The organism is Eubacterium barkeri, from assembly GCF_900107125.1.
GTDB lineage: Bacteria > Bacillota > Clostridia > Eubacteriales > Eubacteriaceae > Eubacterium_O > Eubacterium_O barkeri.
On sequence record NZ_FNOU01000022.1, the window covers coordinates 1 to 50,315 of the forward strand.

General features: G+C 48.6%; 45 protein-coding genes. 6 read left to right on the forward strand and 39 right to left on the reverse strand.

Annotation, left to right across the window (positions count from 1 at the left end; translation table 11 throughout):
* On the reverse strand, positions 1–189 hold a 189-nt coding region (locus BLU30_RS11470), incomplete at its 3' end, for a transposase (RefSeq protein WP_479691034.1).
* A gap of 1,097 nt (positions 190–1,286) precedes the next feature.
* On the opposite strand from BLU30_RS11470, the gene deoD reads away from it, so the two are divergent.
* The gene (gene deoD, locus BLU30_RS11475; RefSeq protein ID WP_090246530.1) at positions 1,287–2,009 is read left to right on the forward strand and encodes a purine-nucleoside phosphorylase; all 723 of its coding nucleotides are present in this window, start codon (positions 1,287–1,289) and stop codon (positions 2,007–2,009) included.
* A gap of 63 nt (positions 2,010–2,072) precedes the next feature.
* Here deoD and BLU30_RS11480 read toward each other — a convergent pair whose 3' ends face one another.
* Both BLU30_RS11480 and BLU30_RS11485 read right to left on the reverse strand, forming a co-directional pair.
* Complete coding sequence (locus BLU30_RS11480) at positions 2,073–2,759, reverse strand: TIGR03936 family radical SAM-associated protein (protein WP_090246532.1); 687 nt, start codon at positions 2,757–2,759, stop codon at positions 2,073–2,075.
* The gene (locus BLU30_RS11485) at positions 2,740–4,575 is read right to left on the reverse strand and encodes a TIGR03960 family B12-binding radical SAM protein (protein WP_090246533.1); all 1,836 of its coding nucleotides are present in this window, start codon (positions 4,573–4,575) and stop codon (positions 2,740–2,742) included. Before BLU30_RS11485 ends, BLU30_RS11480 begins: the two co-directional genes overlap by 20 nt.
* Positions 4,576–4,937: 362 nt before the next feature.
* Here BLU30_RS11485 and BLU30_RS11490 point away from each other — a divergent pair, with 362 nt between their 5' ends.
* A complete protein-coding gene (locus tag BLU30_RS11490; RefSeq protein ID WP_090246535.1) occupies positions 4,938–6,482 on the forward strand; it encodes a Na+/H+ antiporter NhaC family protein in 1,545 nt (514 codons plus the stop codon).
* A 74-nt stretch (positions 6,483–6,556) separates the two neighbouring features.
* On the opposite strand, the gene BLU30_RS11495 is transcribed toward BLU30_RS11490, so the two are convergent.
* The 3 genes from BLU30_RS11495 to BLU30_RS11505 form a co-directional block, all read right to left on the reverse strand.
* Entirely contained in the window at positions 6,557–7,135 is a 579-nt protein-coding gene (locus BLU30_RS11495; RefSeq protein ID WP_176770923.1) for a TetR/AcrR family transcriptional regulator, read from the reverse strand.
* A 201-nt stretch (positions 7,136–7,336) separates the two neighbouring features.
* Positions 7,337–8,503 carry a tRNA uracil 4-sulfurtransferase ThiI gene (gene thiI / locus BLU30_RS11500; protein WP_090246538.1) on the reverse strand — a complete coding sequence of 389 codons (1,167 nt, stop codon included), beginning with the start codon at positions 8,501–8,503 and terminating at the stop codon, positions 7,337–7,339.
* A 9-nt stretch (positions 8,504–8,512) separates the two neighbouring features.
* A complete protein-coding gene (locus BLU30_RS11505; RefSeq protein ID WP_090246540.1) occupies positions 8,513–9,682 on the reverse strand; it encodes a cysteine desulfurase family protein in 1,170 nt (389 codons plus the stop codon).
* A 151-nt stretch (positions 9,683–9,833) separates the two neighbouring features.
* Between BLU30_RS11505 and BLU30_RS11510 the strand changes: the two genes are divergently transcribed.
* Positions 9,834–10,430 (forward strand): helix-turn-helix domain-containing protein, encoded by a 597-nt coding sequence (locus BLU30_RS11510; protein WP_090246542.1) that lies wholly within the window; start codon positions 9,834–9,836, stop codon positions 10,428–10,430.
* On the opposite strand, the gene BLU30_RS11515 is transcribed toward BLU30_RS11510, so the two are convergent.
* The 8 genes from BLU30_RS11515 to BLU30_RS11550 form a co-directional block, all read right to left on the reverse strand.
* Positions 10,419–10,955 carry a hypothetical protein gene (locus BLU30_RS11515; protein ID WP_090246544.1) on the reverse strand — a complete coding sequence of 179 codons (537 nt, stop codon included), beginning with the start codon at positions 10,953–10,955 and terminating at the stop codon, positions 10,419–10,421. The genes BLU30_RS11510 and BLU30_RS11515 overlap by 12 nt on opposite strands.
* Before the next feature lie 118 nt (positions 10,956–11,073).
* Complete coding sequence (locus BLU30_RS11520) at positions 11,074–11,892, reverse strand: RnfABCDGE type electron transport complex subunit B (RefSeq protein WP_090246545.1); 819 nt, start codon at positions 11,890–11,892, stop codon at positions 11,074–11,076.
* A gap of 13 nt (positions 11,893–11,905) precedes the next feature.
* Positions 11,906–12,478 carry an electron transport complex subunit RsxA gene (gene rsxA / locus BLU30_RS11525; RefSeq protein ID WP_090246547.1) on the reverse strand — a complete coding sequence of 191 codons (573 nt, stop codon included), beginning with the start codon at positions 12,476–12,478 and terminating at the stop codon, positions 11,906–11,908.
* The gene (rsxE, locus tag BLU30_RS11530; protein ID WP_090246549.1) at positions 12,475–13,101 is read right to left on the reverse strand and encodes an electron transport complex subunit RsxE; all 627 of its coding nucleotides are present in this window, start codon (positions 13,099–13,101) and stop codon (positions 12,475–12,477) included. Before rsxE ends, rsxA begins: the two co-directional genes overlap by 4 nt.
* A complete protein-coding gene (locus tag BLU30_RS11535) occupies positions 13,101–13,724 on the reverse strand; it encodes an RnfABCDGE type electron transport complex subunit G (RefSeq protein WP_090246551.1) in 624 nt (207 codons plus the stop codon). Before BLU30_RS11535 ends, rsxE begins: the two co-directional genes overlap by 1 nt.
* The gene (locus BLU30_RS11540) at positions 13,724–14,704 is read right to left on the reverse strand and encodes an RnfABCDGE type electron transport complex subunit D (protein WP_090246602.1); all 981 of its coding nucleotides are present in this window, start codon (positions 14,702–14,704) and stop codon (positions 13,724–13,726) included. The genes BLU30_RS11535 and BLU30_RS11540 overlap by 1 nt, the downstream gene beginning before the upstream one ends.
* A gap of 21 nt (positions 14,705–14,725) precedes the next feature.
* Positions 14,726–16,060, reverse strand: coding sequence for an electron transport complex subunit RsxC (rsxC, locus tag BLU30_RS11545; protein WP_090246553.1), 1,335 nt, complete (start codon positions 16,058–16,060; stop codon positions 14,726–14,728).
* Between the two features lie 146 nt (positions 16,061–16,206).
* On the reverse strand, positions 16,207–17,652 hold the full coding sequence (locus BLU30_RS11550; protein WP_090246555.1) for an aminopeptidase: 1,446 nt from the start codon (positions 17,650–17,652) through the stop codon (positions 16,207–16,209).
* Between the two features lie 164 nt (positions 17,653–17,816).
* On the opposite strand from BLU30_RS11550, the gene BLU30_RS11555 reads away from it, so the two are divergent.
* A complete protein-coding gene (locus tag BLU30_RS11555; protein WP_090246556.1) occupies positions 17,817–18,629 on the forward strand; it encodes an MBL fold metallo-hydrolase in 813 nt (270 codons plus the stop codon).
* Between the two features lie 4 nt (positions 18,630–18,633).
* Here the strand turns inward: BLU30_RS11555 and BLU30_RS11560 are convergent, their stop codons facing one another.
* The 9 genes from BLU30_RS11560 to BLU30_RS11600 form a co-directional block, all read right to left on the reverse strand.
* Positions 18,634–19,581, reverse strand: a complete 948-nt coding sequence (locus BLU30_RS11560; RefSeq protein ID WP_090246558.1) for a DUF896 domain-containing protein — start codon at positions 19,579–19,581, stop codon at positions 18,634–18,636.
* A gap of 9 nt (positions 19,582–19,590) precedes the next feature.
* On the reverse strand, positions 19,591–20,883 hold the full coding sequence (locus BLU30_RS11565; protein WP_090246560.1) for a methionine gamma-lyase family protein: 1,293 nt from the start codon (positions 20,881–20,883) through the stop codon (positions 19,591–19,593).
* A complete protein-coding gene (miaA, locus tag BLU30_RS11570; RefSeq protein WP_090246562.1) occupies positions 20,883–21,830 on the reverse strand; it encodes a tRNA (adenosine(37)-N6)-dimethylallyltransferase MiaA in 948 nt (315 codons plus the stop codon). Before miaA ends, BLU30_RS11565 begins: the two co-directional genes overlap by 1 nt.
* Positions 21,831–23,711 (reverse strand): DNA mismatch repair endonuclease MutL, encoded by a 1,881-nt coding sequence (gene mutL, locus BLU30_RS11575; protein WP_090246564.1) that lies wholly within the window; start codon positions 23,709–23,711, stop codon positions 21,831–21,833.
* Between the two features lie 68 nt (positions 23,712–23,779).
* Entirely contained in the window at positions 23,780–26,437 is a 2,658-nt protein-coding gene (gene mutS / locus BLU30_RS11580; protein ID WP_090246566.1) for a DNA mismatch repair protein MutS, read from the reverse strand.
* Positions 26,438–26,551: 114 nt separating this feature from the next.
* Positions 26,552–27,898, reverse strand: coding sequence for a tRNA (N6-isopentenyl adenosine(37)-C2)-methylthiotransferase MiaB (miaB, locus tag BLU30_RS11585; protein WP_090246567.1), 1,347 nt, complete (start codon positions 27,896–27,898; stop codon positions 26,552–26,554).
* A 38-nt stretch (positions 27,899–27,936) separates the two neighbouring features.
* Positions 27,937–29,430: an NAD(P)H-hydrate dehydratase gene (locus BLU30_RS11590; RefSeq protein ID WP_090246569.1), complete on the reverse strand. Its 1,494-nt coding sequence runs from the start codon at positions 29,428–29,430 to the stop codon at positions 27,937–27,939.
* A 151-nt stretch (positions 29,431–29,581) separates the two neighbouring features.
* Complete coding sequence (locus BLU30_RS11595; protein WP_090246571.1) at positions 29,582–29,842, reverse strand: hypothetical protein; 261 nt, start codon at positions 29,840–29,842, stop codon at positions 29,582–29,584.
* 10 nt (positions 29,843–29,852) lie between these two features.
* Positions 29,853–30,584 (reverse strand): YebC/PmpR family DNA-binding transcriptional regulator, encoded by a 732-nt coding sequence (locus BLU30_RS11600; RefSeq protein WP_090246572.1) that lies wholly within the window; start codon positions 30,582–30,584, stop codon positions 29,853–29,855.
* A 211-nt stretch (positions 30,585–30,795) separates the two neighbouring features.
* On the opposite strand from BLU30_RS11600, the gene BLU30_RS11605 reads away from it, so the two are divergent.
* Positions 30,796–33,768, forward strand: a complete 2,973-nt coding sequence (locus tag BLU30_RS11605; RefSeq protein ID WP_090246574.1) for a transglycosylase domain-containing protein — start codon at positions 30,796–30,798, stop codon at positions 33,766–33,768.
* A gap of 56 nt (positions 33,769–33,824) precedes the next feature.
* Here the strand turns inward: BLU30_RS11605 and BLU30_RS11610 are convergent, their stop codons facing one another.
* Together BLU30_RS11610 and BLU30_RS11615 are read right to left on the reverse strand one after the other, a co-directional pair.
* Entirely contained in the window at positions 33,825–34,046 is a 222-nt protein-coding gene (locus tag BLU30_RS11610; protein ID WP_090246576.1) for a YdbC family protein, read from the reverse strand.
* 7 nt (positions 34,047–34,053) lie between these two features.
* Positions 34,054–34,314: a glutaredoxin domain-containing protein gene (locus tag BLU30_RS11615; protein ID WP_090246577.1), complete on the reverse strand. Its 261-nt coding sequence runs from the start codon at positions 34,312–34,314 to the stop codon at positions 34,054–34,056.
* A 142-nt stretch (positions 34,315–34,456) separates the two neighbouring features.
* Between BLU30_RS11615 and upp the strand changes: the two genes are divergently transcribed.
* Positions 34,457–35,086: a uracil phosphoribosyltransferase gene (upp, locus tag BLU30_RS11620; RefSeq protein WP_090246579.1), complete on the forward strand. Its 630-nt coding sequence runs from the start codon at positions 34,457–34,459 to the stop codon at positions 35,084–35,086.
* Between the two features lie 73 nt (positions 35,087–35,159).
* On the opposite strand, the gene BLU30_RS11625 is transcribed toward upp, so the two are convergent.
* The 14 genes from BLU30_RS11625 to BLU30_RS14275 form a co-directional block, all read right to left on the reverse strand.
* Positions 35,160–35,804 (reverse strand): cytidylate kinase-like family protein, encoded by a 645-nt coding sequence (locus tag BLU30_RS11625; protein ID WP_090246580.1) that lies wholly within the window; start codon positions 35,802–35,804, stop codon positions 35,160–35,162.
* A 40-nt stretch (positions 35,805–35,844) separates the two neighbouring features.
* Positions 35,845–36,456, reverse strand: coding sequence for a flavin reductase family protein (locus BLU30_RS11630; protein ID WP_090246581.1), 612 nt, complete (start codon positions 36,454–36,456; stop codon positions 35,845–35,847).
* 69 nt (positions 36,457–36,525) lie between these two features.
* The gene (gene ilvB, locus BLU30_RS11635; protein WP_090246583.1) at positions 36,526–38,190 is read right to left on the reverse strand and encodes a biosynthetic-type acetolactate synthase large subunit; all 1,665 of its coding nucleotides are present in this window, start codon (positions 38,188–38,190) and stop codon (positions 36,526–36,528) included.
* Between the two features lie 12 nt (positions 38,191–38,202).
* Complete coding sequence (ilvD, locus tag BLU30_RS11640) at positions 38,203–39,861, reverse strand: dihydroxy-acid dehydratase (protein ID WP_090246585.1); 1,659 nt, start codon at positions 39,859–39,861, stop codon at positions 38,203–38,205.
* A gap of 27 nt (positions 39,862–39,888) precedes the next feature.
* On the reverse strand, positions 39,889–40,953 hold the full coding sequence (gene leuB, locus BLU30_RS11645) for a 3-isopropylmalate dehydrogenase (protein ID WP_090246587.1): 1,065 nt from the start codon (positions 40,951–40,953) through the stop codon (positions 39,889–39,891).
* 24 nt (positions 40,954–40,977) lie between these two features.
* Positions 40,978–41,481 carry a 3-isopropylmalate dehydratase small subunit gene (gene leuD, locus BLU30_RS11650; RefSeq protein ID WP_090246588.1) on the reverse strand — a complete coding sequence of 168 codons (504 nt, stop codon included), beginning with the start codon at positions 41,479–41,481 and terminating at the stop codon, positions 40,978–40,980.
* An 11-nt stretch (positions 41,482–41,492) separates the two neighbouring features.
* Entirely contained in the window at positions 41,493–42,755 is a 1,263-nt protein-coding gene (gene leuC / locus BLU30_RS11655) for a 3-isopropylmalate dehydratase large subunit (RefSeq protein WP_090246590.1), read from the reverse strand.
* 35 nt (positions 42,756–42,790) lie between these two features.
* Positions 42,791–44,386, reverse strand: a complete 1,596-nt coding sequence (gene cimA / locus BLU30_RS11660) for a citramalate synthase (RefSeq protein ID WP_090246591.1) — start codon at positions 44,384–44,386, stop codon at positions 42,791–42,793.
* A 137-nt stretch (positions 44,387–44,523) separates the two neighbouring features.
* Positions 44,524–45,522, reverse strand: a complete 999-nt coding sequence (ilvC, locus tag BLU30_RS11665) for a ketol-acid reductoisomerase (protein ID WP_090246593.1) — start codon at positions 45,520–45,522, stop codon at positions 44,524–44,526.
* Between the two features lie 398 nt (positions 45,523–45,920).
* A complete protein-coding gene (locus BLU30_RS11670) occupies positions 45,921–46,583 on the reverse strand; it encodes a 3-oxoacid CoA-transferase subunit B (protein ID WP_090246594.1) in 663 nt (220 codons plus the stop codon).
* Positions 46,580–47,329 (reverse strand): 3-oxoacid CoA-transferase subunit A, encoded by a 750-nt coding sequence (locus BLU30_RS11675; protein WP_090246596.1) that lies wholly within the window; start codon positions 47,327–47,329, stop codon positions 46,580–46,582. The genes BLU30_RS11670 and BLU30_RS11675 overlap by 4 nt, the downstream gene beginning before the upstream one ends.
* Positions 47,330–47,338: 9 nt before the next feature.
* Positions 47,339–48,136, reverse strand: a complete 798-nt coding sequence (locus BLU30_RS11680; protein WP_242873578.1) for an enoyl-CoA hydratase/isomerase family protein — start codon at positions 48,134–48,136, stop codon at positions 47,339–47,341.
* 101 nt (positions 48,137–48,237) lie between these two features.
* Complete coding sequence (locus BLU30_RS11685; protein WP_090246600.1) at positions 48,238–50,097, reverse strand: alpha-amylase family glycosyl hydrolase; 1,860 nt, start codon at positions 50,095–50,097, stop codon at positions 48,238–48,240.
* A gap of 25 nt (positions 50,098–50,122) precedes the next feature.
* A partial coding sequence (locus tag BLU30_RS14275) for a hypothetical protein (RefSeq protein ID WP_176770924.1) occupies positions 50,123–50,315 on the reverse strand: 193 nt, incomplete at its 5' end.

The window sequence follows — 50,315 nt, forward strand, 5'->3', positions numbered from 1 at the left end:
GATGAGGACCACCGGATCGATACTGGGGCGGCCATTATCCAGGCAGTATTGGTCTTCGACCAGGTCATAGATGAAGTCGAAGCTGATGGCTTCATCCACTAACCTTAGAATATGGTCCCTTGGTACGATGGTATCCATGGTGATGATCTGAGATTGTTCTCGTATGTTTTTTTCCCGTTTCGTCAGCATCTTTTTTTCCTCCGCTTTTGATGTTTTTATTATATCACGGATGACGTTCTCGCTTCTCTTCCAATCGAAAAAAAGCCATAGAAACTTTATGGGTTTCCATGGCTTTGTCGACAGTCTGAAGCCACCATTATGTATGGTGGCTTTTTCAAAAACTGCAAATGCCGACCCGTCACATTATTTGTAACCAGTCGGCATCAGCAATGTTGTTCAATTACCATTTCCTTGGGACTCACCCCTTTCAATCCTTACCATAAAAACTTATGACAAACAGGACTTCATTTGTTGTGGCGACACTTCGTTCCTCATCCCTTTTCAAATCATGTGGGTTATCATTAAAGTACGGGAAAGGCTCTTGCCTTTATCCACCGCATCATCCTTATCTTTTACTAAGCCGATGATATGAACTCGGTACCACTTCTTTTATTTGCCTATAGTATAGCACCTTCAAGCTTTTTTGTAAAGCCTTTTCATTCGATTTTAATTCTAATTTTTTGTAACAAGGCGTCCAAAAACTGACTAAGACCTGCTTCTCTTAACTGACGAAGCAGGTCTTAGCGTTCAGATTCAGGTTTCATGTCTTTTGGACTCACCCCTTTCGAATCTTACATTATCAAAGTCGAATTCTCATTCTTTACAGAAGCGCCAAAATCTTCTTTGTTCTCATCCCTTACTACTTACGCTTTCGTCGAATATAAGTTTCTTGTATTTAAGAACGCTTAAGTCTCTATATGCTATAAGTCGTCTGCTTAAATAACCATTCGCTTACTCCCATAAGGTTCAGGCTTCTAACTTGTTTATCAACCTGATAACAGCAACCTCACCAATGTGTGTAATACATTTTCTTCTTTACAAGCATTTGGTTGGTTTCTCACCTGTTATCTTTCTCTGTAAAGATGTTTCTCCTTTGATTTGATTACAGTATAGCACGTTTTCATTGTCTTGTAAAGCATAATCATTTAATTTAAGAATTCTATAATCAAATTTTTTTATAAAAAGCACCCCATCTTAGCATTGATATTTTTATGATTTCATCCTATAATAGAATTAGATTTGAAATATTATTATCAGTATTAAAAAAAGATTATTAGGAGGCTGATATGTCTACAACACCGCATAATATCGCGCACCCCGGTGATATCGCTAAAACGGTTTTAATGCCTGGAGATCCCCTCCGCGCACGTTTTATTGCCGAGAATTATTTGGATAATCCACGGCTTTTCAATAATGTCCGTGGGATGTTAGGCTATACTGGTCTCTACAAAGGGCATTCTATTTCTGTTATGGGTTCTGGTATGGGGTTACCCTCCATGGGTATCTATTCTTACGAGCTTTTTAATTTTTATGGGGTGGATAACATCGTCCGTATTGGTAGTGCTGGCAGCTACACTGAAGAACTTCCTTTATACTCTATGGTATTGGTCGATTCCTGCTGGAGCGAATCCACCTATGCCCAGGCTCAGTCTGGTGACGACTCCCCCATTCAGTATCCCGATAAAGAACTCAACGACATTCTATCGCAGACGGCCGATCGCTTAAATATTGAGATTTTCCGGGGCCCCATCCATTCCTCCGATATTTTTTACAATGCTCCCGGTTATGGTGATTTCTCTGCCATCCGTGAAGCCCATGGATGTATCGGCGTGGAAATGGAGAGCTTTTCTCTCTTCCACAACGCTAAGCTTTCTGAAAAGAAAGCGGCTTCCCTACTGACGGTGAGTGATAACATGCTGACCATGGAATCCCTGGATGCCCTGGAACGAGAAAAGGCCTTTACCAAGATGTTCCACCTGGCCCTTGAAAGCGCCATAGCCTTCCACTAAAAAATAAATGCCATACCCCACAATTTTCTTCTGTGCGGGGTATGGCATTTTTTATCAACGCTCTTAGAAATCATCGTCGACCAGCTGCTGCATAGATTTATGCAATCCAACAGTGGCATCAACAGTAAGCTCTAAATCTGCAAAATCATTCAGCGCCGTCATGACGAGAAGTGGCTTCACACATTTTTGGTCGATATACACGACGTCTAAATCAAATCCTAGGGTATCCCTCTTTTTTCCAGTATAAGCTAAAGACTGGATAAAGGGACGAATATCCGCTTCCTGCATGCGCCCCTTTTTATTGCGTTTTTCAATCAAAATGGTCTCTTGATCCATGAATCGAGTAATGGATTCATGGTAAATGGGATCTGATTTTTCATGCTTTACGCCATAAAAGGTGATGTGATAACGGGCACTGCTCAGACTAGCACTTAAAGAAGGGGTTCCCGGCCGGATAATCCAGGCTTCGGTAATGACCATACCCACGGGCAGGACGGCATTCATCCCCTTTATAAAGGACTTTGGTTCCATCTCTTCCAAAAGCCCGATATCCCCATACTCAGCATCAGAGGTCAACCCCAGAGCCATAGCTCCTGAAAAAGCCAGCCTAGGGTGTGGATTAAATCCGCTGGAATAAGCCATGGGAATCTCTGCCCGGCGAAAAGCCCGCTGAAATAATCGCTGCTGGTCTAAATGGGAGATGAGGCGCAGGGTCTCTCCTCGTTTAAATTTAAATCTCATGGTTGCCATGACACTGCCATCCTTTCTCAAAGCTCTGGATTCCGCAGCCACCACAGCCACTGCGACAATCAGTGGTCAGAGATTCTGCCATTGCTTTATCCCATTCCCGTCCCAGGAATTCCTTTGTCACACCCATATCGATGAAATCCCAGGGTAGCACTTCCCCAAAGTCCCGGGTTCTCAGGGCGTAATCATCCCCATCGATCCCCGCCTGGGCAAAGGCCTGTTGCCATTTTTCTTCACTAAAATATTCATGCCAGCCATCAAACTTACAGCCAAGTTGATAGGCATTGTACAGTACCTGCCCCAGCTTACGATCTCCCCTTGCAAAAATGGCTTCGTAGTAGCTGGTGGCAGCATCATGCCAGTTGTATTGGATTTTCCGACTTTTAATGGCACCCTTAAGCAGCTGCTGTTTTTCTCTAAAGGCCCCCTGGGGTTCCTGGCCCATCCACTGAAAGGGGGTATGGGGCTTCGGTACAAAGCAAGAAGAGCTCAGAACAATTTTAACCGCCTTATTCCGTTGGTCTTTATCCACAGCGTAGTACTGCTCCAGCACCTTTTCCGCCAAATCAGCGATACCGGTAATATCCTCAGTGGTTTCTGTCGGAAGTCCCATCATAAAGTAAAGTTTGATATGCCCCCATCCCTTTTGAAAGGCATTGGACACCGTTCCCATAAGGTCTTCTTCTGTCACCCCTTTATTGATAACATCGCGCATACGCTGGGTTCCAGCCTCTGGTGCCAGGGTTATCCCGCTTTTTCTGATTTTTTGAATTTCCTCCAACATATCAATACTCAAGGAATCAATACGCAGGGAGGGCAGGGAGACACCGATCCGTTTTTCCTGGTAGCGCTCCACTAAATCGTGGATCAAGGCCTCAATCTGGGTATAATCCCCAGAGCTCAAGGAGGACAGGGCAATTTCCTCATAGCCGGTATTCTCCAAAATCTTCTGAATATTAGACTCGATACAGTCCAGGGATTTTTCCCGTACCGGACGATAAATCATTCCAGCTTGACAGAAGCGACAGCCCCGACCACACCCCCGAAAGATTTCTGCGGTCACCCGATCATGGATCGTCTCAGTAAAGGGTACGATCACCTGTTCCGGGAAGTACACCTTCTCAATATCCTTAATAAAGCGCTTTTTGATATGGACTGGTTCACCGCTTTCCTTCCAAATCAATCTGCCATCCTCGGCCCGGGTACATAGGCTTGGGACATAAATACCCTGAATCTGAGCCGCCGCCTTGAAAAAGCACTGACGATCACCGAGGTTCTGACGATAGCACTTAAGGAGATCGAGAATCACCTCTTCCCCTTCACCGATAACGAAGAGATCAATAAAGTCTGCCAGAGGCTCTGGATTACAGGCACAGGGGCCTCCTGCCAGAATAATGGGAGTGTCCTCTTTCCGTTCTTCGGAACGCAAGGGGATACCGGCCAGATCCAGCATATTTAAAATGTTGGTAAAGCTCATTTCATATTGAAGGGTAAAACCCACCATATCAAAATCCATAAGTGGATCCGCACTTTCCAAGGCAAAGAGTGGAAGATTTCGAGTGCGAAGCTGTTCCTCCATATCTGGCCAGGGTGCAAATACCCGCTCACAGGCAATATCCTTTTGATCATTGAGAAGGGCATACAGAATTTTTAGCCCCAGATGGGACATCCCCACCTCGTACACATCAGGAAAAGCAAAGGCAAATCGGATGGTGTCTGCGGTTAATTCCTTGTGAACAGACCCGATCTCATTGCCTTGGTAGGTTACTGGTTTTTTGACCAAGGGTAAAATCTTTCGTTCTAATTGTTCTTTATCCATAATTCCTCAATCTTTACGTTTTTTAGCTTGTCAATTTTACCCCATCCATGGCTTAAAGTCAATGAAGGCTCATGGCAGAATCCAGTTCTCCAGCCCACTCAACACAGGGATACCCAAAGGTCTGCTGTACCATAATTTTAAAAATTGTGATGAAATATACATTGCTTGTGTGTTCGTTCTTCTTTTTTCAAAAAATTATCTTTCATCTATTATAGACTGCATCGTCTATAATGAGGTCTGTAAGATGATTGGTCAAGATATAAAAAACTCTCCACCTAAAAAGAAAATCCCTGCTTTAGTTTTACTTAAGTCTATGATAGAATTAAAAGGCAATTTTAGTATTTATGTAGAGGAGGAAGTATATGGAAACAATCGATGTTGGACTTTTGTCTTTGGTTCCACCGATTATTGCCATCGTTTTGGCCCTGTGTACCAAAGAAGTCATCTCTTCTTTGATCATCGGGATCCTTTCCGGTGGTCTGATTTATGCTTTAAATACCGGAGGAGGCATCGTCGAAATGAGTGCGATTTCCTTCGGTGCAATGGCTGAAACCGTTGGGAGTCCTGGTAAATTTAATATTATTTTATTTTTGGCACTCCTTGGTGCCCTAGTATGTGTTGTCACTAAGGCTGGTGGTTCCCGTGCTTATGGTAACTGGGCATCGACTAAGATTAAAAACAAGAAGCTAGCTCAGCTGGCCACCAGCTTTTTAGGGGTTTTGATCTTTATTGATGACTATTTTAACTGCCTGACGGTCGGTACTGTCATGAAGCCAGTTACGGATAAGTATAACGTCTCCCGTGCAAAGCTGGCCTACATCATCGATGCAACCGCTGCTCCAGTCTGTATTATTGCCCCTATTTCCAGTTGGGCAGCTGCCGTGGGTTCAACCCTTTACGAAACCGGGGCATTTTCCAACGAATTGTCGGCATTCTTTGCCACCATTCCCTATAACCTGTATGCCATTTTGTCCATTATTATGGTGGTCGTATTATCTGTGACCAATCTGGAATTTGGGCCTATGGCCAAAGCAGAATGGAAAGCAGAGCATACCGGGGATTTAGGCGCTATCGACTCTGATCCTGAAGAGGAAGCGGCCATTTCCAATAAGGGAACGGTTTGGGATTTGGTAATCCCCATCGGTGCATTAATTGTCTTCTCCATCCTGGCCATGCTCTTTAACGGTGGTTATTGGTCTGAGGGCCTTTCACTGAGTGAAGCTTTTGGGAATTGTGATGCTTCTGCTGCACTGGTCCTTGGTGGATTTTGGGCGATTGTAGTCACCTTCCTGCTCTTCATTCCCCGTAAGCTGATTTCCTTCCGGGAATTCATGGATGGCATTGGGGACGGCGTAAAAAGCATGGTACCGGCCTTTATCATCCTGACTTTGGCCTGGACCATTGGGTTCATGTGTCAGGATTACTTAGGGACTGGCGTTTATGTTGGCCATTTAGTGGAGTCCAGCAATCTGCCCATGGAAATGATTCCGGCCATTGTCTTTTTAGTCGCTGCAGGCTTATCCTTCTCCATTGGGACAGCCTGGGGAACCTTTGGTATTTTTATTCCCATCGTGGTGTTTATCTGCCAGGCCTCTGCTCCAGAGCTTATGGTCGTCACCTTATCCGCCACCCTGGCTGGTTCGGTTTTCGGGGATCATTGCTCCCCCATCTCAGACACCACTATCCTGTCGTCCACTGGTGCTGGCTGTAACCATATGGAACACGTCTCCACACAGATTCCCTATGCCATTACTGTGGCAATCTGTTGCTTCATCGGTTATATCATTGCAGGATTCTCCTACGGAAATATCCTGCTGACTCTGGGCTCCGGCATCCTGTTGCTGGCTGCCGCCCTCATTATACTCCATCGATTTTCCCAGAAGAAGTTAAACACTCCTGAAGGTTGATGGAATGTGTTTCGTGTCGTGATTAATAAAAAATCCTAAGGTCGTGAAACCCGACCTTAGGATTTTTTTGTTTTCTATGAATTGAATATCGGCTCCAAAAGAAGGGCTAATTCTTCGTCAATGCGCTCTTCTGGCATTTTAAGGACAGGGAGGGTGAGACACATCCCACTAAGAAAATGAGCGAGATGCCTGCCCCATTGAGCAGGATCTATCTCTTTAAAGGCTCCGGTTCCAATGCCGTAGCTTAAGAGCTCCCGGAGCATTTCTGCCATATCGTCAAATTGCCATCGCCTTATGACCTGCTCCTCTTCATTCTCCTGGAAAAATTCGTAGGTAGCTAAGGTTAGTGTCGGCGTATCCCCCAATATGGAGGCCTTGTGTTGTTTGATGTAATCCACGAGGATATCTCTGGGGTCCTCCTGCTGATCTAAGGCCATCATAACTGCCTCTTGGCTTTCCACGGCTTCCTGGCGAAACACCTCCAGGAAAAGCTCTTTGGTGGAGTTAAAGTATAAATACAGGCCTCCCCGGCTAATACCACAAGCCGTAACAATATCCTTCATGGTCACTCGGGAATAGCCCTTTTTCATAAAGACTTCCCGGGCCTGGGTTAAGATAAAGGCCCGCTTTTTTTCTGATTTTGAATAAGCCAAATCCATTCCTCCCACCGTATTTAAAATGACACCTATGTCATAATTATACTTTTTTTGGGGAATGGCGTCAAGAAATGGCGTAAAACACCTATGCTGGCTTTCAGGATTCCTCTGATCCATCTTCCCAATACCCGCAACGATTAAAAAAGAGCGTGCGCTAAGCGCTCGGCTCCGTAAGGAAAGACTCCCTTCGTCTCCGGACTATACCCGGACGATTTCTGCGTCGGCGATGGCTTTTTCAATCATGGGGCCGGCGATTTTCTCCATTTCAATTTCGGATTTTTCGATCATCTCCCGCTTTGGCTTTGTTTCTGGATGCTTGGGCACAAAGATGGTACAGCAGTCCTCGTAAGGTAAAATAGACGTCTCAAAAGTTCCAATGCGCTGAGCAATTTCAACAATTTCCTGTTTGTCCATACCAATCAATGGGCGCAAAACTGGCATATCCACCACCGCATTAGTTGCCCCAAGGCCTTCCTGGGTTTGACTGGCCACCTGGCCCAGGCTTTCCCCGGTTATGAGGGATTTGGCGCCGTTTTTTCGGGCGATTTCTTGGGCAATGCGCATCATATACCGCCGGATGATGATGGTCGTTTGACGCTCGGGGCAAATTTCGACAATTTTTGTTTGGATTTCCGTGAACGGGACGACATAGACATCCATACGCCCTACGTACTTAGCCACGATCCGACCTAAGTCAATAACCTTTTCCTTGGCGCGATCACTGGTAAAAGGAAAGCTATGGAAATACACACAGATGGGCTGAATGCCTCGCTTCGCCATCATATAGCCCGCAACGGGGCTGTCGATGCCTCCAGATAGAAGGAGGGCACTTTTGCCAGAGCATCCCACGGGCAGTCCTCCACCACAGGGGATAAATTGGCTGTAGATATAGGTTTCCTCCCGAACCTCCACCCAAAGATTCATATCCGGGTTTGTCATATCGACACTGATTCCGGTGCCATCCAGGGCTTTTAAAATAACAGCCCCCATATGACGGCCAATATCCGGAGATTTCATGGGAAAGCGCTTATCACTGCGCTTCGCGGTGACCCGGAAGGTCTTGAAACTCCGTGCCAGAGCTTCTTCCTCCACGGCCGTCTCAATGGTTTCTAATACACTTTCCACCACCACTGCCGGGCTGATGGACACAATACCAAAGACCTTTTGCACGGATTCCAGGGCATCCTGAAACTGTCCATCATCCACATCGATAATAATGCGCCCCTGAACCTTTTTAACAACAACGCTATCGAGGTAGCGCAGGGTATTTCGAATATTCTTAACCAATAAATCAATAAAATAATTCCGATTCAGACCTTTTAAACTGATTTCGCCGTAGCGGACTAAAATTACATGCTTTGCCATGATTCCTCACTATTTCTTTTTAAAATTCATCCATTTTTGCAGTTTAGCAGCTTCCTCTGCAATCACAGCGGCCCCTTCCCGGACCTCAGCCTCCGTCGTCAATATCGAAAAGCTGATGCGGATGGTGCCCTCGGCAAGATCCACAGGGAGATGGATGGCCTTAAGCACCGATTGCTTTTCCTTTTTATGGGAGGAGCAAGCAGAGCCGGTGGATACATACACGCCTCTGGCTTCCAGACTGTGAAGCAGCACCTCCCCCCGAATCCCTGGAATGGAGGCACTCAGCACATAGGGACTTCCCTGGGGGTCCCCATTAAAGCAAATACCTTCTATACCATTTAGTGCTTCCACCATTATGGCCCTGTACGCCGCCATGCGCCCGTGGAGGTCCTGGGGTTCCTCCTCCATCACAGTGATGGCCTCATCAAAGCCTAAAATGGATGGGGTATTCTCCGTACCGGAACGTAATCCCCTTTCCTGGCCGCCGCCGAGTAAAAGCGGTTTGATACGCAGTCCGCCTTTGAGATAGATGGCCCCAATTCCTTTTGGTCCACAGATTTTATGGCCACACAGGGTAACCGCATCCAGCTTGCAGGCTGTCACATCCAGTGGCTCCTTCATGTAGCCCTGGACATAATCGGTATGAAAAACACAGTCGGGATTGGCCCCCTTTATAATCGACCCAATCTTTTTAAGATTCTGGATAGTCCCAATTTCATTATTTACACCAATGATACTGACCAGAATAGTCCGGTGATCTACCGCCGCTTCCAGTGCTGCTAAATCGACATGTCCCTGGGAATCCACTGGCAACCATACAACATCAACTCCGTGTTCCTCGTAAAGCTTGAAAACATCCTTAACGGCAGGATGCTCAATAGTTGTGGTGACGATACGGGCAGTCTTGAGCACATCCGGCCGTTTGATTTCTACCAGACCCTTGATAAGGGTATTATCCCCCTCCGTTCCCCCGGAAGTAAAGATAATTTCCTCAGATGCGGCCCCCAGTGTCTTTGCAATATGGGACCGGACTCCTTCAATCTGCTTTTCCATATCGATACCCAGATTGTACAGTGCCGAAGGATTGGCATAGCCGGATTCCAGAGCTTGGCACATCCGCGCGATCACCCGTGGATGGGGACAGGTCGTCGCCGCGTTATCTAAATAAATTTTTTTCACATTTTTCCTTTCAGATGCTTTACTTTAGCCTTAAAAAAATATAAGATTAAACTATATTATTCTTTAAAAGATAATTTTGCAATTGCAATTAATCTCTGATTCGCATACTATTAAATAATAACATATTCTTAGGATAATTGAAGAGGTTCTGATGAATAAATATAAAAAACTCCGTAAAGAAATCAACATCTCCCAAGCCCAACTGGCGGAAATGCTTGGTGTTTCCCAAACTGCGGTGAGTCAATGGGAAACGGATAAAAATTATCCGGATGTGAACACCCTCAAGACTCTGGCAGAAATTTTCTGCGTTTCTACAGACTATCTTTTAGGTATGGATGCCAGCCGGATTCGAGAGGTCAACGAGGTGGTGGTTTACACCCGTATTCCCGCTGGAGTCGATTGGGGGAACAATATCGATCGGGATGGTACCGAGGAAATTCCCGGAAGGCTCCTCGCTAAGGGGCGGGACTATGTGGGTTATAAGATTGTAGACAAGAACCTGTCGCCCATTTTTGAAGAGGGAGATGTACTTATCATCGAATTGACCGATCATTGTGAAAACGGTGATCTCGCTATGGTCCAGGTCAGTGGCTATGATGCTGAGGTTCGCTATGTTTTCCATACGACACAGGGCATTTTGATCCAATCCGTAGTGGCGGGACGTCAGGACATGTTCTTTCCCACAGCCCATAAAGAAAAGCCCCGGATCATTGGGGTGATCCGGGAACTCAGGAGACTATTTGGATAGCTTATCAATGAGGGCACGAATGATTTGACCCGGTAATGCCTTCGGGTCTTTTTTAAGGATTTCCCTGATTTCCTCACCGACGTAATATTCTAAATCATCCGCCGTTAGATCGTAGCCATCATCAACCGCTAATTCAGCCAACTTTTTAAAGAGCTTCTTTCGCTTTTCACCCAATCGGGTTTCTTCACTCTTGCCATCATGGATGACATTGGTGACAAAATCATCCATCATTCCAGAAAATAATTGGACGAGGGTTTCCTTCTTCTCACCATGATCCAGGGAACGCTCTTTTTCTTTTACCTGCTCTTTATCCGATTTTTCGTCAGTCTCGATAATTTCTTCCAAAATACTTTCTTCTGGATTTTCCGGCAGGGTCGCAACAACAGGAAAGCCCTCTCCCATCATCATTGGATCCGTCAATAAATAGCTACCTGATTCGATGAGTGTTTCATTATACCGCTCTAATTCATCATGATCCTTTTTGATTTGTTCAAAAAATTTTTTAACACTATCGTTGCCCATCATAATACCTCCATCAAATAATTAAGGAAGTATGGGTTTTTAACCTGCTTCCTTTTTAGGATTTTGCAGATATTATACCAATACTCCCTTAAATCACTACATATTCGCTTGCTCGATGGCTTTAACCGTTGATTTTAACAATGCGGTCTTCTTTTACCACAGCACCCGTTGGACATTTTTCCACGCAGGCACCACACTGGGTACATAAATCATAGTTAATATGAGCCAGATTATCGGTAACTGTAATCGCACCCGTTTCACAGACTTTGGTACATGCCTTACAACCAATACACCCGCAGGTGCAAGCTGTTCGAACGATTTTTCCCTTGGCCGTTGACCGACAATCCACATGGATAACCTGGTCGTAGGGTGTCAGGTTAATCAGGTTTTTCGGGCAAGCCGCAATACATTGGCCACAAGCCGTACAGGCATCGGGGTCGACGATGGGCAGGCTTTTGTCCCCCATGGTCAATGCGCCAAATTGACAGGCTTCCACACAGGAACCCATTCCCATACAGCCAAAGCGGCACTCTTTGGGGCCGCCACTGGCAATCATGGCTTCCCGACAGTTTTTAATGCCATAATAATCGGCCCGGGTAGGGGCATGTTCGCAATCACCATTACAATGAACACAGGCAATTTGGGGATCGGTATTCCCCACACTCTCACCCATAATCTCTCCCACTTCCACCGCTGTGGATGGTCCGCCCACTGGGCAGGCATTGGCTGGTGCATCGCCTTTGACGATGGCTTCTGCCAAAGCATCACAGCCGGGGTAGCCGCAGCCTCCACAATTAGCGCCAGGCAGAGCCGCTCGTACCAGGGGTATGCGTTCATCTTTTTTGACCTCAAACACCTTTGAGGCGATGGCAAGACCCGCTCCAAAAATCAGGCCCATGCCACCGAGGACCAGGACCGGGATTAATAAGTCGTTTAACATATCCTTTTCCTCCCTATATCATTCCTGAGAATCCCAGAAACGCAATGGCCATGAGGCCAGCCGTTACCAAGGCAATGGGGAATCCCTCAAAGCACCTGGGGATATCCGATAGTTCCAGACGTTCCCGGACACCAGCAAAAAGCACAATGGCCAGGGTAAAGCCCACAGCCCCAGAAAAGCCATTGACAATGGTTTCTAAAAAGTTGTAGTTACTCTGGATGTTTAAAAGGGCCACCCCAAGCACTGCACAGTTGGTGGTGATCAGAGGCAGATAGACCCCCAAAGCCTGATAAAGTACCGGACTCACTTTTTGAATAACCATTTCTACCAGCTGCACCAAAGCCGCAATAACCAAGATAAAGGCGATGGTCTGGAGATATACCAGATTAAGGGGAACCAAAATGGCGTACTGCACCATATAGGTAATGGCCGAGGCCAGGGTCATAACAAAGGTAACAGCCACCCCCATACCGATGGCAGTTTCAATCTGTTTTGAAACCCCCAGGAATGGGCAAATCCCCAAGAAACGGGAGAAGATATAGTTATTAACGAAGATGCCACTAACGACGATGATTAGAAGATTCATGAGAGCGCATCCTCCTTACTTTCTTTTTTCTTTTCAACACTTTCTGTAATTTTATTGATTAATGCGATACACAGGCCCAGGGTTAAGAACGCCCCAGGTGGCAGAATCATCAGGATGACCGGTTCAAAGCTCGCACCAAAGAGACTAAAGCCAAAAATGGAACCCGCACCCAGGATTTCCCGGATTGCACCTAAAACCGTTAAAGACATGGTAAAGCCCAACCCCATGCCAATGCCGTCGAACATGGAGTCTAGCACCCCATTAGTAAACGCAAAGGCTTCTGCCCGGCCAAGGATAATACAGTTAACCACGATAAGGGAGATATAAATTCCCAGGGCAGCATACAATGCAGGAACAAAGGCCTCCATAAGCATCCCTACGATAGTAACAAAGGATGCAATAATCACAATAAAAGCCGGAATCCGAATATTATCGGGAATCACCTTTCTCAGTGCAGAGATAACCACGTTTGAGCCAATAAGCACCACCATGGTCGCCAGCCCCATCCCCAGACCATTGATGGCCGAGGTAGTAACGGCCAAAGTCGGACACATGCCCAGGAGTAAACGGAAGGTTGGATTTTCTTTAATCAACCCATTGGTGAGGTTTTGTAAATGCTTCATTATTTTTGTCCTCCTACAATTGCTTTGTAAATCTTGGTGGAGGTATTGACGCCCAGGGTCACCGCTTTGGAGGTAATGGTCGCTCCTGTAATGGCATTAATCTGATTCCCTGCGGCTCCGCCGCCTTTAACCACCGCGATTTCCTGGGTTGCATCCAGTCCCTTATACTGGTCCTGGTAGGTTGTTTCCGTGGCACGGGCACCCAGACCAGCAGTTTCATCATTGCTTAAGATAGTGATGCCTGTCACCTGGCCATCTGTCGAAATACCTGTAAGTGTTTCCACCTCGCCACCATAGCCCTTGGGCACTGTCTTAACGGTATAACCCACCAGCTGACCATCCTTATATCCAGCATAAACCTCGGCAACGATATTCGCATTATCGCCAACAGCTTCCTTCGCGATGTCTTCAACACCTGGAACCGCTTCAAAATCTACCGCCTCTGGCAATACCATTTGCCGGGCTTCAATATTCTTTTCTTCAGTCTGCTTGGCAATGGCATCCTTGGTCACAGAATTGGTGAGGGCCAATAGAAGGGCTGCCACTGCTGTGATGATAAAGAGGATAAGAGCCAGCCGTCCGACAGTTTTCCAATCAATCTGGACTTTTGTTTTATCTGACATTATGCCGCTACCTCCTCTTTGGATTTATCTTTCTTTGCCTTTACCTTCTTTTGCACACCGTAAATAGCTGGCTTTATGTAGCGATCCAAGAGCGGTGCCACAATATTCATAAGAAGGATAGAATAGGACACCCCTTCAGGATATCCGCCAACCATTCGGATAATCATGGTTAAAAGGCCACAGCCAACAGCGTAGATGATTTGACCTACAGCTGAACTGGGTGAAGTAGTATAATCCGTTGCCATAAAAAAGGCTCCAAGGATCAGTCCTCCAGAACAAAGCATGACAAGGGGGTCCTGGCCAAAGGGAATGGATAAAACCGCAACTGTCGCCAGGTAAATCACTGGAATCCGCCAGCTGATAATGCCCCGGGCAATGAGGTAAACCCCGCCAATGAGCAGAGCCAAAGCTGAGATTTCACCAATACAGCCATAGACACCATTTGTCCCCAGAAATAGGTCAAGGGTACTGGGCATCATGGATAGATCCCCTGCTTCCTTCAAAATACCCAGGGGCGTGGCCATGGTTACTGTATCCGTCGTAGGAATATAGGCCGTTCCGGTCATCCGTGTCGGCCAGGAGGCTAACAAAAATGCCCGGGCCGCCAGGGCCGGATTCATGAAATTATGTCCGAGTCCGCCAAATATCTGCTTAACAATGACGATGGCAAAGGCTGAACCGATTATGGCCATCCACCAAGTGGCATTCACTGGAAGGTTAAAGGCCAGAAGGATTCCAGTCACCACGGCACTCCAGTCTTTGATGGTGATGGGCTTTTTCATAATCTTTTGACATAGGGCCTCGCAGACAACACAGCTGGCAACACAGATAGCCACCAGCAACAGAGCTTTCACACCAAAAACATACCCGGCCATAGCCAGGGCCGGCAGCAGGGCGATAACGACATTCTGCATAATACTCTGGGTGCTTTCCTTGCTCCGAATATGGGGGGATGAGGATACCGTCAGTTTAAGTTCCATTTTATTATTCACAGTAGCCTCCTAATTTTTCTTTCGAGCAGCCATAATCTGACGCTTGGCAACCCGGATATCCGATACAAGAGTCCGTTTAGCAGGACAAGTATAGGCACAGCTGCCACACTCTATACAATCCAGAGCGTGGTAGGCCTCGCATTTTTCCCAGGATTCCTTTAAAGAATAAGCGGATAAATATAAAGGCTGTAAATGAATGGGACAAACCGAAGCACATTTTCCGCAGCGGATGCAATTGCTGGGCTCACTGATAGCGGCAGCTTCATGGCTTAAACAAAGGATACCAGAGGTTCCCTTCATTACCGGAACATCTGTCTGAAATAGGGTTACCCCCATCATGGGACCGCCGGAGATTACCTTTTCAGGTTTCCTTTCAAAGCCACCGCATTGATCGATGACGTCCTGGTACATAGTCCCAATGCGAACCTCCAGGGTCCGGGCGTCCTTCACCGCATCACCAGTACAGGTAAGCAGGCGTTTGTACAAGGGCATTCCCGTTTCAAAGGTCTCTGCAATCTGAGCGGCCGTTCCCACATTGAGGACCACAACACCTGCATCAGCTGGTAATCCACCCGAGGGGACTTCTCGCCCTGTAACAGCCGTAATAAGCTGTTTTTCTGCCCCTTGAGGGTATTTGGTCGCAAGCTCAATAACGGTAATGGTACCATCTTCTGACACCACCTCCCTCAATTTCCTTATGGCTTCTGGCTTATTGGCTTCAACACCAACATAGCCCGTCGTCACACCTACAGCCCTCATGGCGATGCGCAGTCCTTCCACCACCTTCTGGGGTTTCAGGTTCATTAAATGATCGTCTGCTGTCAGGTAAGGCTCACATTCCGCGCCGTTTAAAATGAGGGTATCCACCTGCTTATCCGGAGGAATACTCAGCTTAACATGGGTTGGAAAAGTGGCGCCGCCCATACCGACAATCCCAGCATCATGAATGATGTCAATAATTGCCTTGGGCTCATAATTTTGGAAATCACCATAGGGCGTGATTTCCAGACAGGGGGTATCCAGCCCGTCAGATTCAATGACCACGGACATGACATTGTCCCCGTTGGGATGGGGGCGTTCCTCTACGGAAATGACCTTCCCTGAAACACTGGAATGGATTGGGGCCGAAACAAAGCCGTTTGCCTCCCCAATCTTCTGGCCAAGGGTCACGGCTTCTCCTTTTTTGACTACCGGAGTACAGGGTGCTCCGATGTGTAGCGACATCGGAATGACCACCGTTTCCGGTACCCTTGCGACCTTTGCAGAGACATCCGCTGTCCGCTCTTTATTGTAAGACGGATGGATTCCTCCTCTAAAGGTCCTTTTCTTTTCTGCTGTTGACAAGATAAACACCTCTTACTCAAATTTTGAATTATATTTTATCACAATTCGTCAATTAAATATAGTAATTCTTTACATAGAAATAAAATCAGCCAGAAATTCATCGTCACTGATAAATTTCTGGCTATTCTTTTATGAGACTTTCCGTTCTAGTCGATAGATGTTAAAAAGGCACGGTAAGCTTTATAGGTCATATACACATCAGCCTTAGAAGTTAGCTCGAAGGGAGCGTGCATACTGAGGACTGGTGTCCCACAGTCTACTACATCCATTCCGTATTGAGCCAAAATCCAAGCGATGGTTCCCCCACCGCCTAGATCAATCCGGCCAAGCTCCCCGGTCTGCCAGACGACATCTTCGCCATCAAAACAGCGTCTGATCTTTCCTAGGAATTCGGCATTGGCATCATTACAGCCTGATTTCCCCCGGGCTCCGCCATATTTGTTGACAGCAACACCTTTCCCTGCAAAGGTGGCATTTTTGAGATCGTGTGTTCCTGTAAAATTGGGATCATAAGCCGCAGTGACATCTGCCGATAAGAACTCCGAGTGCTCCAGACAGCGACGCAGGGTAAGGGCGATATCCCCATCCTCTTTAATTTGGATGAGCTCAGCGACCTGGTTTTCGAAAAACTTAGACTGCATACCGGTGCTGCCATAGCTTCCGATTTCTTCTTTATCCGCCAAAAGTACACATAGAGTCCGCTCTGGGATATGCTGGTCATTATAATCCAGAATGGCTTGGGCGGCACTATAGGCACACACCCGATCATCCTGTCCATAAGCGCCCACAAAACTGCGATCAAAGCCGATATCCCGGGCGGCACCCGCGGGTACCGCTTCTAGCTCCGCACTGGTAAAGTCTTCTTCCGTAATACCATAGTGTTCATTCAGATATTTGAGGATATTAAGCTTGACCGGGTCCTTAATCTCAGCATCATTAAGTGGAATGCTGCCGATCAAGAGGTTTAAGCCTTCACCCACTATGGCATCACCCAGTTTTTTCTGGGATTGCTCCTGGGCAAGATGGGGCAGCAAGTCGGTAATGCAAAAAACCGGATCCTCATCCTTTTCCCCAATGGAAATATTAACCAGCTCCCCGTCCTTCTTGGCAATGGTGCCATGAAGGGCCAAGGGAATGGTCACCCATTGATATTTTTTAATCCCACCATAATAATGGGTTTTAAAATAGGCCATATCATTTTCTTCATATAAAGGGGTCGGTTTTAAATCCAATCGGGGTGCATCAATATGGGCACCAATAATGGCTATTCCCTGTTCAAGGGGTGCCTTTCCCACAATAAAGAGACTGACCGTCTTGCGTCGGTTCAAAATATAGATCCGATCCCCGGGCTCTACCTTTCCTTTTTCAGAAATATAATAATCCAGGGGCTTAAACCCTTTCTTCTCTGCCAACATGACCGTAAATGCAGCACAAAGCCTTTCGGTTTTAGAAACCCCGAGAAATGCTTTATAGCCTTCGCAAAAATGGAAAGCAGCCGTTTGCTCGCCTTCATCCATGCGGTTCCACGCTAAGTCTTTTTTCTGACACAGAGCATCAGATAAAGCCTGATATTCTGTCTTTTGATCATCCATGGGCTTTCTCCTTTTAGTTTAAATTCTTTTATTTTCTATTTTACCCTTAATGAAGCAAAGGCTCAAGGACTATTCTAATCCTTTGGGATGAATTAAGGGGTTGCCATCTTGTCCCTATCCTCCATTTATGTTAGACTACTTCCAAAGCAGAAGGGAGCTTACTGATGAAAAAAGAACGACTTGTTGTATTGGGAACGGGAAATGCCATGGTGACCCGATGCTATAATACCTGCTTCGCCATCCGCCAGGGTAAGGAATATATCTTAGTAGATGCCGGTGGGGGCAATGGTATTCTGCGCCAGCTGGAACGGGCAAGAATTCCAGCAGAGCACATCCACCATCTTATCGTCACCCATGGACATACCGACCATGTGCTGGGGGTTATCTGGATCATCCGAAAAATTTCTGCGATGATACACGCCGGAGAGTATACCGGCACCCTGCAAATTTACTGTTATGCTGAGCTGGCGGATATGATCCGGGCCATTGCCCATATGACCCTGACGCCTAAGCTGACGGACCAATTTGATTCTCGTATCCATTTTGTGAAGGTAGCAGACGGTGAAAAGCATCAGCTCCTTGATTCCACAGTCACCTTTTTTGATATTCATTCTACCAAAATGAAGCAGTTCGGTTTTACCCTGAATCTGATTTCCGGGAAAAAACTGACCTGCCTTGGAGATGAACCCTTTAATCCTCTGTGTGAAAAATATCTTTTGGGTACACATTTCCTGCTTTGTGAAGCTTTTTGCTTATATAAGGACCGGGAAATCTTTCACCCCTATGAGAAGCATCACAGCACGGTTAAAGATGCCGCAGCCCTGGCCGAGAGATACCACATTCCCCACCTGGTACTCTGGCATACCGAGGATCAAACGCTGGATACCCGGAAAGCACGGTATACCAAGGAGGGGAAAAAGGTCTACACTGGAGATCTGCACGTGCCGGATGATTTGGAAGTGGTTAAGCTTCGGTAAAAAGCTATTTTGCCTTTACCCCTTCCACCACTATCCAATCCTTCCCATCCTTTAAATGGATGATGGCGCTGGTAAAACCCACCCGGGAGAAGAGCGCTTCAAACTCGGGGATGGTAAGATTATTCATCTCGTATTTCGCTGTGTTTTCAAGCTGCTTTTCAGAGAGACCTTCCTTCATGTACATTTCGGCAATGAGGAGCAGCCGGCCCCCGGGAGCCATGACACGCAGGACTTCCTTTAAATCGGATTCTAAATCTGGCCAGAAAAAGTAGCTCTCCACTGAGATAACCTTATTAAAGGCTTCGTCACTATAGGGCATGCTGGAAACACTGCCGTGGTGAATTTCCATCTGGCCATCCTGGACAGCATCCTCATTCAGACGGGTGGATTCTTCCACAGAGACCTCCGAATAGTCGATGCCCACATAATGGGCTTTGGGCTGGCGGCTCGCCATCTTCTGAAGGGCTGCTCCACCTCCACAACCAATATCCAGCACCGTATCACCTGGCTGCAAATCCAGAAAATCCAAGGCCCAGTCCGTCATGGGACTATGACTCTCATTCATCCGCTTAATCATTTCCTTACCGGCTTCGCCCTCGGGCTTCCGGGGATTTCCCATTTCAGTCACTGATTTTTCCTCCTGGGCTAACTCTGTGGCCAATTTGTCGGATAAATTGGCCACGTGTTCCTTTTCATCCTCTGTATATTCTGATTCCGCCTTCAGACCGGGGATGATCGCCGAAATATCTACCGATTTTTTAAGGGGACGTTCATTTCCCTGGTCATCCACTAATCGGACATTGTCCAGCTGAGTCTTAAAATTTGAGCGGATACTTTCAATATATGCCGCCCGAAGGGCTTTTTGTTCCCCTTGCTCGGCCTCTGTCAGGCCCTCACTTTTCTTTTTTTTCGCCAGGGCATTAATCCGGGCGATTTGTTCATTGGTTACCATAAAGACCTCCTAATCTAAGGTAATGATTCCTGCGTCTTTCAGACGTTGCAGTGTCAAAATCAGGCCAAGCTTCCCATGGAAATGGGTCAGCCCACCTTGAAAATAAACAATATAGGGTTCCCGCATGGGGGCATCGGCGGAAAGCTCAATGGAGGAGCCTTGGATAAAGGCTCCGGCCGCCATAATAACCGGGCACTGATACCCGGGCATCTCCCAGGGAATGGGTGTAACAAAAGCATCGACGGGAGCCGCCTCCTGTGTAGCCTGGCAAAAGACCTCAACGCCTGCAGCCGTGCCCATTTTGATGCTCTGGATAATATCACTACGATAATCCTCTGGTCCAGGACAGACGGCAAAGCCCAGTTTTTCATAAACCGCAGCCATGAGAATGGCACTTTGCAGAGCCTGGGCCACCACTGTGGGGGCCAGGAAGAATCCTTGTAAAAGGGTGCGGTTAATGGTCCCTGTGGCACCGGTTTCCTTAGCTACCCCAGGGGCTGCCAGACGACAGGCCGCCATATAAACATACTCCTTTTTCCCAGCCACATATCCCCCGGTGGGGGCAATACCACCTCCAGGATTTTTAATGAGGGAACCGGCCATCAGATCTGCTCCCACAGAGACAGGCTCGGCATCATCTAAAAATTCACCATAACAATTGTCCACAAAAGCAACAACATCTGGCTTAATCTCCTTCGCAAAGGCAATGGCGAGCTGGATATCTGCCAGGGTAAGGGCCTTTCGCCAGCTGTAGCCTGTGGAGCGTTGGAGGTAAACCATCTTCGTCTTTTCCGTTATGGCGCCACGGATGCCATCGTAATCGACCTGACCATCCTTTAAATCAACCTGTTTATAGGATATGCCAAAATCCTTAAGGGTACCATTGCCATTATCCCCCTCCTCATAGCCGATGACGGTCCGAATAGTGTCGTAGGGAGCGCCGGTAATGGCTAAAATTTCATCACCTGGGCGCAGCACGCCGTAAAGGCAGAGTGAAATCGCATGGGTCCCCGAGGAGATATGGGGTCGCACCAGGGCATCCTCTGCCCCAAAAACATCGGCATAAATGGCCTCGACGATTTCCCTGCCGACGTCATCATAGCCGTAGCCTGTAGCCGGGTGGAAGTGACGATCGGATAAGCCTGCCCGCTGCATGGCGCGAATCACTCGATATTGATGCATTTCTGCCCGCTCCATCAGGGCATCCAGCTGGGGCTTAATGCTTACGCTGGTACGCTCTACCAAATCCATCACCTGGGGAGATATACGATACTCTTCTTGTAAAAAGGTGTTTTTATCCATCAATTTCCTTCTCTAGTCTTTTTATAATACATGGCCATTTGATCAGCTAAAGCCTCTGGTCCACCAATGGCCTTGAAATCAAACCATTTAATCCGGGCATCTTTTCTGAACCAGGTGAGCTGGCGTTTGGCAAAGTGCCGTGTATCCCGCTTAAGGATACGGATGGTTTCCTCTAAATCCCGTTCTCCCCGGAGATAGGGAAAGAGCTCTTTGTAACCAATGGCCTTTAAGGATGTTAGTTCTGGCCCATATCCAGCATTTAACAGGGCCTGCACCTCTCCCAAAAGACCCTGGGCAAACATCTGATCGACCCGTTCGTTGATTCGGTCATACAGCTCTCCCCGGTCCCAGTGGATACCGGTCATCACAGAGTCATAGATCGTGGGGATACTCCTGGCCTCAGCATCCCACTCTGATTTGGTTCGTCCTGTGACCCGGTAGATTTCCAGGGCGCGGATTACCCGCTTGATATTATTGGGATGCATCCCCGCTGCGGTATTCGGGTCCACTGCCAGCAGTTCCCGATAGAGTCCCTCTGGTCCGTGTTCCCGAACCCGTTCTTCTAAGAGCTGGCGGACTCCCTCATCCCGATTCTGAGCCGTAAAATCCCAGGGTAAAGTGAGGCCATTGATATACAAACCGGTTCCTCCAAGGACGATGGGGACCTTTCCCCGACTTTGGATATCCTGAATACACGCCGTGGCATCCTCCACGAAGTGAGCCACACTGTAGGGTTTATCCGGGGGGACGAAATCCATCAAATGATGAGGTACTCCTTCCATTTCCTCGGGAGTTGGCTTAGCCGTTCCAATGGTCATCTGCTGATAAATCTGCATGGAGTCCGCCGAGACGATTTCACCATCCAGCTTTTTAGCCAGGGCCACACCTGTGGCTGTTTTTCCCGAGGCCGTAGGACCCACCACCACTAATATTTTTTCTTTTTCCATTTAAACCACCCGTTTAAAAAGTTTTTCCAATTCATAACGGCGCACCTTAAAAATGATGGGACGCCCGTGGGGACAGGTAAAGGGATTCTCCAAACCTTCAAGCTTGGTGAGCAGGCTTTTGATTTCATTAATGCCCAGGGTCTGATTTCCCTTCACTGCTGCCTTACAGGACATGGTAATGATCCTCTTGATCTGATCATCTCTCTGGGCTTCAGTATCGTACAGAGCAGCATCTAAAAAGGCTGTAACCAGTGGCGGTTCCTGGGCCTCACCCAGGATGATCGGCACAGAACGGACCATCAGGGCATCCTCTCCAAAGACATCACAATCAAAGCCATAGCGTCTAAGAGGTTCGACTAAGGTCTCAAAATTCGCCGTCACCCGTGGCTCCACGGGGATAGATTGGGGCACTAGCATGGTCTGGGCCGGAAAGGTTTCAGCTCGCTTAAAGCGCTTGCTCAGTTCCTCATACATAAAGGCCTCATGGGCTGCATGCTGATCAATGAGAATGGCTTCCTCCCCCTGCTCCAGTAAAATGAAGGTAAAAAAGAGTTGTCCCACCACCCGGGCATTGGAAAAGTCTACTCGTCTTTGAATGGAGGCCACGTCCTCTTTTCCAGGATCTGCTGGCGATGGACTAAAAGCTGGGGTAGCCTCAGCCACCTGATCGTGCTCAACCCCTTCCTCATAGGGACTTTCAAAGACTTTTTCCACCGCTTCTATAAAAACCGAGGGCTTCTTCGGGATCAACCGCTGCTGCTCCTCAATAGACTCAGCTTCTACCTTCCCCAAGGAAACATCCCTGGTCTCCGATGGTAAATCACCTGAAACCTCTTCCCCTGAAATTGTCTCTAATGAAGGCCCTTCCTCCGAGGCGCTTAAATCAATGGCTAGGTTTTGGCGATGGAGGGCATCCCGAATTCCCTGTTTGAACAGTAGGTGGACCAGACTCTGGTTTAAAATAGCGATTTCAGTCTTAGCCGGATGGATATTCACATCCAACATCCGCCCCGGGAGGGTCATAAAAATAATTCCAACCGGATGACGGTGCTGCATGACATAGCCCTCGTAAGCCGCCTCAAAAGCTGCCATCAGCCCTTTATTTTTAACGTATCGCCCATTGATAAAGATAATTTGTAAATCACGGGTGCTTCGGGTGGCGCTTAAGTCCCCAATATAGCCCGTCAGCCCCATGGGGGTATTCTCCTCATCCAGTGGGACCAGACCGGAAAAGAACCCACGGCCCAGTGTTCCCTCAATGGCATCCTGGAGGCGCCCACTACCTGTAGTTGCAAACTGGCGCTTCCCTTCGATGATGGTGGTAAAGGCAATTTCCGGATGGCTGAGGGCCAGCTTTTCCATGACATCCAAGATAGCCATGGCCTCTGCCTGGGCCTTCCCCAGATGTTTTCTTCTGGCTGGGACATTGTAGAATAAATCTGAAACGGCCAGCACCGTTCCCCGGTCATGGCCGCAGACCCGTTGATTGATGAGCGCACCACCTTCAAAGGTAGTCTGACTTCCCACCTCTTCCTCTAAAAAACGGGTGGTCACACAGACCTTCGACACCGCCATAATGCTGGACAACGCCTCTCCCCGGAACCCCAGGGTCTCTACATCCTCTAAATCATCAATGGTGAGAAGCTTACTGGTGGCATGGCGTTCAAAGGCCAAGGGTACCTCGTTATAGGGAATCCCACAGCCATCGTCAGACACCACCATCCGATCCTTTCCGCCCCCCTCGACAGTAACCGTAATGCGTTTGGCGCCCGCATCGATGGCATTCTCCACCAGCTCTTTAATGACCGATACCGGGCGAACAATCACTTCACCTGCCGCTATTTTATTAATGGTTTCCGAGCTCAACATTTTAATACGCATATCGGTCCTCCTTTGATTGATGATAATGACGATTAATGCGAATTTTTTTTATCATTGTCCTGACCGTGCTACAAATTTTCCTGATTCTCCTTCAACCGCTGGTTCAAGCGGTGGAGAGCCATCATCGCCTCCATGGGGGTCATTTCATTAATATCCAGCTTTCGGATATCCGACAGCACCGCCAGCTCTTCTGGAGACACTTCCGGCTCTGCGGCCACGGCCATATTAAAGATATTCACCTGGTCATCGGCAAAGGGTGGGGCCTCTGCTGCTGCCATGTCATTAATATAGGTATCTTCCCCAGCCTCCAGATGCTTAAGAATCGCCTGGGCCCGATGGATCACCTTCCGGGGGAAACCTGCCAGCTTAGCCACCTCAATCCCATAGCTTTGGTCTGCACTCCCGGGCTTAATCTTACGCAGGAAAACTACCCCCTGGGCCGTTTCCTTCACTCCAATGCTATAGTTAACAATCCCGGCCTTTAGGGATTCCAGCTCCGTCAGCTCATGGTAATGGGTGGCAAAAAGGGTTTTAGCCCCTATAGTCTCGGTATTCCAGAGATATTCTACCACCGCCCAGGCGATGGAAATCCCATCGAAGGTACTGGTTCCCCGGCCGATTTCATCCAAAATCACCAGACTTTTAGCTGTGGCATTCTTTAAAATATTAGATACCTCGGTCATTTCAACCATAAAGGTACTCTGGCCCGTTGCCAGATCATCCGAGGCCCCCACCCGGGTAAAGATACGGTCTGTGATGCCCATGGTGGCGGCATCCGCCGGGACGAAGGAACCAATCTGGGCCATGAGGGTAATGATGGCAACCTGTCGGATATAGGTGGATTTTCCAGCCATATTGGGGCCGGTAATCAGCATGATTCGAGTATCCTCCCCATCCAGAAGACAATCATTGGTGATGTAGGCATCGGAGCCGATGAGGGCTTCTACCACAGGGTGCCTTCCGGCGATAATCTCAAGGGGGCCATCTTCCATTAGCACCGGGCATACATAGTGGTTGTGGAGGGCTACCACCGCCAGAGCGTACAGGGTATCACAAAAGGCAATATCCCTGGCTCGGTCCTGGATTCTGGCAATCTGAGAAAGCAACTTGTCACGAACCTCAGTAAATACCTGATACTCTAGCTGGGCCAGCTTTTCCTCTGCCCCCAGGATTCGGGTTTCCATCTCCTTAAGCTCCGGCGTAAAATACCGTTCGGCATTGGCCAGAGTCTGCTTACGGATATAGGTTTCCGGCACCTGATCCAGATTGGTTTTGGTGACTTCAATAAAATAACCAAAAATCCGGTTGTACTTCACTTTAAGGGATTTTATCCCCGTGGTTTCCCGTTCCTTAATTTCTAAATCCCGAATCCAATCCTTTCCCTTATCTCCCGCTTCTCTATAACTATCAATTTCCGGATGATACCCCGACTTAATGACATTACCGTCCTTGATGACCAGAGGGGCATCTGGATTGATGGCCGCATCAATGAGGGTGTGGATATCGTCAAGGAGGTCTCCCTGGGTAAATAACCCCTGCCACTGGGGAGCATCCATGGTGGCAAAGCATTCCCCCAACTGCCCCAGAGCTTCGATGGATTGCCCCAGGGACAGCATATCCTTGGGACTGACACTGCCAAAGGCGATTTTTCCACAAATTCGTTCTAAATCGTAGACTTTGCTGAGAATTTTCTTGATTTCTGGCAGGGCACCGGGATTTTGGATAAACTCCGCAATGCGCTGCTGTCGGTCTTGGATGGCAGGAAGGGAAAGCAGCGGTGCTTCCACCCAACGCCTTAAAAGACGCCCTCCCATGGCGGTGACGGTTTGGTCCAATACCCAGAGCAGGCTCCCCCGCTTTTCCCCAGAACGCAGGGTTTCGGTAAGCTCTAAATTCCTCCGGGTGGCGGTATCTAACACCATAAATTCATCAGGTTTATAGCAATTGAGATGGTTAATATGCCCAAGGATCTGCTTCTGGGTTTCATCCACATAGCCCAATAATGCCCCCGTAGCCCGAAGGGCGCTGTGATGATCCTCCAGGCCAAGGGATAGTAGTGAATACACTTTAAACTGATTCAGAAGCCTCCCTGTGGCACTCTTTTCATTAAAGGCCGCTGCTGGGTATAGGCTGACCATGGCACCACTGCGGGCCTCCAGGGTTTTGACCACGCCCTCGGCCTTATACAGGGCTGGATTCATCAGAATTTCCGCCGGGCCGACCTTCGCAATTTCATCCATTCCCCGGGAGATGAGGTCCCGACCCGATAGCTCGGTGACAAAGCATTCCCCGGTGGAAATATCCAGGTAAGATAAACCCAGGCTCCCGCTGTCCAGACAAAGGGCCATGAGGAAGTTATTCTGCTTGGCCGCCAGATGGGCAGTGTCGGAGATGGTCCCCGGGGAAACCACCCGGATGATGTCACGATGGACGATGCCCTTGGCGGTGGCAGGGTCCTCCATTTGCTCGCAGATGGCGACTTTATGGCCCTTTTCCACCAATCGGGCAATGTAGTTTTCAGCGGCGTGGTAGGGCACCCCACACATGGGGGCCCGTTCTTCCAGGCCGCAGTCCCGGCCTGTCAGGGCGATTTCCAGCTCCCGGGACGCGGTGAGGGCATCGTCGAAGAACATTTCGTAGAAGTCCCCCAGACGGAACATCAAAATAGCGTCTGGCACCTTTTCATGGGTACTCAGGTATTGCTGCATCATTGGGGTCAAGCCCATGGTGGATTACTCCTTTCGTGAATTAAGAGGGGCGGTAAAAAAACACAATTACGAACCATCGGGTACCGGGAGCCATTCGCTTACGCTCATAAATCAGCCCCCTATGCCTTTGCTTCATGCTTCGCATTTTGCAAAGTCAACCGCGATGGCTCCGTCCAAACTAAAGGTCTTGGCTTTGGTAATTTTCACAGTGACAATTTTTCCGATACAATCAGCAGGGCCGTCGAAGTTAACGAGTTTGCCGCTAACCGTACGGCCGGTGAGGCGATTTACATTGTTTTTGCTGTGGCCTTCCACCAGGACCGTCACCTCAGTATCCTGAAAGCTTCGGTTTTGATCAGCGCTGATGGTATGGAGGGTATCCAACAGGCGGTTCAAGCGGTCATGCTTGATGTTCTCTGGAACCTGGTCCGCCATAGTAGCCGCAGGCGTCCCTTGGCGAATGGAGTACAAGAAGGAAAAAGCAGCGTCAAAGGCACAGGCCTTTACCACATCCAGAGTGTCTATAAAATCTTCTTCGGTTTCCCCTGGAAACCCGACGATAATATCCGTGGTGATGGCTACTCCGGGGATTCGTGTCCGGATCTTTGTCACCAGCTCAATAATGGCCTCCTTGGTATACCGACGATTCATAGCCTTTAGAATTCGGGTGCTCCCTGATTGGATGGCCAGATGGATGGCTGGACAGACGTGTGTGCAATGGGCAATGGCTTCAATGACGTCATCCCCAAGATCTTTGGGGTGACTGGTCATAAAGCGAATGCGTTCTAACCCTGGGATAGCATCCAAATCGTAGAGCAGTTCTGAAAAACAGGTGCCGTCCTTCAGGTCGTTACCGTAGGAATTGACATTCTGTCCCAGAAGGGTAATTTCCAGGCAGCCATCCGCCACTAAGCCCCGCACCTCCTCTAAAATACTGGCCTTTAGCCGACTAACCTCCCGCCCCCTTGTATAAGGTACGATACAATACGTACAAAAATTATTGCAGCCATTCATTATGGTGACGTAGCTTTTAAAGGGATACTTCCGATCCACGGGAAGCCCCTCCGCCAGGGTATTGGAATCTTCCCAGATTTCGAAGATGCGCTCACCGCCGGCAAGATGTGCCGCCAGAAGCTCCGGAAATTGATGGAGGTTATGGGTACCAAAAACAATATCCACCTGGCTATATTTTTCCTTAATCTTCCGAACGATTTCAGGCTGCTGCATCATGCAGCCGCAGACCGCCACAATCTGATCAGGGTTGACAGTTGCCTTAATATGCTTAAAAACACCCAAATTGCCAAAAACACGGACATCCGCATTTTCCCGGACGCTGCAGGTGTTCATAATCACCAGTCCAGCGGCAGCTTCATCCTGGATGGGGGTATACCCCATCCCCTTTAATAATCCAGAAAGCTTCTCTGAGTCATTTTCATTCATTTGGCAGCCATAGGTTTTAATGATATAGGTTTTATTCATAGAATTCCTTTTATACTTCTTTTCTTCATGTGGTTATATTAAGGCAGAACGATTTTAAGAAAATCGAGGAGGTCTGTGGCTAAAAGGCTGCTTTGGTTGAAGCGATCAGCATATACATCTCCGGCAGCCCCGTGGTAATAGACCCCGGTCTGGGCCGCCTCCAAAGGCGATGCACCCTGAGCCATGAAGCCAGCAATCATGCCCGCTAAGACATCTCCGCTTCCTGCTGTGGCCATCCCGGGATTTCCGGTGCTGTTAAACCAAATCGCACCTTCCGGGGAGAAAATCAAGGTGTGGTAACCCTTGAGCACTAACACCAGGTTGTGCTCGGTGGCAAAGCGGCTACCAATGGTAAGGGGGTCCTGGGTAATGGTCTGGGCATCCATCCCCGTGAGCCTGGAAAATTCCCCTAGGTGCGGGGTGAGAATGAGGGGCGCCGCATGGCCCGTCAGCACCTGCCGACATCGCTCCAAATGCCATAAGCCATCGGCATCAATAATCACCGGGGATTGTCCATCCAGGATATATTTAAGGAAGGGGCCAAAATTATGGTGCCGCCCCACCCCTGGACCAAAAAGCACAGCATTCCAGCGTCGACTTTCAAAATCAGAGGCAAAGAAGTCTGTACCATAGGCCTGGACCATAATTTCTGAAGGAAGCTTCATCCCTAAAATATCCGCTCCTTCCCTGGGGATAAAGGCGGTTACCAGCCCTGAACCGACACGCATGGCTGCCTGGGCGCACAGCACCCCGGCACCATACATTCCGGCCGATCCGGCAACACTGGCCACAGCCCCGTAGGTGTATTTATGGGTATTGTTCTTTCGGGGCTTTGGAAAATGGATATCCTCCCCCTCGAGGAGACCTTTACGGTTGCAAATCCCCCCTTTGGTGATACCAATATCCACAGGGATAATCTCCCCACAGTAGTCTGGTCCATCATTTAAGAGACAACCTGTTTTGATATATTGGATGGCAATGGTCCGATGAGCCACTACAGAAACACCCAAAGTCCGTCCAACGTCCCCCCGGAGACCCGAAGGAATATCAATGGCCGTAATGGGAGTGCCTGACGCATTCATTCCCTGGATGAGCCGCCGGTATTTTTCACTCAAGGGCCGATCTGCTAAACCATTGCCAAAAACAGCATCCACCAGGACAGCTGCACCTTTAAAAAGTGCGAAAACCTCTGCTTCGGTGAGGGTATCGAAAAACAATGGCGTAATCTCCGCTTCTAAGAGGCGGCTATAATTTGCCTGGCTGTCCGGAGTCATCGATTGTGGCTGCCCGGTACAAAGCACCTCTACCGGGCGCCCTTCTGCGGCCAGAATTCTGGCAATGGCCAAGCCGTCACCTCCATTGTTTCCGGAGCCACAGATTACCACCACTTTGTCCAAAATCGTCAGTCCAAGTGCGACGATTTCAGCACAGGCTGCCGCTGCCTTTTCCATAAGTTGAAGGCTGGGGGTGCCTGCAGCAATGGTCTCCTGATCCATCTGAGCCATTTCCCGGGGGGTTACGATTTCTTTCATGCTGATCCTCCTCAATAAGTATCCTTCTTTCCTCGGTGTCGTGCCTTTCCGCTACGCCGCCTAGAAATAGAAGAGGCTGCCGCAGGATAGCAGGCAGCCCTAGACTATAAAACAAATCATCCCTCTCAATTCAAAGGGTTATTCTGTACACCTATTTTGTCGTCGTTGTTGGTGTAGTCGTGGTGGTTTGGGTTGCTCCCCCATCCTCCTGGTTCACAAAAGGTGTCTTCCCAATGGTTGATTCATAGATTGCCTGAACACCAGTAGGATTGATGCTGAGCTTGTCTGCATTGTTATACACATCCTCAATGACGAAGGATGAGGTTAAAAAGATGAGTACAAAAGCAACAATAAAGTAGACCACATAATCCCTGGTCTTGTACTCCCGGTCTCGTTTTTCCCGCTTTGCCATGGTGAGCCTCCTATTCGTCTCCTTCGTTCCAGTTATGCCAGACTTCCTGGACGTCATCGTTATCGTCAAACATATCCAGCATTTTTTCCATTTTCTTCACATCTTCTGGACTCAAGGCTGTTTCTGTTGATGGAATCATCGCAACTTCTCCCGTAAGGACCTCAATGTTGTTTTCACCCATGGCATCCATCACCGCTGCAAAATCCTCAGGTGCCGTAATAATGGTGTACCCATCTTCCGCAACCTCCATATCCTCTGCACCAGCATCCAGTGCCAGCATCATCAGTTCATCCTCATCGATGGCATCGTTTTTTTCAACCATAATCCGGCCGGATTTCGTAAATAAAAATCCCACACAACCGTTGGTGCCCAAATTTCCGCTGTTTTTATCAAAAGCATGACGGACATCCGCTGCCGTACGGTTCTTATTATCCGTCAGAGCACTGACAATGACAGCCACACCACCGGGACCATAGCCTTCATAGGTGATTTCTTCAAAGATAGCATCGCCTAATTCTCCTGTCCCTTTCTTTACCGCCCGGTCCACATTATCGTTGGGCATATTGGCTGCCTTGGCCTTGGCAATGGCGTCCCGCAGTTTTGCATTCATTTCAGGATCGCCACCACCTTCACGGGCAGCCACGGCGATGAGCTTTGCCATCTTTGTAAAAATTTTACCTTTGACAGCGTCCTGTTTCCCTTTCCTATTTTTAATATTTGACCACTTTGAATGTCCTGACATATAATTCCTCCATTAATAGGTTTTGATTAGTTTGATTACTGAATAAATATTTTATCACAATCTTCTTTGGCCTTCAATGGATGGAAAAAGATTTCCCCTTTTTATTGATTATTTTTTTAAGACATCCCTTCTTCAGACATGAAAATTTGCCAATAAATCAAAAAAAAGGTATAATTCCCTTTGAGAATAAATAAAAATATCGGAGGATCAAATGCCCCCTCAAAAAAAAGAACCATCACATAAACCAAATAGTGAAAAAACACCCCTCAATCATCGGGACCGCAGACGCCGCATTGCTCAACGACAAAGAAGCGAACAGCTCAAGAAACAGTACGCTGGCAACAAAGCTCCGTCTAATGCAGAAAGTCCCCTTATTCCTAATCTTGACCATCTGGAAGATTTATTGGAGGACACCCCCACATCCGTGCAACCTAGAGAGGGATCAGACACCCCCTCTGTCGATGGGCCCACACCAGAGGTCCCACCGACAAAGTCAGATATCTCCTCAGAACATTCAGACCCGGATACGTTCTCTTTCCGATTAAAGAGAGCACTCTCATGGAAAAATAAAACGACAAAGGGAAAGATTTTATATGTTATTATAGCCCTTGTCGCCATACTTTTCCTGGTGGGTGGTGTGGTTTTTGCTTATGAATTCATCAATACCCCGGCACTCGACACTGACAATTTCAATTTTGTTCAAAATTCCCAGATTCTTGATAAGAATGGTGCATTTTATCAGGATTTTGAGGCCTCTGAAAACCGAGAGGTCGTTTCCATCGATCAGGTTCCGGATTATGTTCAAAACGCCTTTATCGCCATTGAAGATGAACGGTTTTACTCCCACGGTGGTGTTGATATTCAGGGCTTGACACGGGCTGTTTTCGGCGTTGTGTTTTCCGGAAGTCTGGATGGCCCTGGGGGATCCACCATTACTCAACAGCTTATCAAACTAACCCATTTGACCTCAGATAAAACCATCTCAAGAAAGCTCCAGGAGATGATTTTAGCCAGCCGATTAGAAGGAGTCTATTCTAAAAAGCAAATTTTAGAAGCCTATCTCAATAAAATTAACCTTTCCCAGGCTTGGGGGGTCCAGGCAGCCGCCAAAACTTATTTCAATACAGATGTCAGTCACCTGACTGTAGCCCAGGCCGCCATGCTGGCAGCCATGCCCAAATCTCCCTCCTATTATGATCCTTACGTTTACGTAAAAGATGAGAATGGTAATTCGATTATCTCAGTCGGTGCAGACGGTAAATATGCCTTGAATACAGAAAATCAAAAGCGGGCCATCGTTATTTTAGATAAAATGCTGGAGCTGGGTTATATCGATCAAAGTCAACACGATACAGCTAAGGCGGAGTTAGATGCCAACAATGTCGGGCTAACCTACGTTGAACGGGAAATTGAATACTCCTATTTTACGGATTCCTTATATGAAGAAATCGTATCGGATCTTATGTCCCAAAAGAATATGACTGAAGAAGAAGCCTCCCAATACCTTTTGAACGGGGGATTAACCATCAATGCCACCGTCGACCCAACGGTCCAGACCACCATGGAAGAGGCTGCCAAGGATGATTCCCTCTTTCCCTCCCAGTCTTCCGCCGCCGCCCAGGCTTCTGCTGCTAAAAGTGCGGATATCGGGGAAGAAGTCAACTATACACCTGAAGTGGGGATGACGGTTATTGATAACACCACAGGAAATGTCGCCGGGATTGTTGGTGGTCGGGAGAAGAAAACCAATCTTTCCTTAAACCGGGCGACCCAACGTTTTCAGCCGGGATCCTCCACCAAGCCACTCACCACCTATGGCCCAGGACTGGATACTGGAAAGATTACCCTTGGAACGGTTTATAATGATGTCCCTATTGCCTATCAAGGTTGGACCCCTCAAAACTCTGGTGGAGGCTTCGGAGGCCTGACCACCATTCGTCAGGGGCTTGTGAATTCTACCAATACCATTGCCGTTCAGACCTGTATTGCCACAGGGCTGGATACCTGCGCAGCCTATGCTGAAAAGGTTGGCCTTACCATCAACCGGGAGAATAACCTGGATGTCAACCCCGCATCTCTGGCTTTAGGTGGCTACTCGGTGGGACAATCTTCACTGGCTATGGCCAGTGCCTATAGCAGCTTTCCCAATAGCGGAGTCCATAAATCAGCTTCCTTTTATACCACGGTGACTGACCATACTGGAAAGGTCATCCTAGAGAAAAAAACGACAGAAACCCAGGTATACAAAGCCCAAACAGCCTATCTGATTACCGATGTCCTTAAAAGTGCCGTAAACGGCGGCACAACAACCATCAATGTTTCTGGCCAACCAGTAGCCGGTAAAACCGGTACGACAGATGAAGAGCGTCACGCCTGGATTTGTGGGTATACCCCCTACTATTCCATGGCCGTTTGGTATGGCTATGATGAAAATCATGTATCTACCAGCGCTGGAGATTTCGAATTAAATATCAATCTCTTTGGGGGGAGTAAGCCCGGACCGGCCTCTATTTTTGAAGAAGTGATGGATACCATCAACCAAAATCTGCCATCAGCCAGTTTTCCCGATAACCCCGGGGGAATCACTACCGCCAGCATCGATAATAAATCCGGTAAGTTGGCTACCAGCCTGTCCACGGCCGCAGGCAGTGCCGTGAACGAAATGTTTATCGACGGAACTGTTCCTACTGCCAGTGACGACAGCCATTACCAAGTTCAGATTTGCTCAGCCAGTGGGGCTATCCCCAATGAATATTGCCCAAAGGATCAAATCCAGACCACCACAGCCCTTAAAATTCCCACAAATCTTTATCCTGCGGGGATTACAGAAGCGCGCCCGGGCTATATCGGTGGCAACGATGCCTCTCTCCTCGGTCCTTCCAGTAGCGATATTTGCACGGTACATAATGCCACGACAGCTGCAGCAGGTAATGAAATTACCATTAATTTAAACGGAACTGCCCTCGGATCTGGTAGCATTCGGATGTCCGTTGGCAGTAGCCAGGGCTTAAGCATTAACGGGCCCAATAATGGCACGACCTCTGTATCCTCCTCCAATGGCGGTGTGGTTTCAGTTTCCGGGACAACACTCACAGCGGTGGCTGCAGGGTCCAGTACCATCACCGTTAGCCAGACGGTGGGTAATCGAACCTTCTCTAAAAGCTTCAGCGTTACCGTACAATAATTGAATAAAGCCCCAGATTTCCTCAATTGGAAATTTGGGGCTTTATGTTTTTATTCTTAATCTAACGTCAAATCATTTAAGATGGCTTTTAACTCAGCCAGCTCATCGACGCTCAGGGTAACACCCTTGCGCATTTTTTCATGGTTCGCATCCCACTCCCGGATATCATACTTCGGATCCCGTTCATTCCAGCTTACCAAATTGAGTTCCTTCTGCCACCCACCAGGGCCTTCTGAAAGCACACCGATCTCTTCTACCACTTCGAATTTAAATGCCATTGATTTCTCACTTTCCAAATATTTCTGCAAGTTTCCCGCTGTCATCCAAAGCTGCTAATTCTGAATAGCCACCAATGAGTTCATCGTCGAAAAAAATGTACGGAACCGTTGTTTGTCCAGTTTTAGCAATCAGGTCCTCCTTTTCGGCGGATTTTCCCAATATGTTATGATCTTCATATTGAAGTCCTCTTGCCTTAAGGAGACGCTTTGCACTGATGCAGAACGGGCAATGGGGCCATGTGTATAATGTAATTTTTTTATTTTGCATTTCCTAACACCTTGCCTTTACTTTTTCACTATTCTACTCAGAAATACTTACTTTGTCAATAAAAAAAGATTAGGGGTTTCGATTTTCTATACTTTCATGTTATGATAGTTTCAATAAAAAGAGAAAGGATATCCGATCCGACATGGAAAATGTCATAGAGAAAAAACACCCATTAATGACGCATAAGCTCACCTTAATGCGTATGAAAGAAACCTCTGCCTTTGAATTCCGCCAGCTTGTTGATGAACTGGCCACACTACTTGCCTACGAGGTAACGGAGTCCTTTGCTACAAAGCCCATCGAAATTGAGACACCCATTGGTGCCACCACCCAGGCTGTTCTGGCCCAGAAAAATGTGGTCATCATGCCCATTCTCCGGGCAGGTCTTGGGATGGTCAACGGAATGCTCCATGTCATCCCCAATGCCACCATCGCCCATGTAGGGCTGGAGCGGGATGATGAAACTCTAAAAATCCGGGAATATTACCGTAAATTCCCTAAGGATATCGCAGAAGCCACCCTTATCATCACTGATCCCATGCTGGCGACTGGGGCCTCTGCTGCCCACGCCATCGCCCTGGCCAAGGAGGCCGGTTGCCGGGATATTAAGCTGGTGAACATCCTGGCGGCACCAGAGGGCATTACGGCTATCCATAGCGTCCACCCGGAGGTCCCCATTTACTGTGCGGCCATTGATGAGGGGCTAAACGAAAAGGGCTATATCGTTCCAGGCCTTGGCGATGCGGGCGACCGGCTCTTTGGGACACTGTAAGGCTTAAAGCACTAAAGCAGAAAAAGAAAAAACCACCATTCCATTTTCAGGGTGGTGGTTTTGATTTAATGCATTAACCCCGAGCTTTTTTTCGAAGGGCCATTCGATTTAAGAAGGTAATGATCACTTCAATACAGCCATCCTCTCCAAGGAGGCCGCTATTGAGAGCCAAATCGTAATTATCCGCCTGACCCCAGTTTCGGTCGGAGTAATAATTGGCGTAGCCAGACCGTTGTTTATCCACTTTTTTAACGGATTCAGCAGCTTTTTTCTGGGTCAGGTCATATAACTTAGCCACTTGGTTAATCCGCTCCTCTAAGTCCCTATGGATGAAAACGTCCACGGCATCGGGGTCATCCCGAAGCACGAAATTCCCGCATCGGCCAACGATGACACAGGAGCCTGCCTCGGCATACTGACGAATAACCTCAGATTGGGCCAGAAAGACTTTATCCGTCATGGGTAGATCTATGACCGGTGAAAAGGAACCACCGCCAAAGATAGCACTACTGGACAAGGAGTAGAGCAGAGAATTCGTCGGTGTCTCTTCCAGTGCCTTGACCATTTCAGGATCGATACCACTTTCCTTCGCCGCTTCAACAATGATCTCCTCGTCGTAAAAAGGAATATCCAACTGTTTGGCCAGCCGTTTTGCAATATTGTGTCCACCGCTTCCAAATTGTCTTGAAATCGTGATGATTTGACGCTTTGTACTCATTTTTCCGCCTCCTTTTCCTTCCCGGGTAAAAACGACTCCCCTACCGGGTTTTCCGGTAATAAGCGTAGGTCATTGGTTCCCCCTTGTGGAAGTCCTTCCCCCCGACCAACCGTCCGATGAATAAATTATGCGTGCCGACATCCACAACCTGTTCAACTTCAAGCTCCATAAAACACAGGGTTGACGTCACGCCAGGACAGCCTGTTACATCACCCTTTATAATGTCAATCCCGGCGAATTTATCCACGCCGCTGTGGGCGCTTTGATAACCGAAGCGTGGGACCAGGTCATGATTATCCTGGCCCAGGACTGACACCCCAAAGACTCCGGATTTCTGGACCAGCTCCCCAGTGTAAGTTCCTTTGTTCAGGCACACACTTGCCTTGAGAGGATCACTACTTAGTTGAAGGAAGCTATTGGACAGCATTCCATTTTGACGGTCCCCATCCACAGATGTCACTACGTACAGGCCATAGCTGGCATTAAAGAGCAGCTGCTCCAATTGTTTATATTTTTCAGGGGGCATGCTGCCCGGTGCTGCCTCGGGAACTGGCACAAATTTTTCCGGACCCACCCCACAAATCGGACATTTTTGGGGCGGCATCGACCCTTCATAGATATAGCCACACACTGTGCATTTCCACTTCATCATATTCACCACTTTCTTTAAGATAATTCTAGTATAGAGGGTAAATCTTAAGGACTTCTTTAAGGTCTTCCCTTATTCGTAGTAAATCTCATCAATGGGCTTGCCTGCCGGGACCATGGGATAAACCCCTTCATCCCTGGGAATGGTACAATGAACTAAAACCGGCTCCAGTAATCCCTTCATATCCCTAAGGGCGGCATCTAAATCTTCCAGGGAAGTGACATCGTAGCTCTTCATACCAAAGGCATCTGCCAACTTGATATAGTCCACGGCTCCTTCGTTTAAGTCTGTTTGGGCATAACGCCGATCATTGAAAAGCTTCTGCCACTGACGGACCATCCCCAGGGCTTCATTGTCAAACAGGAAGATTCGCAGGGGCAGGTTGTACCGCTTGACGGTGGTGAGTTCCTGAAAATTCATCCGGAAGCTGCCATCCCCAGCCACAAGGAGGACATCCTTATCGGGTTTTGCCATCTGGACACCTACGGCAGCGCCAAGGCCAAAGCCCATGGTGCCCAAGCCCCCGGAGGTCACGTACTGGCCCGGAAATGTGAATTTCCAATACTGGCCCACCCACATCTGATGCTGACCGACCTCGGTCACCACATAGGCATCCGTGTAGACTGCATTGATACGCTCCAGAATGTTTTTAGGAATATACTCCTCTGCATCCCGCTCGGGCAGTGGCCACTTTGCAATTTGCTCAATCCACTGGGGATGGGTTTTAGGAGTGATGAGACGGCTAAGCATGGGTAGGACATCGCAGATATCCGCACAAATATGGACGTTCGCCTCAATATTCTTTTCAAATTCCGTGGGGTCTACATCGATATGGATGATTTTTTTATCCCGCATGAAGGAATTAATATTCCCGGTGACCCGATCCGAGAACCGGGCACCAATGGCGATGAGGGTATCGCAATTGATAACCGCCAGGTTACACTCCTGGGAACCATGCATCCCCACAAAGCCCAGTGATAAGGGATTTTCCCGGGGGATAGACCCCAGGCCCATTAAAGAGTTAGCCACAGGAATCCCTGCCTTTTCTGCAAACTCGACTAGCATCTGGCTGGCCCCGGATTTAATAACCCCTCCCCCGGCGTAGATAACCGGGCGCTGCGCTGCATTGATATATTCCGCAGCACGGACGACGGCATCCCGTTGGGGCCTGGGAGTGTTGTTGTCCAGATCGTAGGGCTTTTCCACCTGGTATTCGGTTTTCGCCATAAAGATATCCTTTGGAATATCCACCACCACCGGACCAGGACGGCCAGAAGCCGCGATGCGGAAGGCTTCCCGGATGGTGGGGGCCAGCATGGTAACGTCCTTAATCATAAAATTATGCTTGGTGATGGGCATGGTAATGCTGGTGATATCCACCTCCTGAAAAGAGTCCTTCCCAAGAAGCCCTTGGGTAACCTGACCAGTGATGACCACCAAGGGGGTTGAATCCAAATGGGCATTGGCAATGCCAGTCACCGCATTGGTTGCTCCGGGCCCGGAGGTGGTAATGGCCACCCCCACCTTACCACTGGCTCGGGCGTAACCTTCGGCAGCGTGAACACCATTTTGTTCATGACAGGGTTCCACCTGGACGATGTTGTGCTCCAGGCGATAAAAAGCATCGAATAAAGGAATGACGCTACCTCCAGGATAGGAGAAAACATAGTCGCATCCCTGTTCTTCCAGGCATCGGACGACGATTTCCGAGCCCAGTAATAATTGTTTATTTTCCATAGTTTCTCCCGATTACTCCAAAATTGCGCCCTTATTGGCAGAGGACACCGCCTTGGCGTAGCGGGCCAGGTAGCCCTTGGTCACATTGGGAGCCTTAGGTGTCCAGTTTTCCCGGCGACGGGCCATTTCCTCATCACAAACCTTTAAATCAAGCTTTCGGGCCGGAATGTCAATGGCAATCATATCACCATCCTGGACAAAGGCAATGGGTCCACCGGAAGCAGCTTCCGGGGAGACATGGCCGATGCAGGCCCCCCGGGTGGCACCGCTAAAACGACCATCGGTAATTAAGGCAACGCTATTGCCCAGGCCCATTCCCATAATAGCTGCCGTGGGAGCCAGCATTTCCCGCATCCCCGGACCGCCCTTGGGGCCTTCGTAGCGGATGACGATGACATCTCCTGAGGTGATTTTTCCAGCATTGATGGCTGCCTGGGCTTCTTCTTCGCTTTCAAAAACCCGTGCCGGACCTTCGTGAACCAACATCTCGGGTAAAACCGCAGATTGCTTGACCACAGCAGTATCCGGGGCAAGGCTTCCCTTTAACATGGCTAAGCCTCCGGTGGGAGTGAAGGGATGATCGACAGGACGGATAACCTCAGGGTTGCGATTAAGGACCCCTGCAATATTTTCGCCAACGGTTTTCCCCGTAACGGTGAGGCAATCCGTATGGAGGAGGCCCAGCTTATTGATCTCAGCCATGACCGCATAAATCCCCCCGGCTTCGTTGAGGTCTTCCATGTAGGTGGGACCCGCCGGTGCCAGGTGGCATAAGTTCGGGGTTTTCGCCGAGATGGCGTTGACCATATCTGCGTTGATTTCAACCTCACACTCGTGGGCAATGGCGGGTAAATGGAGCATAGAGTTGGTGGAACAGCCCAGGGCCATATCCATGGTGAGGGCATTTTCAAAGGCATCCTCGGTCATGATATCCAAGGGGCGAATATCCCTCTCCAGCATTTCCATAACCTGCATCCCGGCTTTTTTAGCCAAGCGGATCCGTTCGGAGTACACCGCCGGGATGGTACCATTGCCCCGAAGCCCCATGCCCAGAACCTCAGTAAGGCAGTTCATGCTGTTAGCCGTGTACATCCCGGAGCAGGAGCCACAGGTGGGACAGACATCGCAGGCAAATTCCTCCAGCTTTTCATCGTCAATCTTGCCGGCATTGTATTCCCCCACCGCTTCGAACATACTGGATAAGCTGCGCTTTTGACCATCCACATGCCCGGCGAGCATTGGCCCACCGGAAACAAAGGTGGTGGGTATGTTCAGACGTGCCGCAGCCATAAGAAGACCCGGGACGTTTTTATCGCAATTGGGAATCATCACCAGGGCGTCAAAGGCGTGGGCCATGGCCATGGCTTCCGTAGAATCCGCAATGAGCTGGCGGGTCACCAGGGAGTATTTCATCCCAATATGGCCCATGGCGATGCCGTCACACACAGCAATGGCGGGAAACTCAATGGGGGTTCCCCCCGCTGCCCGGACGCCGGCCTTCACCGCGTCACAAATCTTATCCAGGTTCATATGCCCCGGTACGATTTCGTTATAGGAATTCACCACCCCCACCAGGGGACGACTTAGCTCTTCTTCAGTATATCCTAAAGCGCGAAAGAGTGACCGGGCCGGTGCACATTTGGCACCTTGGGTAACAGCATCACTTCTCATATTAATTCTCTCCTTTTATTGTTTACATTAGGCCAGATTTTCGATAACCTTATTCCCCATTTCGATACAGCCGATGACGGTTTCGCCAGGTACAGCGATATCTCCAGTGCGCCATCCCTGGGCCAGGGTCTTCTTAACCGCCCCTTCGATGGCTGCGGCTTCAGCCTCTAAGTTCAGGGAATACCGCAGCAGCATGGCTACAGACAGTATGGTGGCAATGGGGTTCGCCTTATCCTCTCCGGCAATATCCGGAGCAGATCCGTGGATGGGCTCATACATTCCAAAGGTTCCCTCACCCAGACTGGCAGAAGGCAGCATCCCAATGGACCCCGTGAGCATACTGGATTCATCGGAAAGGATATCCCCGAAAAGATTCCCCGTCAAAATCACATCAAATTGTTTGGGATTGATGACCAGCTGCATCGCCGCATTATCCACATACAGGTATTCCACTGCAACCTCCGGATAATCTGCGGCGACCTCCGTAACGATTTTACGCCACAGTCTTGAGGTTTCCAGCACATTGGCCTTGTCCACACAGTGGAGCTTTTTTCCCCGCTTCATGGCACTTTCAAAGCCCACCTGGGCAATCCGTTCAATTTCCTTCCGGGAGTAATTCATGAGATCCGAGGCATAGTCGTCCCCATCTCGCTTTTTTTCTCCAAAATATACATCTCCGGTGAGCTCCCGTACCGTCAGGATGTCCATCCCGTCCCCAATGATTTCAGGCTTTAAAGGCGAGGCATCCCGCAGCTCTTCAAAAAGAATGGCAGGACGCAGATTGGCAAAAAGGCCCAAGGCCTTCCGAATCCCCAGAAGTCCAGCCTCAGGACGTTTGTCTCCAGCCAGATGGTCCCACTTAGGGCCGCCCATGGCGCCTAAAAGCACCGCATCGCTGGCTTTACAAATATCCACGGTTTCCTGGGGCAGGGGCGTCCCACAGGCATCGATGGCCGCACCACCAGCTAAAACATTGGTGAGATCAAACTGATGACCGTATTTTTCCCCAATAACACCAAGGACCTTGGTGCTGGCATCTACAATTTCAGGACCGATCCCATCGCCCTTAATGACTGCTATTTTATATTGCATTAAAATTTCTCCTTATTCTATCCCTTATGCCATAAACCCATTGGCCGGATCGTTGATATAGTTCACTAAGCCACCAGCAGCAATGAGCTTCTGCATAAATTCCGGAAAGGCCTGTCCTTGGAAGGACTGACCCTTGGTGACATCGGTAATGATGCCAGAATCGAAATCCACCTCAACAGTATCTCCAGCTTCAATAACCGCTACTGCTTCCGGACATTCCAGAATGGGTAGCCCAATATTGATGGAATTGCGGTAAAAAATCCGGGCAAAGCTGTTGGCAATAACGCAGGATACTCCAGAAGCCTTAATGGAAATGGGCGCGTGTTCCCGGGAGGAGCCACAGCCGAAATTATCGTCTGCCACAATAATGTCCCCCTGGTGAACATTGCTTACAAACCCAGTATCGATATCCTCCATACAATGCTTAGCCAACTCCAGTGGATCACTGGTATTTAAATAGCGGGCAGGGATGATAACATCCGTATCTACGTTGTCGCCATAGCGAAAAACTTGACCTTTTGCGTTCATTGATGACCTCCTTATACTTCGTCAGGACCGGCGATACGGCCTAAAATTGCAGATGCTGCTGCCACTTCCGGGCTGGCCAGGTACACTTCAGAGTCCACGTGGCCCATACGGCCCACAAAGTTCCGATTGGTGGTGGACACACAGCGTTCCCCTGCAGCCAGGATACCCATATGTCCCCCCAAACAAGGACCACAGGTTGGCGTGGATACCGTGGCACCGCACTCAATGAAATCCTTCAAATAGCCGGCTTCCATGAGTTCCAGATAGATCTTCTGGGTGGCTGGGATAATGAGGACCCGAACGCCCTTCTTAACCGTCTTGCCCTTCATCAGCAAAGCCGCCTTCTCAAAGTCAGAGAAACGTCCGTTGGTGCAGGAACCGATGACCACCTGGTCGATGATAACCGGTTCTGTTATTTCATCAATGGTTTTTGTATTTTCCGGAAGATGTGGGAAGGCAATGGTAGGACGTAACGTCCCCAGATCAATATCTAAAACCTGAACATACTGAGCATCCTCATCGGCTTCGTAAACAGTGTATGGCTTTTCGCCGTGGGCTTTCATATACGCCACTGTCTGGTCGTCCACAGGGAAGATCCCGTTTTTCCCACCCGCTTCAATGGCCATATTGGCCACAGTAAAGCGATCATCCATGGTCAGGGCAGCCACACCAGGTCCCGTGAATTCCATGGACTCGTACAGGGCACCATCCACGCCAATTTTTCCAATGATATGGAGGATGAGATCCTTCCCAGATACCCCATGGGCAAATGCCCCGGTAAGGTTGATTTTAATGGCAGCCGGCACCTTGAACCATGCCTTACCCGTAGCCATCCCCACAGCCATATCGGTGGAACCAACGCCAGTGGAGAAGGCTCCTAAAGCCCCGTAGGTACAAGTATGGGAATCGGCCCCAATGACCACATCCCCAGCAACTACCAGACCCTTTTCAGGCAGAAGGGCATGCTCCACTCCCATCTCTCCAATTTCAAAATAGTTGGTAATGGCCTGGTCACAGGCAAAGCAACGGACCTGCTTACATTGTTCCGCAGCCTTAATATCCTTATTCGGTGCAAAATGGTCCGGTACCAGGGCAATTTTTTCTTTATCAAAAACAACCTCTGTGTCAATGTTCTGAAACACGTTAATGGCCACAGGGCCGGTAATATCGTTGGCCAGCACCAGGTCCAAATTTGCCATGATGAGATCTCCGGCTTTCACGGATTCAACCCCAGCATGGGCTGCCAGAATCTTCTGCGTCATTGTCATTCCCATAAATTTATTTTCTCCTTCAAAAGAATTTAGTTTCGCTATATTAAATTATATGCCTTTAGCTGGCGCTCCATATCTGAGAGCAGCTTGTATTCAATGGAATCCACCAAAGCGATAAGGCTTGCCTCGATGACATCGGTAGAGACACCCACATTCGTCCAGATATCCTGACCATCCGTGCTCTCAATGAGCACCCGGACCTTAGACGCCGTAGCGCCCTTATCGATGACCCGGACCTTAAAGTCCGTCAGTCGCAGCTCCTTGATCTTCGGGAAAAAATCCTCAAGGGCGGTGCGCAAAGCCTTATCCAAGGCATTCACCGGACCATCTCCCTCGGCGGCATTAACCGCTTCCTTTCCCTCCACATTCACCTTAACGATGGCAGAGGCGCTCAGGGCCCGGCCAGCTACTGGCTTTTCACCAATGGTCTTAAAGTCCTCAATGGTGAAAAAGGGCTTAAATTTTCCCAGCTCCTTCCGAATCAGGAGGCGAACACTGCTTTCGGCACCCTCAAATTGATATCCCTGGTACTCCAATTCCTTAATCCGGTTCATAACCCGGGTCGTCTCTTCGGATTTTTTGGTAATCGAAGGATCGATATCGTTAATAATCTTAATAATGGTGCTCCGTCCGGAAACTTCGGACATCAGGATGCGCCGTTCATTGCCTACAGCCTCCGGCTCGATGTGTTCAAAGGACCGGGGTGCTTTAAGGACCGCATCAATGTGCATCCCGCCCTTATGGGCGAAGGCACTCTTCCCAACAAAGGGCTCTCTTCCAGAAAGGGTAAAGTTGGAGATTTCTGCAATACGGATGGCTGCACTGGTCATACGCTCCAGGGATCCTTCGGGCAAGCAGGTGTAGCCCATTTTGAGCTGGAGGTTGGGGATGATGCCAGATAAATTGGCATTTCCGCAGCGCTCCCCATAGCCCAGGAATGTCCCCTGGACCTGTCTGGCTCCGGCCCTCACCGCAGACAGGCTGCAGGCCACCCCGAGACCGCTGTCATTGTGACAGTGGATACCAATTTCGGCCCTCACCGCTCCCTTAACCGCGGTCAGAATTTCGGAAATTTCCTCGGGAAGGGTTCCTCCGTTGGTGTCGCACAGCGCCAGGGTCGTCGCACCTCCCCGCTCGGCAGCCTGAAGCACCGCCAGGGCATAGTCTGGATCCAGCTTGTAGCCATCAAAAAAGTGCTCGGCATCAAAGATGACTTCCTTTCCCTGGGATACCAAATAGGCCATGGTTTCCTCAATCATTACCAGGTTTTCTTCCAGGGTGGTCTTGATAATTTCGGTGATGTGAAAGGTTGAGGATTTACCAAAGACTGCCACCACTGGAGTCCCAGCGTCTACCAGGGCCTTTAAATTGGTATCTTCATCCACTGGAATGCCACTGCGCCTGGTACTTCCAAAGGCACACACTCTGGCATGCTCAAGGGTAAGATTCGAAAGAGCTTCAAAGAAGGCGATATCTTTGGGGTTAGACCCGGGATTCCCCGCTTCAATGATATCCACCCCCAGCTTATCCAGGGTGAGGACGATCCGTAGCTTATCCTCCACTGAAAAGGAAATGCCCTCGGCCTGGGCCCCATCCCGGAGAGTGGAGTCAAAAATTGTGATTTTATCTGCCATATAGTCACCTCGTTTCTCCCAGGGCAGCTGGGGGTATGTTTAAAAGAAGGGGCTGTCACACGGTTGTGTGGCAGCCCTCGGGGTGTCAAAGAGTGGGCGTTCATTTGTGGGGTTGTTGGGGAAGAACCCCCTTTCCCCTACTTGTTTTCGCTGGCCCAGCTCATCATGTGACGGAGTTCGGCGCCAACTTTTTCCAGCTGCTGATCGGCTTCAATGCGGCGTTTGGCGTTGAAGTATGGGCGGTTAGCACGGTTTTCGAGGATCCACTTGTTGGCGAAGGTCCCTTCCTGGATTTCCTTTAAGACCTGTTTCATGGCCCGCTTGGATTCATCGTTGATGATGCGATCCCCGGTGACATAATCACCATATTCAGCAGTGTCAGAGATGGAGTAGCGCATATATTTGAAGCCGCCCTGGAAGATCAGGTCAACGATAAGCTTCATTTCGTGGATACATTCGAAGTATGCAGATTCTGGTTCGTATCCGGCTTCTACTAAGGTTTCAAATCCAGCCTTCATAAGTGCAGTCACTCCGCCACAGAGCACAGCCTGTTCGCCAAAGAGATCCGTTTCAGTTTCTTCACGGAAGGTGGTTTCCAGGATACCTCCACGGGATCCACCGATACCAGCAGCATAGGCTAAACCAATATCATGGGTATTACCGGCATAATCTTTTTCCACAGCAATCAAGCAAGGAACCCCTTTACCTTCCACATACTGGCTACGGACGGTATGGCCTGGTCCCTTGGGAGCGATCATGAAAATATTAACGCCTTCGGGAGGGACAATCTGCTTAAAGTGAACATTGAAACCATGGGCAAAGGCCAGGTAGGCTCCTTCTTTTAAGAAGGGAGCAATGCTCTTTTTGTAAACAGCCGCCTGAACTTCGTCGGGTAACAAGATCATGACCACATCCGCATCCTTAACAGCATCTTCAGTATTCATCACCGTAAGGCCTGCTGCTTCTGCCTTGGCTTTTGACTTGCTGCCTTCATACAGCCCCACGACCACATCAACGCCAGAATCCTTGAGATTCAAAGCGTGGGCATGGCCCTGGCTGCCGTAGCCGATGATGGCCACACGTTTTCCGTCTAATAAGCTTAAGTTACAATCCTTGTCATAAAATAATGTTGCCATTTTATTCCTCCTAAAATGTTTGAATTCAATTTATATAAAAAAACCGTCCCTCGTATAGTTCGTATACAAGAGACGGACATTATATACCCGTGGTACCACTCTTCTTCAGCAAGACCTTTCGGTTCTGCCCTCTTCAGGTCGGAAAATTCTCAACCCTAGCCCCGTTAACGTGGAGCGCATCCATAGATGCAACGGCCCTTCCTACCACCCCTACGGGTTTCGGATTGGCAGCTCCAGGGTGATTATTCCATGCTGCTTCTGTGCCGATATTCCACCATTCACCGGCTCTCTGTAAAGAAGCTTCCAGCATCTTTCTCCCTGTCATCGCTGTTCATTATTTGACTATACTAAGATTATAACACTCCTCTAAAGAATGTCAAGAAGATTGTATACAATTTTTATGCTTCCATAATTCCAATGACATCTGGAACAACAAACGCAGCATCAGTACAGGCTTTGATATCTTCTACAGTATAGTTCGGAGCCAATTCCCGAAGGGTAAGGCCCTGAGAGTCAACAGAAAAATAACAGCGTTCTGTCACAATATCCGTCACACAATGGGCTCCAGTGAGAGGTAATGTACATTTCTTTAAAATTTTAGAAGCGCCGCTCTTTTCACAATGATCCGTCGCCACCACAATTTTCTTGACGCCAGCGCACAAATCCATGGCACCTCCCATCCCTGGAGCCAGCTTACCCGGGATCGTCCAATTGGCGATATTCCCCTCCTGGTCTACCTGGAGCGTCCCCAGAATAGTGGCATCCACATGGCCACCGCGGATATAAGCAAAGGACTGGGCATGGTCACACACACTCCCACCAGGAATGATCGAAGCAGGCTGCCCACCAGCATCTATGAGATCTGGGTCAGCATCTGCCCAGCGTGGAGACGCCCCACACCCCACAATACCAATTTCTGCTTCTAGCCATAGGTCAACACCTTCAGGCAGGTAATTAACACAAAGCATTGGAAGACCGATACCCAAATTGACAAAATCCCCATCTTTAAAAAATTTTGCACAGCGGGCTGCAATGAGCGCGCGTCCAGTGAGTGCTGTCATGCCTTCGTCCCTCCTTTAGCTTCTTCTTTCGCTGCCGCCTTGGCTTCCGCTTTGGCACGATTACGCTGCCACATGGGACAGAAAGTACGTTCACTTTGTCGGAGGTAAATCATATCGATAACTGGAGCCGGCACATCAATGTCCTCAGGCCCCAACTCTCCGACATCTACCACTTCTTCCACTTCAACAATGACCCAATCTGCAGCCAACGCCATATAACTATTGGTGGCCCGGCCCACATAACGGAATTGGATATTGCCAGCAGTATCAGCCCTCCAGGCCTTTATAAGGGCGATATCTCCATGAAGTGGCAGTTCTAAAAGATAAGGCTTGCCGTCGATGACCAAACGTGTTTTTCCCTCTTCAACATCGGTCCCTACACCTGTTGGGGTCAGTACCCCACCCAGACCAGCACCGCCACACCGAATGCGTTCTGCAAAGGTTCCTTGGGGAATAAATTCCACATCTAATTCCCCGGCGAACATCTGTTGCCCTGCTTCGGGATTAAGGCCAATATGGGTTGTCTTTAAGCTACGGACCTGATGGTTATGAATCAGTTTCCCCAAGCCCTGGTCTTGCATTCCGCCACTTACAGCAATGGCATCAATATCAGTAATTCCCTTTTCTAAAAGGCCATCGATGAGCTCATCTGCAGCTAATTCACCATGCCAGTCCCCAAATAAGATCGTTTGTCCATCTTTAAAAGGGGTAAGAGCTTCTTCAAACGTAACAACTTTGTTTTTCATACACTCCTCCTACGCACCCGTAAAGGCAGCCTTACGTTTTTCCATAAAGGCAGAAACGCCCTCCTGGAAATCCCTGGAAGCGGCACATTCACGCTGGGTCGGAATTTCGCATTCATCTAAATAGTGCTTGTAATCCAAGAACGCCGCTTCGTAAATCTGCTTTTTGATATTTTTGTAAGAAAGGGATGGTCCTGCAGCAAATTTAGCAGCCAACTTCATAACAGCCCCATCGAGCTCTTCCCCTGGTACTACCTGGTACACAATACCGGCATCCTGAGCTTCCAGAGCACTTAAGGGGCGTCCGGTTGCGCACAAAGCCATCGCTCGCTTTTCTCCCAATTCTTTGACCAACAGGTAACTTCCCCCTGTATCGGGAACCAATCCCAAATTTACAAAAGCCATAATAAATTTAGCGTTTTCTGAACAGACAATAAAATCAGCAGACAGGGCAAGGCTCACGCCGGCACCGGCAGCAGAGCCACTGACTTGGGCAATGACGAGCTTACTCATACGCTTGAGGCCATCGGTAACAATGCCCACCTTGGCAATGAGACCATCCATATTAACGTCCCCACCACCTTGAATGAGATCGTAGAAGTACCCAATATCCCCCCCGGCAGAGAATGCCTTTTCACCGCCCTTTAGGACCAGCACCTTTACATCAGAATCCTTTTCTGCAGCCTCTACCACTGCCATGAGCTCATCCGCCATTACCTCGTCAATGGCGTTTAAGTTCTTTTTAAAATCCATTTGGGCGACGGCAATACCAGCATCCACCGAATACTTGATCTTTGTCAGTTCCATCATCCTACTCCTTTGTATGATTGTTCTTTATGGTAAGCATACCATCTTTTTCCTGTATTGTCAACCTTTTCAACAAAGGGTAATTCTTGGAAATATCCCAATATCTACCGCCTTTTTCCAAAAAACTCCTGGAGCAATGACTGACATTCTATCTCTCCAATTCCCTGTATAATTGTCATATCCTTGGGAAGCATGGGATGGGTACCCAACTGAGCCGTGGTTTCTACACTGCCGTATCGCTCTTCCCAAGTCCCATAAACCAAGGTGGAAATGCGAGCCTGGATAACCGCACCCATACACATTGGACAAGGCTCCGCAGTGACATAAAGTGTACAATCCTTCAAACGCCAGCTGCCCAAGGTTTCCGCCGCCTGACGGATTGCTAGGATCTCAGCATGGGCAGTAGGATCCTTTGTAACTTCCTTACGATTGTGTCCTCGACCAATAACCCTACCATCCAAAACCACAACGGCTCCAACGGGGACCTCACCCTCATCGGCTGCAAGGCGAGCTTCTGTCAGGGCCATTTCTATATAATCCCGATGCGTGCGTCTTGTTTCTACCTCCTCATTGTAAATATAGAGAGGTTCCTCAATCTCTTCCTCCTCTTTGTAAAGCTCTGCCGGAACATCTTCCCTGGAGAGAAGGATCATCCCCCCACAGGCGGGAATGGTAATAGCACCATCCAGATCATACTCCCGGAGCTCGGAATTCAAAAGATCAACAACGATTCCATGTAAATTCTCGTTATGAATGAGCACTGGTGTTTTCTCAATATTGAAGAGCACCAGCACAGACTGGTCACCCCTGTGACGTTTAAATCCGAATTGACCATTGGTCACAAATAATTGGGCGTAATCTCCTTGGGTTATGGCTGGTAAGGCTCCTCGAATATATCCTAAACGGGCAATATATTGATACAACCCGGACTGGGGATCAAAATGCATACTTTCGGCACAGGGTCGCAGTGGAGCATCCGTTCCTTGCCCTTTACGGGCCTTGGCCCCTTGTTCACTGCCGTAATACACATTGGGGATACCAGGGATTGTGTAGAGCATGAGATACAGCAGGGGCAGGAGCCGCTCATCATCTAAAGTACTGGCCACCCGGTCCACATCGTGATTGTCCACAAAATTTGCCGTAGTCACTCCTTCTAACAATCCCCCCCTGGCAAAAAGGCGGTTCAGGGAATAGGCAATTTCAAAGTAATTGTGATCCTTTAAACTGGAATACATCCCTTTGTAGTCCTCATAATTCGTGACGGCATCCATACCCCCATCCCCGATAAGACGGCTGTAATAGTCGGCATGGACACATTCCCCCAGAAAAAAGAAATGGGCATCCCTTCCCCGGATAAAATCAGAGAGCTCCCGGAGAAAGCCCAGATCCATTACATTAGCGGCGTCCATCCGCAGGCCATCAATCCCGAAGGTCTCCATCCAAAAGGCAGCCGTTTCCTTTAAATAGCCCCGGACTTCGGGATTATGGAGGTTTAATTTCACCAGGTTATCACACCCCGCCCAGTCATCATAGCGAAAACCATCACCATAACGATTATCCTCCCAGAAATTAACTCCGGAGAACCAGTCAACATACCGGGAGGCTTCCCGGTTTTCCTTCAAATCCCCAAAGGCAAAAAATTCCCGCCCCACATGATTAAAGACACAGTCGAGAATAACAGCGATCCCTGCTGCGTGGAGGGTATTCACCAAATTTTTCAAATCATCATTGGTTCCCAGGCGCGAATCAACAGTGCGATAATCGATGGTGTCATAGCCATGGGAAACCGCGGAGAACAGCGGCCCCAAAAGCAGGGCATTGATCCCCATTCCCTTTAGGTAAGGGATAAGCTCAGTAATTTTAGAAAGTCGATGGCGTAAGCCGTCACACTGATCCTGCAATTCTTCTGCACCGCAAAAGCCGAGGGTGAAGATGTGGTATATTTGATAATTACGATAGTCCATGGGAGCCTCCTTAGATTTTGTTTGTTTATTTTACCATAACCATAATCAGGTCGCCTATCTCAATCTCAGAAAATGGTAGGCTCTTCCCAGAGTAAAGGCCATTATTTAGTCCACGTAAAAAAGGTTCTATGTCAAATGTTGGGGTAAAGCCAAAAGAAAAAGAAATACCAGGGACAGCAAAAAAAATCAGCTGTCCTTTTTCTATGCCTTCATCATAT

Coding starts and splice junctions, on each gene's coding strand:
- cimA (WP_090246591.1), bottom strand. CDS start 44,386: ATGGCAGATAAAATCACAATTTTTGACTCCACTCTCCGGGATGGGGCC.
- BLU30_RS11610 (WP_090246576.1), bottom strand. CDS start 34,046: ATGGCATTTAAATTCGAAGTGGTAGAAGAGATCGGTGTGCTTTCAGAA.
- BLU30_RS11625 (WP_090246580.1), bottom strand. CDS start 35,804: ATGAGTACAAAGCGTCAAATCATCACGATTTCAAGACAATTTGGAAGC.
- thiI (WP_090246538.1), bottom strand. CDS start 8,503: ATGGCAAAGCATGTAATTTTAGTCCGCTACGGCGAAATCAGTTTAAAA.
- ilvC (WP_090246593.1), bottom strand. CDS start 45,522: ATGGCAACATTATTTTATGACAAGGATTGTAACTTAAGCTTATTAGAC.
- BLU30_RS11670 (WP_090246594.1), bottom strand. CDS start 46,583: ATGACAGCACTCACTGGACGCGCGCTCATTGCAGCCCGCTGTGCAAAA.
- BLU30_RS11520 (WP_090246545.1), bottom strand. CDS start 11,892: ATGTTAAACGACTTATTAATCCCGGTCCTGGTCCTCGGTGGCATGGGC.
- ilvD (WP_090246585.1), bottom strand. CDS start 39,861: ATGAGAAGTGATGCTGTTACCCAAGGTGCCAAATGTGCACCGGCCCGG.
- leuD (WP_090246588.1), bottom strand. CDS start 41,481: ATGAACGCAAAAGGTCAAGTTTTTCGCTATGGCGACAACGTAGATACG.
- BLU30_RS11630 (WP_090246581.1), bottom strand. CDS start 36,456: ATGATGAAGTGGAAATGCACAGTGTGTGGCTATATCTATGAAGGGTCG.
- BLU30_RS11675 (WP_090246596.1), bottom strand. CDS start 47,329: ATGAAAAACAAAGTTGTTACGTTTGAAGAAGCTCTTACCCCTTTTAAA.
- BLU30_RS11490 (WP_090246535.1), top strand. CDS start 4,938: ATGGAAACAATCGATGTTGGACTTTTGTCTTTGGTTCCACCGATTATT.
- mutL (WP_090246564.1), bottom strand. CDS start 23,711: ATGCGTATTAAAATGTTGAGCTCGGAAACCATTAATAAAATAGCGGCA.
- leuC (WP_090246590.1), bottom strand. CDS start 42,755: ATGGGAATGACAATGACGCAGAAGATTCTGGCAGCCCATGCTGGGGTT.
- rsxE (WP_090246549.1), bottom strand. CDS start 13,101: ATGAAGCATTTACAAAACCTCACCAATGGGTTGATTAAAGAAAATCCA.
- upp (WP_090246579.1), top strand. CDS start 34,457: ATGGAAAATGTCATAGAGAAAAAACACCCATTAATGACGCATAAGCTC.
- ilvB (WP_090246583.1), bottom strand. CDS start 38,190: ATGGAAAATAAACAATTATTACTGGGCTCGGAAATCGTCGTCCGATGC.
- BLU30_RS11685 (WP_090246600.1), bottom strand. CDS start 50,097: ATGGACTATCGTAATTATCAAATATACCACATCTTCACCCTCGGCTTT.
- miaB (WP_090246567.1), bottom strand. CDS start 27,898: ATGAATAAAACCTATATCATTAAAACCTATGGCTGCCAAATGAATGAA.
- leuB (WP_090246587.1), bottom strand. CDS start 40,953: ATGCAATATAAAATAGCAGTCATTAAGGGCGATGGGATCGGTCCTGAA.
- BLU30_RS11615 (WP_090246577.1), bottom strand. CDS start 34,314: ATGCAAAATAAAAAAATTACATTATACACATGGCCCCATTGCCCGTTC.
- BLU30_RS11555 (WP_090246556.1), top strand. CDS start 17,817: ATGAAAAAAGAACGACTTGTTGTATTGGGAACGGGAAATGCCATGGTG.
- BLU30_RS11540 (WP_090246602.1), bottom strand. CDS start 14,704: ATGGAACTTAAACTGACGGTATCCTCATCCCCCCATATTCGGAGCAAG.
- deoD (WP_090246530.1), top strand. CDS start 1,287: ATGTCTACAACACCGCATAATATCGCGCACCCCGGTGATATCGCTAAA.
- BLU30_RS11510 (WP_090246542.1), top strand. CDS start 9,834: ATGAATAAATATAAAAAACTCCGTAAAGAAATCAACATCTCCCAAGCC.
- mutS (WP_090246566.1), bottom strand. CDS start 26,437: ATGGGCTTGACCCCAATGATGCAGCAATACCTGAGTACCCATGAAAAG.
- BLU30_RS11515 (WP_090246544.1), bottom strand. CDS start 10,955: ATGATGGGCAACGATAGTGTTAAAAAATTTTTTGAACAAATCAAAAAG.
- BLU30_RS11605 (WP_090246574.1), top strand. CDS start 30,796: ATGCCCCCTCAAAAAAAAGAACCATCACATAAACCAAATAGTGAAAAA.
- miaA (WP_090246562.1), bottom strand. CDS start 21,830: ATGGAAAAAGAAAAAATATTAGTGGTGGTGGGTCCTACGGCCTCGGGA.
- BLU30_RS11535 (WP_090246551.1), bottom strand. CDS start 13,724: ATGTCAGATAAAACAAAAGTCCAGATTGATTGGAAAACTGTCGGACGG.
- BLU30_RS11550 (WP_090246555.1), bottom strand. CDS start 17,652: ATGGATGATCAAAAGACAGAATATCAGGCTTTATCTGATGCTCTGTGT.
- rsxA (WP_090246547.1), bottom strand. CDS start 12,478: ATGAATCTTCTAATCATCGTCGTTAGTGGCATCTTCGTTAATAACTAT.
- BLU30_RS11485 (WP_090246533.1), bottom strand. CDS start 4,575: ATGGATAAAGAACAATTAGAACGAAAGATTTTACCCTTGGTCAAAAAA.
- BLU30_RS11560 (WP_090246558.1), bottom strand. CDS start 19,581: ATGGTAACCAATGAACAAATCGCCCGGATTAATGCCCTGGCGAAAAAA.
- BLU30_RS11590 (WP_090246569.1), bottom strand. CDS start 29,430: ATGAAAGAAATCGTAACCCCCCGGGAAATGGCTCAGATGGATCAGGAG.
- BLU30_RS11595 (WP_090246571.1), bottom strand. CDS start 29,842: ATGGCAAAGCGGGAAAAACGAGACCGGGAGTACAAGACCAGGGATTAT.
- BLU30_RS11565 (WP_090246560.1), bottom strand. CDS start 20,883: ATGGATAAAAACACCTTTTTACAAGAAGAGTATCGTATATCTCCCCAG.
- BLU30_RS11600 (WP_090246572.1), bottom strand. CDS start 30,584: ATGTCAGGACATTCAAAGTGGTCAAATATTAAAAATAGGAAAGGGAAA.
- BLU30_RS11680 (WP_242873578.1), bottom strand. CDS start 48,136: ATGATGGAACTGACAAAGATCAAGTATTCGGTGGATGCTGGTATTGCC.
- BLU30_RS11480 (WP_090246532.1), bottom strand. CDS start 2,759: ATGGCAACCATGAGATTTAAATTTAAACGAGGAGAGACCCTGCGCCTC.